Genomic DNA, 57,671 nt, shown 5'->3' with positions numbered 1-57,671 from the left:
CCGGGGCGGCGCCCCGGGACTGCGCCGCGTCCTCCATGCGGCGCAGCGCCGCGTCGCGCGTCGCGGGCAGGAGCTTCAGATAGCGGTCCCGCTGCAGGTTCGCCTTCGACGCGATCCGACGCGCCTCGATCGTGGCCCCGTCGTCGAACGCGCCGGCCTCAAGGTGCGCGAGCATCTTGATCACATTGACGTAGATGTCCTCGTACGGCTCGCCCGTGTACCGGCGCACCGTGTCGTTGATGAGCAGCGCGCCGAGCACATCCCCAAGCGACTCGCGCATCGAGCGGTCCATGATGTCCTCGGCCGCGTTGAGCGTCTCGATCGCCTTCGCGTGGTCCCCCATCGCCTGCGCGACCGTCCCCCGATCCAGAAGCCACAGCAGCCGGTTCCGCTGCCCGTACCGGTCGATGATGACGGGGTCGTCCATCGCGGCGGCGGCTATTTCCCACCGGCCCTGGGCCGCGGCTGATCGCAGGCCCGACCGGTGATCCTCGAACGCGCTCCGGCAGCCCGCCGGCGCGAGCAGCGAGCACGCCCCGAGAACGATCGTCGCGATGCGCGGTATTCGGACCATGGCCGGGACTCAGGGTATCCGCCCCCCGGGGCTGACCGACGCAGAGGTGTGCACGACGCGGGCCTCTGTGTCCGACGAAAGAGGGATGACGCGTCGCTCGACCAGCCTGTTCCTCGCGATCCTCCTCGCGGCGCCCGCGGGGGCGCTCGCCCAGAACGAGCGACCGGCCGAGAGCAGCGACCTCGCCCGCCCCGCCCCGCTCATCCGCGAGGGCGAGCAGCTCGTGAGCGCCGACGGCGTGCTCCGGGCCTTCGACGACGGGTGGGTCTTCGAGACCGTCCACAAGGGAAAGGTCCGCCATTTCACGCTCTCGCCCTCGCTGCGCCTCGGAGAGCTCGAGCAGGTCGTCGGCGCGCGCGGCGAGGGGCGATACCGGCTCTCCGGCCGGGTCTTCGTGCACCGGGAAAGGAACTACCTCCTCCTGAGCGCGTTCTCGGCCCCGGGCATCGACGACGCGTCGCCCTCGCCCGAGCAGTCACTCACCGGAGGGCCAACCGTCGCCGACCTCGTGCGCGATTTCGAACGCCAGCGGACCGATCGCGCGCGAGCGCCGGGCCGCGCCGGCGAGCCGCGCCGCGAGGCCACGCCCGTCCGGCGCGAGGGCACGAGGGTCACCCTTGTCCGAGGGCGGATCCTCCAGAACCCGGCCGGGTGGGCCTTCTTCGAGCAACTCACGCCCGAGGGCGCGCTCGAACGCGACCCTGCGACCACGATCCCGGTGATGATGCTCCCCTCGCTGATGCTCGAGGAGCTCGAGTCACTCGCGGCGTTTTCCCCGGAGCCGCCGGTGGTCTCGCTGTCGGGAGAGTTCTTCGCGCATCAGGGGCGAAACTACCTCCTGCCCACCATGTACCTCGTCGAGCGCGTCCCCTCGCGCGACGCCGACGCCGCCGCCCCCTCGATCGTGGGCGAGACGAACCGCTGACGCGTCTGCGCCGGTTGTGACGACTGGCGCGTCTGCGCCGGGTGTGACGCTCAGCGGAGCCCCGCCGCGCGCCGGGCGCCCTCGCCCCTCCCCGCCGCGGAAAGCGTGGCTCGGATGTCGTCGATGATGGACCCGGTGCGCCGCGGCCGCGGCGACTCGAGGGACACTCCGTGACGACCCAGAACGATCAATCTCCCGCCCGTCGTGCCGAACAGGTTCTTGGACGCCTGGGCGACCTTCCCGGCCCGCCGGACGCGTCGGCGCAACTCCTGGCCGCGAAAGAGGACTCCTTCGAGCCCCGCGAGGTGGTGTCGCTGATCGAAGCGGACGCGTCGCTGACGCCGCGCGCCCTCGCGATCGCGAAACTGCTGTGCGCCGCGTCGGGCAAGGCGAACTCCGGCAAGGACATCAACTCCATCGACGATGTCGCGCTGCTCGCCGGGCTCTCGACGCTGCGCGCCGCCGTCGTCGCGTGCCAGCTCTACGACGCCTACGCCGAGCGCCCGACCGTCTCGCTGGAGGGCGACGCCGGGGCCGACCCCAACGCGCCAACGATGGACCGCCGCGTGTTCTGGCTGTCGTCGATGGGCGTCGCGAGCGCCGCAGAATCCCTCGCCTCCGCCCGTTCGTCGGGGGGCGAGCCGGTCGATGTCGCCGACGCGTTCCTCGCCGGTTTCGCCCAGAGTCTGGGCGTGCTGGCGCTGGACTCGATCCTCCCCCGCTCGTTCGCGCGTGTCGCGGCCTTCGCCGAGCGTGAGGGCAAGGACCTCGCCGAGATCGAGCGCGCCATCATGGGCATCGACCACCACACCGTCGGTCGCAAGGTCGCCGAGCGCTGGCAGCTGCCCCAGTCGGTGCGCGACTCGATCTGGCTTGCCGGGGTCACGCCCGACCGCGTGCCGCAGACCCCTCACAAGCCGGTCATCACCACCGTCAACCTCGCGAGCGCGCTCACGCGTTTCTCGCAGCTCGCCTGGTTCGGCGACGCCCCCACGCGCGACGCGCTCGAGCGCGCCGGCGTGGTCTGCCAGGTCGACCCCCAGACGCTCGGAGCGATCGAACGCACGCTGATGGACGCCGTCTCCGCACGCGCGACGATCGTGGGGATGAAGGGCGCGTCGGTCGGCGAGCTCTTCGGCATCACGCTCAAGCGCACCCGGGGCGAGCTGGAGCGCCAGCGCGCCCGCGAGACGCCGCGCGAGAAGCTGGTCGAGCGCCAGAAGGCCGCCCTCGCCGCCGTCAGCGCGTTCCAGTCCAGGATCGCGCAAGGCGCCTCGCTCGAGGACGCGGCGGGCGCGATCCTCGAATCGGCGCGCGAGTCGCTCGGGGGCGCCACCGTGGCACTCTGCGTGCAGCCCGTGCCCGGGGGCGCGTGCCGCGTCTTCGCGATCAGCGACGCCGGCGTTCGTTCCGGCGCGATCAACCCGCCCCAGAACGACGCGGCGCTGCGCGACCACTTCAAGGGCGACAAGCCGGCGCAACCCCTCGCGCCGAAGGCCGCGTGGCTCGCCAACGACCCCTTCTTCGCGGGTCGTCTCGCGTCCGGGTTCGCCTGCGCGCTGCCCGCCGGCGCGCAGCTCGGCGCGGCGTTGCTCCTCGACAAAGACCCCGGCGCCGACTCGCCCGCCCTTCGCCCCCTGCTGGGCGCGTGGGGGTCGGCCCTCGCGGTCGTCGCCGCGTCCGACGCCGCACGCGACGCGACCTCCCGCCTGACGCAAGCGGACGCGAAGGCCGAACAGGCCCGCGTCGCGATGCTCGAAGCCGAAGGCCTCAAGAGCATCGCCTCGCTCGCCAGCGGCGCGACGGACAGTTTCATGGCGCAGGTCGAGATGATCCGCACCCGCTGCGAGATGCTCGCCCCCGGCCTCGACAAGCAGCGCGACCAGCGCTGGCTCGAGGGCATCGCCCTCGCGGGCGCCAACGTCGGCACGCTCGTGCAGACGCTCCGCCTCTTCAGCGAGACGCCCGAGATCAAGCGCGCCGCGGTCCCGCTCAACTGGGTCCTCGAGCGCGCCAGCCGCGAGGCCCGAGGGCGTTACAAGCACGACCCGCGCCGCTACCCCCAGCCCAGGCCGCGCGTGCTCGCAGAGCCCAACCTGCCCAACGTCCTCGTCGACCCCGAGCAGGTCATCGACGCCCTCGCCGAGGTTATCGTCAACGGGCTCGAGAGCGAGAAGAGCGAGATCGTCGAGATCCGGGGCCACGTCGACCACAACACGGGGCGCGCGCTGATCCTCGTGCGCGACGACGGCGAGGGCGTCCCGCCCGACGACCTGCCCAAGGTGTTCGACGCGTACTTCACGACCAAGAAGAAGCTCCGGCGCCTCGGGCTGGGGCTCACGCGCGCCAAGCGCCTCATCGAGCTCAGCGCGGGCGACATCTCCCTCCGCGCAGACCCGGGAGGCGGGCTGGCCGTCGCCCTCTTCGTCCCGCTCGCGCCGCCCGACATGGAGGCGCAGCCCGTCCCCGAGGAAGACTCCGTCGGGCTCGACGCAGAGACCACCGACGCCGAGGCCTGATCCGCCCAGCCAGACACGACGGGAACCGGCGCAGCGCAGGCCCTGGCCCGCGCGCCCCGGCGCGCTGACGCTCCGCTGCTGACACGACGCCGATGCGCACCCCGATCGGGCAGCCAAGCCCGTCGATCGAACAACGCCGATCGCTGTCCCACGAGTTGTTTCAGGCCCCCTGCCCGCCGCGCCGCATCCCTCAGGCGGCGGCTCTGGAGCCGTCGCCCTCGCGCAGCATCGCGAGCGCCCGGTCCGCGTGCAGCGGGCGAGCGAAGTAGTACCCCTGCGCGTACCCGCAGCCGATCGACTGGAGCTGCGTGACCTGCTCATGCGTCTCGACGCCCTCGGCCACGATGCTCAGGTCCAGATGGTGCGCGAGCATCACGATCGACTGCATGACGGCGGCGAACTGGCGCTGCGTCGTCAGATTCACGACGAATCCTCGGTCGATCTTCAGCGTCTCGATCGGGAACCGCTGCAGGCTGCTCAGCGAGGAATAGCCGGTGCCGAAATCGTCCATCGAGAGCCCCACGCCCAGCGCTCGGATCCGGCGCATCGTCTCGATGTGGTCGTGGCGCGGGTCCATGATCGTCGACTCGGTGATCTCGAGCTTGAGCGACGACGCCGGGACCCGGGTGTCGCGGAGCACCGCTTGGATCGTCTCGAGGAGGTCCGGCTGCGACAGTTGACGCTTGGACAGATTCACGCTGATCCACGGGCGACGCGCGCCGCCGAGCTCGTCGGTCCACGCTCGCAGGGTCTCGCACGCGCGGCGCAGCACCCACTCGCCCAGCCGCACGATGTCGCCTGTCTCCTCGGCGACCGGGATGAACTCGTCCGGAGCGATCTCGCCCAGCGGCGCCTTCGGCCAGCGCACCAGCGCCTCGAAGCCCACGACCTCGCCGCTCTCGAGCGAAACGACCGGCTGGTAGACCACGTCGAGCTCGTCGCCGGGCTCCATCGTGCGCAGGAGGGTCTCGACCTCGTGGCGGCGCATGAGGCGCTGCCGCATGGTCGCGTCGAAGGCCTGCACGCGGTTCTTGCCCAGCGCCTTGGCGATCTGCAGCGCCGCGTCGGCGTCGCGCAGCAGGTCTTCGGCGGCGGCGTACCCCCCGCCCCACGTGGCGATCCCGACGCTCGCCGTCGACACGACCTCGTGCCCGTCCAGGTCGTGAGCCGCGGCGAAGACACCGACGAGGCGCTCGGCGATCGCCAGCGCTTCTGCCTCGTCCGAGCCGTCCAGCATCACGACGAACTCGTCGCCGCCGAACCGGGCCGCGACATCGCACGACCGCAGCGACTCTCGGAAACGCTGCGCGATGGCGATCAACAGCTGGTCGCCCACGGCGTGCCCGAGCGCGTCGTTGATCATCTTGAAGCGGTCGAAGTCGAAGAACAGCACCGAGAAAGTCTTCGTGCCGTCCTGCCTGATCCTCGAGACCGCCTGGCGCAGACGCTCGGTCAGGAACACGCGGTTGGGCAGGCCCGTCAGGCGGTCGTGCAGCGTCAGCTGGCGCAGACGCTCCTGCGCCGTCTTCAGCTCGCTGATGTCGGTCAGCGCCCCGACGAGGCGCACTGCCTTGCCGGACTCGTCGCGCACCGCCCGCGCGCGGCAGAGCGTCCAGCGGCGCGACTCGCCGGCGCCGGTGAGACGCAGCTCCGTGTGCAGCGCCTCGGTTGCGCCCTCGATGTGCAGCGTCAGATCGGTCTCAAACTGCGCGCGCTGGCGCGGGTCGATGCGCGCCAGCCAGAGAGCGGGCTCCGCGAATTCGTCCACGTCGTCCAGCCCGAGATACCGGCGCATGCGCGGCGAGTAGTACACCGTGTCGGTCACGAGGTCCCAGTCCCAGATCGCGTCGTCGGTCCCGTCCAGCACCAGGGAATACCGCTCCTCGCTCTCGCGAAGGCGGATCTCGGCGTTCTTGCGATCCGTGATGTCGAAGAGCGCGCCCGACAGCCGCACGCACCTGCCTTGGATCATCACCGCCTCGCCGATGCTACGGACCCAGCGGTGGCGACCCTTGGCTGTGATCAGCTCGCACTCGAGGTCGAAACCCTCTCCGGTCTCTATGGAACGCTGGACAGCGGTCTGCACCCGTGCCCGCTCGTGGGGCGGATAGAACTCGAGCGACGACTCCAGAGAGGGCGTGTAGTCGGGCTCAACCTCGTAGATCTCTCGGACCATCGGCGACCAGCGGGATGTTGTCGTCGTCAGGTCCAACTCCCACGCGCCGACCTTCGCGACACGAGAGGCCTGCCGAAGGAAGTCCTCCTCGCGCTTCTTCTCGGTCAGGTCGGCCGAGAAGATCATGATGCCGCCGATCTGTCCCTTGCTGTCGCGCCACGGGGCGACCTCCCAGGAAGTCCACCGGAGCGTGCCATCCTGCCTCACGAAGCAATCCTCGCTGCATCGCTCGGTGGCGCCCGCGAGGCAGCGAGCATGAACCGCCTTCCACTCCTCCTTCAGATCCGGATAGACGTCGTAGTGATGACGCCCGATGATGTCGTCACAGTTCGCCTTGATCTCGTCGAGCCACCTCCGACTCGCCGCGAGGTGGCGCATCTCCCGATCGAGCATCAGCACCGCGGACGGCGACTGCTCGACAAAGACGCGGAAACGCTCCTCGCTGCGCCTGATCGCTTCCGTCGCGAGCTTGCGCTCGGTGATGTCGAAGTTCACGCCGACCACGCGCATCGGGCTGCCGTCCGCGGCGCGGATCACCTTGGCGTTGGCCTGGATGTGCCGAAGCTCGCCGCCTGATCGCAGTATCCTGAACTCGGCCTGAAAGTCTGCTCGCTGCTCGATCGCCGCATGCAGGTCCGCCATGACGCGCGCCGCGTCCTCCGGGACGACCACGCTCTCCCACGAGCGCAAGTCCCCCGTGAACTCATCGGGGCCAATCCCGTACAGCGAGTGCATCCGCTGGTCCCAGGTGAGCGATCCGGAGACGAGGTCGTAGTCCCAGATGCCGATCGATCCGGCGTCGGTCGCGATCTCGAGGCGCTCCTTGAACTCTCGCAGCGCGTTCTCGGTCTCCCGGCGCGCCGTGATGTCGCTCTCGATCGCCATGAACCCGGTCAGAGCGCCTGACGAGTCTCGCACCGGCTCGATCTCGATCCTGATCCAGTATGCCCTGCCGTCCTTCGTGTAGTTGATCAGTTCGACATCGATGGGCTTTGCCGCGTGGATCGCCTCCGACATCCGCCTGACCTCGGTCGGATCTGAATCCGGCCCCTGCAGGAAGTCTCCGGCCTTGCGCCCGCGCACCTCGCCCAGCGTGTAGCCCGTGATGCGCGTGAAGCCCTCGTTGATCCACTCGATGCGCCCCAGCGCGTCGGTCACGACGACCGCGTTCTGAGTCCTGCGGGCCACGTCGGCCAGCCGGCTCGCGTGGTGGCGCTCGTCTTCCAGCTCGGCGACAGCGCGCAGCTGCCGACGACGCAGCGCCGCGACACCATAGCCCGCCAGCAGCGAGAAGAAGAACGCCGGGAGCAGGCCCCACATCGCCGCCTGGCTGCGCACGGCGCGATCTCGCATGTAGTCGTCGGCCGCCATATCCACGCCGACGACGCCCACCTGCTCGCCGCTGGCGTCGTGGATGGGCGCGTAGCCGGTGATGAACGTGCCCCACGCGTCGGAATAGGGCCTCTGGCTCGCGACGCGACGACCGGCCGAGAACCCGTCGCCGAGCGCCTCGTAGATAATGGGCTCGGGGTCGACGTACTCCTCCCAGATCTGCGCCTGGTCCTCCCGGCCGTCGCCGTCGTGGTCGCCCGGCTCCGCGGCGTCGAGCACGAAGCGCACCTTGTCCCCGTCGCGCACGGCGGTGTAGATGTAGGTGACGTCGCTCGCCGCGAGCATCATGCGACGAAGCGGCTCGACGGCGCGCCTGTATTCCTCGGTGTTCTGCAGCGACGGGTCGCGCATGATCCGCTCGTGCAGCTCGACGTCGATCGCGGTCGCGGCGACCGCCGCGAGGCGCGAGAGATCGGCTTGCGTGTGGCTGAGCGCGCTGCGCTCGGCCGCCCGCCACAGACTCCAGTCGGCGCAGCACGCGATCGAGAAGATCACGATCGCGGCGATCAGCCCGTCGATGGCGGCGCGCGAACGCAACGCGCCCCAGTTCCTGGGCACGCCTCGGAAGTGATCGGACTCTGTGCGCGTCGTGGCGACCATGATGGAGCCACCGACCCGGACGGGAGAGGGTCGGCGTCAATAAAGTCATCGGCGACACGCGAGGTCGAGTTCATCGACCGCGCCAGGGAATTCCAGTGCGTCTGACTCTCACGCCCCCTGTTCCCGGCTCGCGTTCGGCCCGGGGGGCCGGGCCGCGAGCTCGGGGTTCAAAGCCACCTGCCGGACTTGAACCGGCGACCTGCGCTTTACGAAAGCGCCGCTCTACCGACTGAGCTAAGGTGGCAGTCGGGCGGAAGTATCGACCCCCTGCCCCGCCGCGTCCAGTTCCCGGGCCTCGCAAGGGCGAAAACCGGGTCCCGATCGGGTTATCCGACCGGGGCGGCGACCGTCAGACGCCCTGAACCGGCCCGGATCCGATCCAGCTCGTGCGCGCCGATGCGCACCCGGAGGGTCACCTCGCCGTCGCCGTAGGTCCGCTCCAGCACCTCGCCCTTGGTCTCGAGAAGGTGAACGGTCCTGCCCTCGCTGGTGGGGACTGTCACGAGCAGCTCGCGGGTCTGGCCCTGCATGATCGCGCGGACGCGCTCGCGCAGTCGCTCCAGGCCCGGATGCCCGGGGCTCGTCGCGACGATGGGGATCGCGCCGGGGTCCTTCGACGCCCACACCAACATCTCGGCGTTGTCCTTGAGCCGGTCGATCTTGTTCAGCAGCAGGATGCGCTCGGGCTCGCGCCAGCCCTGGAGTTCGCCCGCCGCCCCCCGGTCGTCCTCGCGCCGGGCGTGCTTCGCTTCCGTCTTGCGAACATCCGTGAACAAGTCGTCGAGGGTCTGGTGCACGACCGCGAGCTGGCGCTCCGCCGCCGGGTCGGACGCGTCGAGCACGATCAGCAGCACATCGGCGTGGGTCGCTTCCTCGAGCGTGGCCTTGAACGACGCGACGAGGTCGTGGGGCAGGTCGCGCACGAAGCCGACGGTGTCGGACAGCATCACGTTCACGCCGTCGCCGAGGTCCCACTCGCGCGTGCGCGTCATCAGCGTCGCGAAGAGCTTGTCGGCCGCGTAGGCCCCGCCCTCGGTGAGCGTGTTGAAAAGCGTGCTTTTCCCGGCGTTTGTGTAGCCCACGAGCCCGACCGTGAAGTGTTCCTGCCGGCGCTTCTGCACCTCGCGCCGCTTGCGCGCCTGGAGCTCTTCCAGCTCGCGGCGGAGCTGCGTCAGCCGGCTTCGCACCAGCCGGCGGTCGATCTCGAGCTGCTGCTCGCCCGGACCGCGCGTGCCGATGCCCGCGACGCCGCCCGCGCCGCCCACGATGCGCTCCAGGTGGTCCCACATCGCGCGCAGGCGCGGGTAGGTGTACTCAAGCTGCGCGAGCTCGACCTGCAGCTTCGCCTCGTGCGTGCTGGCGCGGCTGGCGAAGATGTCGAGGATCAGCTCCGACCGGTCGAGGATCTTCCGGCCCACCTCGTCCTGGATGTTCGTGATCTGCGCCGGCGAGAGCCCGTTATCGAAGATCACGACCGTCGCGTCGGTGGCGTCGCACAGGCGCTTGATCTCCTCGACCTTGCCGCTGCCGATGAAGGTGCCGGCCTCGGGTCGCTGCTTCTTCTGCAGGATCTCCCCCACCACGATCGCGCCGGCCGTCTCGGCGAGGGCGCGCAGCTCGCCCAGCGGGTCGGACTCGTCGATGTCCATCTCGGGGAGAATCAGGGCCGCCAGGATCGCCTTCTCAGAAGCGACGCTGATGTCGGTGCGTTCGTTGCCTTTGCCAAATGCCATGTGCCCGGATCATAGGTGCCGGCCCCGACCGGGTTTTTCGCGCCCGGTCCCGTCGCCTGCGGCCTGCGCGAGGGCTACTCCTCGTGCGCCCGGAGCTTCGTCAGGGCGGGAGCGCCCTGGGCCTTTTTCGCGCGCAGCCGCTCGATCACCAGCGGCGGGACCATCGGCGCCAGCACGCTCAGGTCCTGGCCCATCGCCGCGATCTGCTTGATCAGACTGCTGCTCGTGTACGCGAAACTCTGCCCGGCGACGATGAAGCACGACTCAAGCCCGGCGACCTCTCGGTTGGTCACCGCCTGCTGCACCTCGTACTGCAGGTCGGAGAGGTTCCGGATGCCGCGCAGGATCACCGTCGCCCCGGCCTCGCGCGCCGCGTCGACGGTCAGGCCCTGGAAACTCCGCACCTCGACCGGGGCGAAGTCCGGCTCGCGCTGCACGACGCCCGCCACGAGCTTGCGCGCCATCTCCACGCGCTCCTCGGGCTCGAAGAGGCTGTCCTTCCCGGGGTTCCTGCCAACGGCCACGATGACGCGGTCGAACAGCTTCCGCCCGCGCTCGATCACGTCGAGGTGCCCGTAGGTGATCGGGTCGAAGGAGCCGGGATAGATCGCGACATGCTCGCGCTGGGTGGTCATCGCGGGATGATACGGGGGCGTCGCCCGACCCGCGAACCACCCCAACGACGAGGCGCCCGGCTCACACCGAAGGCACGGCCGGGAAGTCGATCTCCGAGCGGTGCACGTTGTTGAAGGTGTTCGTCAGCGTCGCGAGGGTGTAGACGCCGATGACCTCGACCACCGCCTTGTCGTCGAAGCCGGCGCCCTTGAACCGCTTCAGGTCCTCGTCGCTGACCTGCCCGCGCGTCTCGGCGATGGCGCGCGTGAAACGGGCCAGCGCGTCCATCCGCGCGTCGCTCTCGACGCGCCCCCTGCGCGCACCCATGGCCTGCTCGTCGGTCATGCCGTGGCCCTTGCCGATCGCGGTGTGCGCCGCCTGGCAGTAGTTGCAACCCGCGACGTTGCTCGCCGCCAGCTGCACCGCTTCGACCTCGGCGGCGCTCAGCGAAACACCGTGGAGCGCCTGGTTGATCTTCAGGTACATGTCCAGGACCTGCGGCGAGTTCGCCATCCCCTTGAAGATGTTGAAGTGCTTGCCTTTCAGAGGCCCGTCGAAGATCTCCTTCGCCTTGCCGCTCGCGTTCGCCGGATCAACAACATTCAGTCGGGGCATCTCGGTCTCCTCGTGATTCGGTTCGGTCGGTCGTACAACTCATTCTCCGCCCCATCTGTTCCCCGGTCGCGTTCGACTCGCGCCAATCCCTCTCCCCCCCTTGCCCGCTCCCCACTCCCTCTTCACCGCTTCTCCACGGCAACTTCACAGGATCTTCGCCTCCGAAGACTCGATTCTGCCGAGGTTTCTGTGTCGAATACATCGCGCCCGCGAACGGACGCGCGGCACGCCCACGAAGCGCCCCCCGAGGGCCCGGACGGTCACCCGACCGCCCCGCCCCACGGCTCGGAGAGCCGCACCATGACGCACTTCGCACCACTCGACGCCAGCCGAACCCGCCACAACCCGTTGCGTGCCCCGACGCAGCCCGTCGAACTCTTCGCTGAAGGCGACGACGCCCTCACGCGCATGGACATGCACTGCCACTCCAGCGCGTCCGCTGGGCCGGTCATCCATGCCGCGTCGTGGGTCAGCGCGCCCGAGTGCTACTCCACGCCCGAAGAGGTCTACGCCCAGGCCATCACCCGCGGCATGGACCTGGTCACCCTCACCGACCACGACACCATCGCCGGCGCGCTCTCCCTCGTCGAGCGCGGCTTCCCCAACGTCCTCCTCGGGCAAGAGGTCACCGTCCGATTCCCGAAGGACCGCGTGAAACTGCATGTCCTCGTCTACAACCTCACGCCCGAACTCGACGAGGAAATCACCACGCTGGGCCTGCGCGAGAATGTCTACGCCTTCGCCGAGTGGCTCGCGGATCGAGACCTGCCCCACTCCCTCGCGCACCCGCTCCACGCCCAGTCGCGCGGGTACTCGATCGATCACCTCGAGCAGTGCATGCTGCTCTTCAAAAGCGTCGAACTCATCAACGGCGCCCACGGCGGCCCCCGCCGCGACGCGATGGAACGCTATCTCCGAACCCTCACGCCGAAGCGCATCGACGAACTCAGCGCCAAGCACGGCGTCCGCCCGATCTACCCGCGCGCGTGGATCAAGGGCGTCACCGCCGGCTCCGACGACCACGGCCTGCTCAATGTTGGCAAGGCCTGGGCCGGCGTGCGCTGCCCCTCGGGCCTCAAGATCCGCGATCCGCTCGACTTCGTCGAGCGCGCCATGCAGGGCGAGGCGAGCGTCGGGGGCGAACTTGGCGGCGCCGAGGTCCTCGCCCACCAGATCACCGCCGTCGGGCTGAACCACTACGGACGCACGATGCACTCCATGCTCTCGACGAAGGGCAAGTATGTCGCGTCGCGCTTCGTGCGCTTCGGCGGGGTTACCATCGACTCCCCCACGAAACTCCGCCTCGTCGCCCATGTCGCGAGGAAGAAGGTCGTCGGTCGGCTCACCGGGAAGAAGAAGGGCCCCGACCCGCTCTTCACGGCGCTGCGCACCACCATCGAGCCCCTGCTCGCCCGGCACCCCGACATCCGCGCCCGGCTCTCGCAGGTCGCCGACCTGCCCCGCGGCGCCCACGACGGCCCGCCCCTGGCTAACCACGACGCGATGGCCGACTTCGCCGCCGATCTCTCCAACGCCCTCGCCGACGCGATCATCTCGGGCGCGCTCTCGAGCGTCGCGAAGAAGGACGCCAGCGGGACGGTCAAGCACGTCGCCGCGTACATGATGACCCTCGCGGCCCAGGCGCCCTACCTCATCGCGATGTTCAGCGAGCACAAGGAACGCGACCTGCTCACGCGCGTCGAGCACGAAACCGCCCTCCGAGGACACGCCCAGCACCCCATGACCAAGCAACCACGCGTCGTGATGTTCACCGACACCTACGCCGATGTGAACGGCGTGTCGCGCTTCATCCAGAATGTCGCCGACCAGTCGCGCCTCCGGGGGCGCGACATGACCGTGCTGACCTCGACGCGCATGAAGTTCGACCCGCGACCCAATGTCGTGAACTTCGAGCCGGTGTTCTCGAGGCCCATGCCGCGCTACGAGAACCTCGACTTCGCGCTGCCCCCCCTGCTGCCCGTGCTTCGCTACCTGCAGCAGCACCAGCCCGATGTGATCAATGTCGCGACGCCCGGGCCCATCGGCACGCTTGGACTGCTCTGTGCCGCGATCTTCCGCTGCCCCGTGGTCGGCGTGTACCACACCGACTTCCCGGCGTACATCGAGCGCCTCTTCGAGGACGAGACCTACACCTGGGTCAGCGAGAAGTTCATGAAGGGGTTCTACTCGCCCTTCAAGACGATCCTCAGCCGCTCGCGCGATTACATGGCCTCGCTCGACAAACTCGGCTTCGACGCCGATCGCGTCAAGCCCCTCCTGCCCGGCATGGACACCGACGCGTTCCATGTGCGCTTCCGCGACACCTCCGTCTGGGAACCACTCGGCCTGCGGCGGGAGTCGCGCAAGGTCGTGTACTGCGGGCGCGTGAGCGTCGAGAAGAACCTTCCCATGCTCGAGCGCGTCTGGGCGAAGACGCGCCGCCTGCTCGCCGATCGCGCGATCGACGCGGAACTCGTCGTCATCGGCGACGGCCCCTACCGCAAGGGCATGCAGGAGCGCCTGTCGAACAGCCAGAAGAACGCGCCGGGCGCCGCCCACTTCCTGGGCTTCCGCCACGGCGAGGAACTCTCGCGCCTCTACGCGTCCTCCGACCTCTTCGTCTTCCCCAGCGTCACCGACACGCTGGGACAGGTCGTCATGGAAGCGCAGGCGTCGGGCCTCCCGGTGATCGTCACCGACAAGGGAGGCCCCAAGGAGATGGTCGACCACGCCCTCACCGGGATGGTCATCCCCGACGAGCAGGAAGACCGCTGGGCGGAGACCATCGCGTCCCTCCTCGCCGACGACGACCAGCGCGGACGCATGGGGCGCGCCGCCCACAACAGGATGCAGCGCTACAACATCGGCGCGTCCTTCGAGCACTTCTGGCAGGTCCATGTCGACGCCCACCACGCGAAACTCCGCGCCCTGGGCGTGACCACCCGCGACGACGACCGCGGCCCCACGCCCGCGCGTACCACGCGACGCCCCGACGCTCCCGCGATGGCGTGAGAGAAGAGATTCACCGCAGAGGCGCAGAGGGCCAGAAGGAGTTGGGGGTGGCGTGGTACGGCGCAGCCGTGCCACGGAGGGTCTCGATCACACGCTCGCGTTCTTCTTCGCCTTCCTCGCCTCGCGCCTCCCCCGGAAGAACATCGTCAGCAGTTCCCCCGCCTCTTCGGCGCAGACGCCCCCGATGGGCGTGATCCGGTGGTTCAGCCGGGGGTCCGAGCAGATCTCGTAGAGGGATTTCACGGCGCCCGCCTTGGGGTCGAGGGCGCCGTAGACCAGGCGCCCGACGCGCGCGTTGACGATCGCGCCGGCGCACATCGGGCAGGGCTCGAGCGTCACGACCAGCGTGCAGTCGTTGAGGCGCCAGTCGCCCCGCTTCATCGCGGCGTCGCGGATCGCTATCAGTTCAGCGTGGCCCGCCGGGTCGCCGGTCTTCTCTCGCAGGTTGTGCGCCTCGGCGAGGACCTTGCCGCTGACGGTTTCGTAGACGACTGCGCCGATGGGCGCCTCGCCCAGCGCCGCCGCGGTGCGCGCGAGTTCGAGGGCGCGGCGCATCACCGCGACATCCAGGTCGGTCTCGGGGCCCTTGGGGGGAGCCGGAGTGCGCAGCACCCCGATCCGGCGAAGTGCGCGCACGATCGGTCCCGGCGGTGTCACTCGTCGCCCTCGTTGGCGTCTGTCCACGCGCTCTTTGAGAACACGCCCTCCGACACACGGCGCGCCGGGACGAACCTCGCGAGGAACAGGCCGAACTCGAAGAGCCCGTAGAGTGGCACCATCATCAGCACCAGCGTCACGGGGTCGGCCGGCGTGATGACGGCGGAGATGATCACGCACGCCATGGCGATCTGGCGCCGGTATCGCGCCAGCGTGGCGACGCTGATGATGCCCGTCCAGCTCAGCAGCAGCACGACGATGGGCATCTGGAACGCGAACGCGAACGCCAGCCCCATGGTGAACACCATGTCGACGTACTCGCGCAGGCGGTACTGCTGCGCGATCAGGCCGGAGCTGACCAGGGGCGACATCAGCACGCCGCCCTCGTCGTCGACCCGGATGCGAAGCTGGCGCATGGGGCCGCTGACCCACATCCCGCCCACGGGCGCGTCGGACGGGTCGGCCTCCAGCACCGGGACAGCCGGCAGCACGATGCCCGGCGCGAGCGGGGCGACCGCCGGGTCGGACCGGGCGATGCTGCTCCCGAAGTTGATCAGGAAGAAGAGCATCGCCGGGAGCATGACGAAATAGAGGAACACCACCGACGCCCCGGTCAGCGCGACGCTGAGGGGGACGAGGAGCCGCGCGAAGCGGCGCTCGTGCTGGTAGAGCCCCGGGCGGACGAAGAGCCAAAGCTGGGTGACGATCCAGGGCACCCCGATCAGCACGGCGGCGACGAGCCCGACCTTGATGTACGACGCAAAGGTCTCGATGGGCGAGAGGGCCTGCAGCGTGGGCGACTGGCCCGTCCGGAGCAGGGCCTGCTCCACCGGGACGATCAGCAGCCGCAGGATCGTGGTGCCGAACGACAACCCCAGGACGAGGATGGGGACCAGCCCCAGCAGGGCGTAGATGACCCTGCGCCGGAGCTCCTCCAGGTGCTCGCCGAGGGACATCGAGGTGTGGGGGGCGTCGCTCATGGGGCCGGGGTCCGGGTGGCCCGAAGCATACGGCCACCTGCCTGCCCGGCCCGGGAGCTATCGGGGTGGGGTCGCGACATCGGGGCGGGCGAACCCCCAAAGAACCGGGACGCGAGAAACCCGTCTGACCCCCGACAGGGAGCCCTCCCCGGCGCGTCAGGGTGTGAGAGGGACACAGGAACGACGCGTGACCGACGGACACACCAACGCCGAGCGCGCCATCTCGGGAGACCCCCAGGCCCTGAGGGCGCTGTGGGAAGTGAACCGGCGCTGGATCGCCGCGATCATCCTTGCGCACAAACCGCGCTCCGCGGAGTTGGAAGACCTGCTCCAGGACGTCGCGGTGCGGGTCGTGAAACGCATCGGGGAGGTGCGCGACCCGTCGACGCTCAAGCCCTGGATGCGCGCCATCGCGATCAACACCGCGAGAACCGCCGGACGCAAGCACACGACGCGCACGCGCCTCGTGCGCCCCACCGGGGCCGACCCCGACGACGCCTGCTCCCCCATCGTCACGGGCGAGCCGGGCCTTTCGACCGAGGGGACGACGCACGCGGAGGAGTCCCGGCGCGCGATGGACGCGGTCAACCGCCTCCCCGACGAGTATCGCGAGCCCCTGCTGCTGCGCTGCGTGCGCGGCATGTCGTACAAACAGATCGCCGACCTGATGGGCGTCCCCGTCACGACGATCGAGACACGACTCGCGCGAGCCCGCCGGATGGTTCGCGAGGAGCTGGAACGCGCGCCCGGCGCCGGCGCGACGAGAGAGTGAGACGAATCATGCACGACCACGCCAACATCCCGAACCCCGACGCGGCGCGCGAAGAGATCCTGATCAACCGCGTCGTCGACGCCGAGGCCACCGCCGCCGACTGGGCCGAGCTCGACGCCTTCGCCCAGTCCGACGCCGGGGTGTGGGCCCGGCTGGCAGAAGCGCAGCGATCCCAGAACGCGCTGCAGCGCGCCGTCGACGACGCGCTCACCGTCGCCGAGCTCGTGGACCTGCCCGACCCGCGCGCCGAGTTCGAGCGCTCGTGGAGCGATCGTGTGCGCGTCTGGGGCGGGTGGCTGGCCGCGGCGGTGATCGTGCTCGCCTGGGCCGGCAACTTCGCGCAGGGCACGCGCCAGCAGGCGCCCGGCGCGTCGAACGCCGGGCTCGTCGCGGCCAACGCGCTCACGCCCGACCAGCTCCTGCAGATGTACCTCACGCAGGGGCGCGAAGGCGGGCGAGTCGTGGGTGAGATGCCCATGGTGATGCTCGAGACGATGCGGACCCAGGACGGGCGCTCCGAGATCACCTTCGTGCGCCCGCTCGTCGAGCGCATGATCGTCGACAACTTCTACGAACTCGGCCAGAACGACGCCGGGCAGGTCGTGCCGGTGCCCGTGAACTGGCGCGCCTCGTCTGCGGTCGAGGGCGAGCCGCTCTGAGCGTTTTGCCGAACCGCGACTGCTCCGAGGGCGTCGCGCGTCCTGTCTCCCGAAGAACACGCCCACCCACCACTGAAACACGCCGGCCCACGAAGGCCGAGCCCCGGAGTGACCAAGCATGAGATACACCATCCTCCTCGCCGCGATACTCGCCGCCGGAGCGCAGGCGACCGCCCAGCAGCGAGGCGCGTTTGTCTCCGAAGATCGAGTCGTCGTCGTGTCCCCCGTCGAGAAGAACCGCTCGAAGGTCGTGACCAAAGACGGCACGCGCACCTTCGAGATCACCCTCGAGAACAACGAGGTGCTCTCGATCAAGATCGATGGCAAGGACGCGCCGCGCCACACCGGGAAGATCGAGAAAGACCACATCCTGCTCTTCGCGCCGGGCGGGCGACAGGAAGCGTCCATCCCGTTCCGCTGGGAGGTCGCGACGCCGGCGCCCCCGCCCCCGCCGGGCAGCGCGTCCGGCGTCGAAGCGCGCCGTCCGGCGATCGCGAGGACAGGCGGCCGCGCGTCCGGCGCCGGGGGCGCGACCGGCTCGACCACCGCGCAGGGTTTCGCCACGCTCGAGCCCGGGCGACGCGTCATCGGCATCACCACCACCGACCTGCACGAGTCCCTCGCGGCGCAGTTCAACCTCAGCCCCGAGAATGTCATCGTGGTCAACACCGTGACCGAGGGCATGCCGGCGGCGAAGGCCGGCGTCCAGCGCTTCGACATCATCACGAAGATCGAAGGCCAGCCCCCGGCCAACACCATTCGCCTGCGCGAGGCCCTGCACGCCAAGGGCGAGGAGCCGGTCTCCATCACCGTCCTGCGCGGCGGGAAAGAGATGGTCCTCAGGGTTCAGAGCGTCCCGCAGACCGAGGCCGAGGTCACCTGGACCATGGGCGCCCCCGCCCAGACCTTCGGGCGCGTCGAAGGCCAGCCGGGCCAGTGGCGCGTCGAGACACAGCTGAGCGCCGAGCAGCGCCAGCGCCTCGAAGAGGCCCTGATGCGCGTCCGCGAGGTCGGCGCACAGAATCAGCAGCGCCTCGCAGAGATGCAGGAGACGATGACCAAGCGCATGGCCGAGGTGCGCCAGAACCTTGAACAGAAGTTCTCGCAGGACGGCTCGCTCGACGAGGCGCGCAAGGCGTACGAGGCCGTCGTGCGCGAGCTGCAGAGCATGAACATCAACGAGCAGATCGAGCGCGCCATGAGCGATCTCCAGCGAGCGCTCGGCGAGGTCGACATCCAGCGCGAGCTGCGCGCCCTGCCAGAGATCCGCTTCATGGGTCGCGACGACTCACGCGATGTCGTGATCGTTCCTTCCACCCCGGCATTCCCTGCGCCCCCGGCGCCCCCGGCGCCCGCCGCCGGCCCGGCGCAGCCCGCACGACCCGCCCCGGCGGTCGCCCCCCCTGCCGCCCCCGAAGACGCCCGGCTGCGCGCCCTCGAGCAGCGGATGGAGCGCATCGAGCGCCTCCTCGAGCGGATCGCCGAGAACCGGGGGAACTGAAACCCGGGCGGGAACCCGTCCCCGGGCCCGTGCGTCAGATCCCGTGCTTCCTGACCGAAGCTTCTCCTCTGACCCACGAACGCAGCAGCCCGGAAAACGCCCGTTCTTCTGCACACAGGCCGCGTCGGACCCCGTCCGACGCGGCCATGTTGTTTTTCCATCACGCGAACGGGGGAGTTACCGGACCACCCCGGTCTGCACCCCGGCGATGAAGCCGCGGTACATTCGCGATCATGCAACGACCCAGAACCTCTCGCCTCCCCTCGCGCACCGCCGCGATCCTTCTTGCGTCGGGCGCCGCGACTCACGCGCTCGCGCAGCCAGCGCCCACCAACGGGCCCCTCGCCCTCGACGCCGGGTGGCACGCCCTCACCGGCGCCACGCTCGTCCCCGAGCCGGGCCGCACCATCGAGAACGCCACGATCGTCATCCGTGACGGAGTGATCGTCTCGGTGCGCGCCGGCGGCGCCGTCCCCGACGGCGCACGCGAGTGGAAGTGCGACGGGCTCACCATCTACCCCGGGCTCGTCGAGGCGCACCTGCCTGTCGACGCGCCGGCGCCCGACAGGAACGCGCCGGGTCGTCACTGGAACGACAAGGTCCTCCCGCAACGCTCGGCGCTGCAAGGCGTCGGCGTCGACGCGCGCACGCGCGAGGCGCTGCGCCGTCTGGGCTTCACCACAGCCGCGATCGTCCCCAAGGGCGGCGTGTTCCGGGGGACCGGCGCCGTCGTCTCCCTCTCAGACGATCCGGCGATGGGCGAGTCCTCCCGCCAGGCGCTCGTCGATCACGCCTTCGACACCGTCGCGCTCGAATCCTCGGGCTGGGGCGCGCGCACCTACCCCGGGTCGCAGATGGGCGCGATCGCCCTTATCCGCCAGACACTGCTCGACGCGCAGTGGCGCGACGCCGACCTCACGCACTTCTCCAAAGACACCGGCTCTCGCACGCGCCCCGCCCCGGCCGACGCGCTCGACGCGCTGGTCCGCGGCATGAAAGAAAGCCGGCCCCTCTTCTTCCCTGTCAACAACGAGCTCGAAGCGCTCCGCGCCCACAAGATCGCGCGAGAGTTCGATCGCAGGGCGATCATCGCCGGCGCCGGCGGCGAGTTCCGCAGACTCGACGCGATCGCCGCCCTCAACACGCCGCTGATCGTCCCCATCAACTTCCCCGACGCGCCGAAGATCTCGTCCCACGCCGATCAGGAAGCGACGGACCTCAACACGCTCCTGTACTGGGATCAGGCGCCGACCAACCCGCGCCGGCTCCTCGACGCCGGGGTGACCTTCGCGCTCACCACCGACCGCCTGCGCAACCGCAACGACTTCCGCAAGAATCTGGCAAGCGCCGTCGAGCGCGGGCTGAGCAAGGACGCCGCCCTCGCGGCGCTCACCGTCACGCCGGCCGAGATCCTGGGAGTCGCCGGCAAGGTCGGACGCATCGCGCCGGGCTACCACGCCAACCTCGTCGTCGTCGACGGCGACCTGTTCGACACGAAGTCGACCCTCCGCGATGTCTGGGTCGACGGGCGTCGCCACGAGATCAACGCCGCCAAGGCCGAGAGCATCGACGCCGAGTGGGTGATGTCCCGCGCCGGCGAGGCCGTCATCTCCCTGACGCTCTCCGACGACGCGAAGAAGGGCAAGTTCACGGCGAAAGCGCCCATCCCGGGCATGAAGCCCGTCGACGGCACGGCGCGCAACATCACGCGGCGCGAGAACCGCGTCAGCTTCCTCCTCGACCTCGACATGCGCGAGGAGAAACTCTCGAAGACCGACCCCGACGTCCGCACCGTGGTCGTCGACGGCGTCGTCGAGGGCGACACCATGCACCTGCGCATGGACTCGATGCCCCTCCCGATGACGCTCACGCGCGTCCCGGGCGAGGCCAAGGACCCCGCGGCGAAAAAGAACGCCGAGCCCAAGAAGGGCGTCGCCGACGACATGCCCTCCTTCGGATACCCCTTCGGCGCCTACGCCATGCCCGAGGTCCCGGCGCAGCGCGATGTGCTGCTCACGGGCGCGACGATCTGGACCTCCGGGCCCGCGGGCGTCATCGAGAACGGTTCGCTGCTCGTGCGCAACGGCAAGATCGTCGGCGTCGGACGCGGCGACGATCGCGCGTTCCGCAACATCCCCTCCGGCGTCGAACGCATCGAGGTCAAGGGCAAGCACATCACGCCCGGGCTCATCGACGCGCACTCCCACACCGGCATCAGCGGCGGGGTGAACGAGGGCACGCACTCCGCGACCTCCGAGGTGCGCATCGCCGATGTCATCGACCCCGACGCGATCAACTTTTACCGCCAGATGGCCGGCGGCCTGACCGCCGCCAACCAGCTCCACGGCTCGGCAAACACCATCGGGGGGCAGAACTCCATCGTGAAGCTGCGCTGGGGCGCCAGACACCCCGACGACATGCTGATCCAGGGCGCCAAGCCCGGAATCAAGTTCGCGCTGGGCGAGAACGTGAAGCAGTCGAACTGGGAGAGCGACCGCACCCGCTACCCCCAGACGCGCATGGGCGTCGAGACCTACCTGCGCGATAAGTTCCACGCGGCCCGCGACTACGCCGCGCGGCGCAGCGCGAACACGGGCCTCCCCGTCCGGCGCGACCTCCAGCTCGACGCGCTCGTCGAGATCCTCGAGGGCGACCGGCTCGTGCACTGCCACTCCTACCGGCAGGACGAGATCTTCATGCTGGCGAAGGTCGCGAAGGACTTCGGCTTCAGGATCGGCACCTTCCAGCATGTGCTCGAGGGCTACAAGGTCGCCGAGGCGATCAAGGAATCCGCGATCGGCGCGTCGGCGTTCAGCGACTGGTGGGCCTTCAAGATGGAGGTCATCGACGCGATCCCCGAGAACGGCGCGATCATGCACGAGGTCGGCGTGAACGTGTCCTTCAACTCCGACAACGACGAGCTGGCGCGCCGCATGAACATCGAGGCCGCCAAGGCCGTGAAGTACGGCGGCGTCGCCCCGGCCGAGGCCCTGAAGTTCGTCACCATCAACCCGGCGATCCAGCTCGGCATCGACAAGATCACCGGCTCGCTCGAAGCCGGCAAGGACGCCGATTTCGTCGTCTGGTCGGGCGACCCGCTCTCGACCTTCTCGCGATGCGAAGCGACCTGGATCGACGGGCGCGAGTACTTCTCGCTCGCGAAGGACCGCGAGACCCGCCAGCGCGACGCGCAGCTCCGCGACCGGCTGCTCCAGCGCATCCTCGCCGAGAACGCGAAGAAGCCCGCCGCCGAGAAGAAGGACGACGACGCGCCCGAGAAACAGGACGAGCCCGCTCTCGACCTGGTCTACGACCAGCGCACGCTCGACCTGCTGCGCGAGACCTACCTCTCCATCATCCGCTCCGGCGGCGACCCCACCGCCCATCGCTGCGGCGAGTGCGGCGTGCTCGACCTCCACGCCGGCCACAATCACTGATCCGCCCCGCCACCACGCGAGAGAACCCATGAACACCACTGCACTCCTCAAGACCACGGCGGCGGCGCTCCTCGGCGCGGGCCTCGCGCTCGCCTCCGTCGCTTCGGCGCAGGACCTCACCTTCAAGGCCCCGCCTCAGGCGACGACCGTCGTCCTCACCAACGCGACCCTCCACACCGTCTCGGGCCCCGTGATCGAGAACGGTTTCGTCCTGATCAAACAGGGAATCATCGACGACTTCGGCACGATGCGCGAGCTCAACGCGCGACCGCGCACGCGTGAGGCGTGGACCGTGCACGACATGAAGGGGCTGCATGTCTACCCGGGAATGGTCGCCGCGAACACCACGATGGGGCTGACCGAGGTCAGCTCGGTCCGCGCGACCGTCGATACCAACGAGACCGGGGGCGTCACGCCCGAGGTCCGCGCCGCCGTCGCCGTCAACCCCGACACCTGGCACCTGCCCGTCGCACGCTCCAACGGCGTGCTGACCTTCGGCGTGCTGCCCCAGGGCGGGCCCGTGCCGGGACGGATGAGCGTCATCCGCGCCGACGGCTGGACATGGCAGGACCTGAGCATCGAGACCGACGCCGGGCTGGTCATCAACTGGCCCAACGTGCGCCCGACCACCGCGTGGTGGATGAACCGCAGCGAGGAAGACCAGCTCAAGGAGTCCCGCGAGGCGGTCCGGCGCATCGACGAGCTCTTCAACCAGGCCGACGCCTATTTCGCCGCGCGCAAGGCCGACGCGACGACGCCCTTCTCGCTCCGCTTCGAGTCGCTCGCGGGGGTGCTGAACGGGGAACGCACCGTCTACATCAGCGCGCAGGAACTCGACCAGATCCGGTCCGCGATCGCGTGGGGCTCCGGGCGCAACCTGAAGATGGTCATCCTCGGCGGGCGCGACGCGCACCTCTGCACGGACCTGCTGAAACGCCACGATGTCGGCGTGATCATCACCGGCACGCACCGCATGCCACGCCGGAGCGACGCCGCCTTCGACGAGGCGTTCACGCTCCCCGGCGCCCTCGAGGAAGCCGGCGTGCGCTGGTGCCTCGCGACGACCGGGGGCAGCAGCAACGAGCGCAACCTGCCCTACCACGCCGCCAGCGCCGTCGCCTACGGCCTCTCGCCCGATGTCGCGCTGCGCAGCATCACGCTCTCCGCCGCCGAACTGCTGGGCGTTGGCGACCGCGTCGGCTCGATCGACAAGGGCAAGGCCGCGACGCTCATCGTCACCGACGGCAACCCGATGGAGATGTCGACGCAGGTCCGGCGCGCGTTCGTCGACGGGCGCGAGATCGACCTCTCAAACAAGCAGACCGTGCTCGCCGAGAAGTACCGCGAGAAATACCGCCAGCTCGGGCTCACGCCGCGGAAAGACTGAGAACGAGAACGCCCCACGAACCCCCAGCGCGGGCGGTCATCGGCCGCCCGCGCTGTCGTTGTGCTCGGTGCGGGCTGCCTCGCGCACGAACCAGCGCATCGCCCAGCGGTAGAGCCCGGCGCTGCACTCCACCACCAGAGCGCCAAGCAGACCCGCCGCCAGGAACGAACCGGGCATCGGCCCCCCGGCGTCGAAGAGCAGCAGCAACGCGATCTGCGGCACGCCCACGCCCGCCGTCACGATCGCCGTCGTTCGGACGATCGAACGCGAGCCGAGCAACGCGCCGAACCAGCGCCCGTCGGAGCTCGCGAGCGCCGCCACCACGAGCGCGATCCAGAACACGGGGCTCTCGACCACGCCCAGCCAGTCGACGCGCGACGACGCGAGGGCCGCCAACGCCGGGACAACCGCGCCCAGCGCGATCGCGCGGCCGAGTCGACGCGCCCTCCGGCGCCTCGCCAGCGCCCCGCCCGACGCGACGACGAGACTCATCGCCAGCACGCCCACGACCAGCGCGCCCGAGCGCCGGTCGGGCAGCAGCCACACGCACGCGACCAGCGCCGGCAGGAGCCCCGCCGCCCCGGCGAGCAACGCGCTCGATCGCTCCCGGCGCGGCGCGACCCGCGCGCGCTCGGGCAGCGGCGCGAGCCAACCGACACCCGCGGCGCACGCGAGGGCCGCACGCGCGCCGAACTCGGCGCTCGTGAGCACCGTCAGACAGACATACGCGAACACCGACGCGAGCAGGAACGAACCGATGCCCCCCGCGATCCATTCGCGAGAATTCGCCGCCCTTTCACGAGCGCGGGCGCGACTTTGCCACCCAGCCAGCGGCGAGATCGCGAGCGCGCCCGCCGCGAAGATCGCGAGCAGCGCGTTGATCCAGCCGGCCCGCTCGGCCCGTGCGATGACCAGCGCGTCGCGCAGGGGGTCGACCTGCGCCATGACCTCTCGCGCGTATTCGTCGATCGCGACCCCGGTGACGCCGGTCGCGCGAAGCACCGCCACCTCTCGCTCGGCGCTGATCGCGCGCTCCTCGAACGCGAGCCGCTCGGCGCGCCCGCCCGTCCAGAGCGATTCCGCGAGATCCGGCGCGACGCGCGCCAGCACCGTGTCTCCCAGCAGGGCGCCGGCGAGCAACCCGCCCAGGATCGCCGCCCCGATCGCGCCGCCCGGCGCCCTTGCGCCCCGGAATAGGGCCGCGAATGCCCCCCCTCCGGCGAGCGCGAGCGCCACCACGACCATCAACGCGATCGCGTGCGATTCGGAGAGCGCCTCGAGCATGGCGCACTTTAGGGCAATGGGCAATGGGCAATGGGCAATGGGCAATGGGCAATGGGCAATGGGCAATGGGCAATGGGCAATGGGCAATGGGCAATGGGATTTGATCTTCCCCCCCTCCCGCTCGCGGGAGGGGGCAGGGGGAGGGAGCGCTGACAGGTGCGCCTGCACGCACCCTGACTCTCGCTCGTGGCACGGCTGCGCCGCACCACGCCGCCCGATTCCCGCTTTCTGCGGTATCCTCCCCCCGTGCTCACTCTCGCCGACGCGTGGCTCCACGATCTCGACCCCGTGCTTTTCCAGATCGCCGGGACTCTGGCCGTGCGCTGGTACGGGCTCGCGTACATCGCGGGGTTCATCCTCGGGTGGCTTCTGCTGCGAGTGCTCTCTCGCCGCGCCGTGATCGCGCTCTCGCCCACGCAGGTCACCGACCTCATGCTCGCGATGATCCTGGGCGTGCTCGTCGGGGGGCGACTCGGGTACGTCGCGTTCTACGACCCGTCGCTGCTCGTGCGCTTCTCGTCCTCGCCTCCGTGGTGGGGCCTGCTCGCGATCAATCAGGGCGGCATGGCCAGTCACGGGGGCATCGCGGGCGTCATCGTCGCGACGCTGCTCTTTTCCCGCCGCGCCAAGCTGCCCTGGCTCCACACGCTCGACGCCGTCGCTTTCGTCGCGCCCATCGGGCTCTTCCTCGGGCGCGTCGCGAACTTCGTCAACGGCGAGCTGCTCGGGCGCATCGTCGCCGGCCCGGGCGAGCCTGGGCCCCGATGGAGCGTGCGCTACCCCCAAGAACTCTTCACGCGCCACGCGCCCGTCCTCACCGACGAGCAGGAGAACACGCTGCTCGATCTCGCCGAGCCGTTCCGTATGGCGGGCGAGACTTCCTACAACGCCGCCTTCGAGCGCATGATTCACGCCCTCCAGCGCGGCGGTACGCACGCGCAGAACCTCGCGAAAGAGCTCCCGGGCGTCCTCAGCGCCCGACACCCCTCGCAGCTCTACCAGGCGCTCGCCGAGGGCGTCATCCTCTTCGCGGCGCTCGCGATCGTCTGGGCGCGCCCTCGCAAGCCGGGCGTGGTTGGGTGCTGGTTCCTGATCGTCTACGGCGTCGGTCGCATCGTCACCGAGTTCTGGCGACTCCCCGACGACCAGTTCGCCGTGCAGCGCTTCGCCGGGCTCTCGCGCGGGCAGTGGCTCAGCGTCGCGATGGTCGTGGCCGGGGCGGCGGCGCTTCCCTTTGTCTCACGGCGCGCCGTCGCGCTCGCCGGCGGGTGGCGCAGGCCTTCCGCGAAAAGAACAACCGCGACGGGGTGACCGTCGCGGTGGGGATTCGAATGAGTTGTCACCCGGCCGCGATCCGGGTCAGGTCAGGGGCTTCAGGAGACGGCGCTGTCGAGCGCTGCCTTGAAGTCCTCTTTGCGGGTCAGGCCGACGAACTTCTTCTGGACCTCGCCGTTCTTGAACAGGATGATGGTGGGGATCGCGGAGATCCCGAACTTCACGCTGACATCGCGGTTCGAGTCGGTGTCGACCTTCCCGACCTTGACCTTGCCGGAGTATTCCTCGGCAAGCTCGTGGATCGTGGGAGCGAGCATACGACATGGCATGCACCACTCGGCCCAGAAATCGACGAGCACGGGCTGGTCGGACTGGAGGACTTCGTTCTCGAAGTTGGAGTCGGTGAACTCGCGGACATTCTCGCCGGCCATGGTGGTGTCTCCTCTGGGCTCGTCCGGACCCCGGACGGGGCGACGGGCGCCCCTCAGCGGTCTGAGCGGTGCATGATAGAGCGTGTCGCACGACCTGACGAGCCGTCCCCACCAGGCCCGGGAGCCCGCGATCACGCCCCCGGATTCGCCCCCGGACTCGCCGGGCCTGCCCGTTGACCCGGCGCGTTGCCGGGGCGGAGCAGGCCCGGGAGCAGGCGCTCCGCGATCTGGATCGCGTTGAGCGCCGCGCCCTTGCGGATCTGATCGCCGCAGAGCCACAACGTGAACTCCGTGGAGGTCCCGTCGTCCGCGCTCCCGCGCCCCGGCCTGGCCCGACGGACCCGCCCCACCAGCACCTCGTCCCGGCCAGTCGCCTCCAGCGGCGTCGGGAACGCGCCGACGCTCGGGTCGTCCACGAGGCGCACGCCCTCCCCGGCGCGCAGCGCCGCGCGCAGATCCTCCACGCGCGCGGGTCTGCCGAGCCGCAGCGTCACCGACTCGCTGTGCGCGCGCAGCACCGGCACGCGGACGCAGGTGGGCGTGATCGGCGCCGCGTGCGACAGACCCCACACCTTCCCCGTCTCCTCGATCATCTTCCGCTCTTCGGCGTTCATCCCCGTGTCCGGCTCGATCTCCGACTCGTGGATGAAGCAGTTGAACAGCGTCTGCTCCGGGAAGACGCTTCGCACCAGCGGGCTTTCTCGTGCGAACGCGCGCGCCTGCTCCTCCAGTTCGAGCAGCCCGGGCAGCCCGGCGCCCGAGACCGCCTGATAGGTCGACACCACGAGATCCTCGATCCCGAACTCGCGCCGGATCGGTTCGATCCCCACGAGCAGCAGGATCGTCGAGCAGTTCGGGTTCGCGACGAGGCGATGACCACGTCCGTCCAGAACGCTCCCGTTGACCTCGGGGATCACCAGCGGGATGTCGGGGGCCATTCGGAACGCCGACGAGTTATCGACGCACACGACGCCGGCCCGCGCCGCGGGTGGCGCGAACTCGCGCGAAACCGCCGACGACGCAGCGAAGATCGCCGCGTCGGCCCGCGCGATCGCGTCGTGCGAGAGCGCGGAGACGCGCAGCGCGCCGTCGGCGTACGCCACTTCGGAACCCGCGGAGCGATCCGAGGCGAGCGCGACGACTCGTTCCGCCGGGTGACCCCGCTCAGCGAGGATCGACAGCGCCTCTCGGCCCACGGCGCCCGTCGCGCCGACGACCGCGATGATCGGTGCGTTGTGCTCGCTCATACAACACCCCCCGCCCCGGCTGCAACCTCTTCCGGCGCGCCTGCGCGAACGAGCTCCAGCACATCCGCGACGACCGACTCCGCCGTCGGCCAGCGACCAGCCCCGCGACCGGCGACGGTGGTGACGGCGCCAGATTCCCACCCGACGACCGCCGCGTTGCGCTCGAGGCGGACCGCGTGCAAGGGATCGTCAGGACCAACCTCGCGCAGCGTCACCCAGGCGCGTGCGCGACCGCCCGAAAGATCCAGCTCTGCGACCTGCCGGAGCACCCTCCCCTCGCGTGCCGCGTTCGTCGCCAACGCCGCCGACTCGCTGGTCAAGGCCTCCACACGGACATCGCCCAGCGCCAGGTCGTCGCGCCCGAGACTGTGTGCGAGGACGACGAGCTTGTCCGCCGCGTCCAGCCCCGCCAGGTCGCGGCCGGGGTCGGCCTCCGCGAAGCCCAGTCGCTGCGCCTCGCGCACCGCGTCGTCGAACGGAGCGCCGGCGGCCACTCGCTCCAGAATAAAGTTACATGTCCCGTTCAGAACACCACGCACGCGGCGCGGCGCATCGCCGGGGCGACTTCGCAGGTGCTCGAGCAGCGGCATGCTCCCCCCGACGGACGCCGAGAACTTCAGCCCGGCGCCGCTGGCGCTCGCGAGCGCTCCGAGTTCCTCGCCGTGGCTCGCGATGAGCGCCTTGTTGGCCGTCACCACGCTCGCGCCTGTCGTGAGCGCCGCGCGGACCGCGTCCAGCGCGGCGCCCGTCCCGCCGATCAGCTCGACCACGATGTCGGCGCCGCACCGCGCCGCGTCGACCGGATCGGTCGTGAACAGATCGTCGGGAATCCCAGCGCACGCGTGCTTGCCGGGGTCACGCACCGCGACACGCACGATCTCGACCTCCGGCAGGCGTCGCAGCGACTCGAAGACCCCGGCGCCGACGACGCCAAGCCCCAGCAACGCAAGACGGACTTGCCGCGTGCGTTCCGGCGCGCTCTCGAGCAGCCCGAGGTCACCGACGCGCGTCGGTCGCGAGCCATTGAGTTTGCCGAGCTCGAACGCAAGGCGCCTGGACTTCGCGAACTCGATCGCCTTGTGCTGGATGATCGAGCCGTCGCGCGCCAGCGCGTCGTCCCACGACGCCGCGTCGTAGCGCGCCGGCGCCGGGCCCGGCGCGTTGGGGTCGGTGTCGTAGAGCCCGTCGACATCCTTGACGAGCCGGCAGCGCTCGGCGTCCAGCGCGTCGGCGAGCACGAGCGCCGTGAGGTCCGACCCGCCGCGCCCCAGCAGCATCCACCTGCCCTCTTCGTCGGTCGCGACATACCCAGGGCACACCACCACGCGCCCGGCGTCGAGCAGTCGCCGGATCGGCGCCGTGTCGAGGCCTATCGGGGTCGCGTCGAGCGCCGCGCCGTGTGCGCGAAGCCCGATCGCCCCGGGGTTCACCACCGCGCCGTCGATGCCGGCGCGCTCGAGGAAAAGCCCGAACTGGGCCGCAGAATGCAGCTCTCCCCCGGCGACGGCGGCGGCGATAGCGTGGTCGCACGCTCCATCGCCCCGGCGCAGCGCGGCGCGCAGGCGCGCATCGGTCTCGCCATCGATCGCGGACACCACCGCGACCACCGACCAGCCCTCGCGCTTCCAGCGATACACCTCGTGCGCCGCCCTCGCAAGCGACGCCTCATCGGGAAGCACCGATCCGCCGAACTTGAGCACGATCAGGCGACGCTGACGCATGACGCCCCCCTTTCGCCGCTGACCACGACCCTTTCACGCGCCGACGCACGCAGCGCCGACAGCAGATCGCTCTGGATCGACGCGAGGCCCTCCAGACCGACCGAGATCCGCAGCAGACCGTCGGTCAAACCCGCGGCGATCCGCTGCTCGCGCGGCACATCCGCGTGCGTCATCGTGCCGGGGTGCGTTACGAGCGTCTCGACCGAACCGACATGCTCCACAACGCTGCACAGGCGCAGCGAACGCAGGAACCCCGCGACATCCACGCGTTCGGTGTCCAGCTCGAGCGAAACCACGCCCCCGTGCAGCCCGCCCGTGTGCTGGGAGGAAGCGATGCGCGCCGCGTCGCCGCCCGAGAGCGACGGGTGGTACACGCGAACAACGCCCTCGACGCCGGTCAGCCACGACGCGAGCTCGACCGCTGTGCGGCACTGGCGTTCCAGACGCAGGGGCAAGGTCTTGAGCCCCTGCAGCGTGAGCCACGCGTTCTGGGGCGACTGGATGCCCCCCGTGCACTTGCGGATGAAGCGGATGCGCTCCAGCAACGATTCGTCCCTCGCGACGAGCGCGCCACCCAGCGCCGCGGAGTGCCCGTCGATGAACTTGGTCGTCGAGTACACGGAGACATCAGCGCCGAGATCGAGCGGGCGCTGGATCACGCCGGTCAGGAAGGTGTTGTCGACCGCGAGCAGTACGCCGTGCTCCTTCGCGATGCTCGCGACGGCTCGGATGTCGGTCAGCTCGAGCGTCGGGTTCGCGGGTGTCTCGACGAAGATCAGCCGGGTCTGGGGCGTGATCGCGGCTCGAACCCGCTCGGGGTCGGTCGCGTCGACGAAGGTGGTTCGCACGCCCAGATCGGCGAGGGTCTGGCGCAGCAGGCGCGTGGTGCCCCCGTAGACCTTGTCGCCGCAGACGCAGTGATCGCCCGCCCTGAGGACGCTGAGAAACAGCGCGAACTCGGCGCCGAGGCCCGTGCCGAAGCACGCGCCGGGCGGGGCGTCCTCGATCGCCCCCAGCGCCGCCTCGAGCGCCGAGACGGTGGGATTGGACACGCGTGAATAGGCGTGCCCGGGCCCGCCCCCGAGCCCGGCCTGCCGGTAGGTCGTGCTCTGGACGATGGGGGTGAGGAGCGGATCGCCCGCGCCTGGTGCGGCGGCGCCGTGCGCGCACAGGGCGAAGACATCGTGAGGTACGGAACGCGCGTGAACAGCCATGCCAAGAATCCTCTTCTTGACATCAAGAACGCGCAGGTGTGGCGTGGGATGGCAGCGACAACACTGCCCGCATTTTTGACGAATCCCGCTGGGCGGTTTCGTCCGCATCGCTCCCCACGTCAGGGCTGGCCCGGCACCGCGGCAGACTGTGCTGCTCGGTTGCCGCCCCGGGCCGAAGGCACTCCGGGGACTCTTGATGCTGCGAGGACAATACCGCCCGATCCGTCGTCGTCAAGCGGGGCCGGTCACGGGACGCGCGCCAGCGAGGAGCGCGTCGGCGAGACGCAGCGCACGACGGTGCGCCGCGACCTCGTGCACGCGAAAGAGCGTTGCGCCCGACAGGCGCATCGCCACGGCGAGCGCGACCGAGCCGTCGTCGCGCTTCACGGGGTCGTTCTCGACGAGGAGCTTCCCGATGAAACTCTTGCGGCTCACGGCGCACACCACCGGCGGTCCGATCGACGCCAGCTCCCCGGTCGCGCGCACCAGCGCGAGACACTGCTCGACGGTCTTGCCGAAACCGATCCCGGGATCGATCGCGACGCGTTCAGGGGCGATGCCCGCGGATATCGCCGCGTGAAGTCGCTCGCGCAGGAAGTCGGAGACCGCGCCGGCGACGCCCCCGGCATGGTCCTCGTAGCGAGGCGCGCCCGGCTGGCCCGATTCGCCGTAGCGATGCGAGTACGCGTCTTCGTCCATCCGGCGCAGGCGGTGCATGAGCACGATCCCGGCGGCGCGCGCCGCCGCGAGCGGGAGCATCTCGGGATCGTCCCGCCCGGCGGACTGGTCGTTGATCGCGTCGGCCCCCTCGTCGAGCGCGGCGCGCGCGACCTGCGCGCTCGTCGTGTCCACGCTGATGGGCGCCTCGATCCCCGCGGCGCGTGCCGCGCGGATCACGGGGATCACGCGCCGGGCCTGCTCGTTGGCGGGCACCGGCGTCGCGCCGGGACGGGTGGACTCGCCCCCGATGTCGAGCATGTCGGCGCCCTGCGCGAGCATGCGCAGCGCTTCGTCGGCGGCGTGGGACGCGTCGCGGTAGCGCCCGCCGTCGGAGAAGGAATCGGGCGTCGCGTTGATGATCGCCATGATCCGCGAACGCTCGAGCGGGAGCGTCCGGCCGTTCGCGAGCGTCCACGCGCGCGTGGCTTCAGTCACCTTCAGCGCCCCCGGCGCCCCCGGAGCCCCCGGAGCCCCCGGCCTCCCGCTCAGCGAGGAGCTCGTCGAGGCGCAGTCGCGCGTCGCGGATATGGGGGATCGTGATCGTCCCCCCCACCACCAGCGCGACATTCAGCGCGTCGATGATCTCGTCTTCCTTCCAGCCGAGCTTCAGACTGGTCTCGAGGTGGTAGGTGACGCACGCGTCGCAGCGGAGGACCGCCGACGCGACCAGGCCGAGAAGCTCCTTGGTCTTCGCGTCGAGGGCGCCGTCGCGATACGCGGCCGAGTCGAGCGCCAGGTAGCGCTTGATCCCGAGGTGGTCGGTGTCGAGGAGCCGCTCCATGCCCTTCGTGCGATGGGCGCGGAATTCGGCGAGGGGTTCGCGTGATGCCATGCGATCAGCGTAGGCGAGTGCGACGGGGCGGCGCACGCCTCCCCCCGCTCACACGCCGGTGGGCGCTGGCTTGGGGGCGTCCTTGACGGGTGTCTGTGGCGGGGGCGCGGCGTGGCGGACCGGAGGCGCCCCGGCACGCGCCGCCTGGAGCAGCGCGGCCTCCTGCTCGATGCGCTGGCGGTGCGCGATCTTGATCGCGGTGACAATGATGAAAGACGCGAAGACCAGCGCGATGACATAGACATCGCGACCGCGGCCCATGCTGATCGCCACGCCGAGGAGCGCGAAGGCCGACCCGATCGCGTACAGGATCAGCACCGCGCCCTTGACACCCATCGCCCGCTTCAGCTGGTGGTGCAGGTGCTGGTCGTCGGCGGCGGACAGCGGCTTTCCAGCCATCTTTCGACGGATGATCGCCAGCGTGGTGTCGATGATCGGAACCGCGTAGATGATCAGCCCGGCGACCACCAGCGGCGTTCGGCCTGTGTCGCCGAGCGTCAGGATGACCACGATGGTGATGAAGCCAAGCAGCATCGACCCGCAGTCCCCGAGGAATATCACCGCCGGGTTGAAGTTGTGGGGCAGGAAGCCCAGGCACGCGCCGAGGGTGGCCATGATGATGACCAGCCGGGCGGCGTCGAGGGGGCCATCGCGACTCTCTGCCAGTGCGAGGGCGATGAACAGCAGGCCGGTCATCGCGATCGCCGTCACCCCGGTCAGCAGGCCGTCGAGCCCGTCGAGCAGGTTGCTCGCGTTGCAGGCGCCCAGGACGAACAGGGCGATGATCGCGGTGCCCGCCCAGTAGACGAGGTCGATCTGCTGGTGCTGTTCGACGAGGGGGAGCCAGTCGGGGATCGTGAAATCCCACGTCAGGGTGCGGTTGCCGAGCATCGCCCCGATGGGCGCCAGCACGCCGCGGGCCACCTTCACGCCGACATCGTCCATCGCCAGCATCGCGGCCGCCAGAAGCTGCCCGCCGATCTTGAGTCGTGGGTCGATCGCGGCGACGTCGTCGATGAGCCCGATGATCGCGATGATCGTGAGCCCGGCGAGGATCGAGAGCGGGACGGGGTTGGCCCCCGAAACGTGAAACTCGAGCCACGGCCCGGGGAAGGTGCTCGCGACATAGCTGAAGGCGATCGCGGAAAGGATGCCGAGATAGACGGCCACGCCGCCCATGTAGGCAACGGGGGCCTTGTGGATCTTGCGAGGGTCGGAGGGCCTGTCGATCACCCCGTTGGCGACGGCGATGCGGCGCATGATGGGGGTCACGAGGACCGCTACGAGAAAGGCGATGACGAAGACCGGGACATAGTTGTGGAAGATGTCGAGCTTGGTGAACGGCTCGAGCGTGCTGGCCTGTTCGGCCAGACCAATATCGCCCTCGCGCAGGAGCGCGTCTGCCGAGGCGCCTGGCCTCGCGAGCAACTGGTCTGACCACGGCTCGGACACTTGGACCTCCGCGCACGACGCGCGCCCGGGCTCGGGCGGGGCGTGCGAATCAGGATCACGCCTTGGTAGAGGCGGTCTCGCTGTACTGGTGAGCGATGCGGAAATTGCGACGGTAGTAGCCGCCGGCCGACGCGCGCACGCCGTTGACGACGACGCCGAGGTGCTTGGCGGAAGCGTCCTGGAGCTGGGACGAAACGCGCGCGATAAGTCCGCGCGACTCCTGATACGTGCGCACGATGAGCGCCGAGCAGTCGGCCTTGCCCGCGAGGATCACGGCGTCGCCCGCGACGACCATGGGGGCCGAGTCGAGGATGATGACGTCGTACTTGGATCGCGCCTCGGCGAGGAGCGTGGACATGCGATCCGAGTTGAGGCGCTCGAAGACCCGGGCCGCGCGCGTGCCGGCGGCGAGGAAATCCAGCGCGGAATCCCCGGTCGTGCGCTGCAGGGCCGCGTCGAGCGTCTTCTCGCCCGACAGCACGTCGCTGAGCCCGGGCGCGTCGGCGAGACCGAGGAACTGGTGGAGGCGGGGCTTGCGCAGGTTCGCGTCGATGACGAGGGTGCGCTCGCCCATCGCCGCGTAGCTGTGCGCCAGGGCGGCGCCGACGCTCGACGCGCCGGAGCCGGGCATCGCGCCCACGACGAGCATCGCGAAACCGCCCTGCTGCTGGGGCCTCGCCTTCGCGATGGACGCCCTGAGCTGGCGGACCTGCTCCGCGATGACGCCCTCGGGCCTGTCGCGCACCGCGGTGTCGACCGAGGTCGGGCGCGAGGGGTCCTCGCCCACGTCGGCGATGACGCCCAGGAGGCGGGCGCGCGGGATCATCTGCACGTCGGCCGGCATGCGCACGCGCTGCTCGAGCAGCTCGCGCAGGACGATGAGGCCGGAGACCAGGCCGACGACGAGGAAGGTGACGAGCGGGACGATGATGATGATTCTGGGGAACGACGGCTTGTCAGGCGCGGTGGCGCGCTGCACGAGCTGGATGCGAGACGCAACCGACTGACGCTGCATCAGCGCCTGGACGTTGTCGAGCTGGGCGCTGAGGTCGACCTCCTGACCGGCCAGACGCTCGGCGTCGGCTTTCAGCGTCTCGAACTCGGCCTGAGTCCGGGTGACTTCCTGCATACGCAGCAGCGCGGTGGCGCGGTTGGCGTCCGCCTCGCGGAGCGTCGCGTCGATCGACGCGATGGTCATCCGGGAGCTCTCGATCGCGTTGTTGAAGAGCTCGGCGAGGAGTCGCTGCTCCTCGGCGTCTCGCTCGATCTCGGTCCCGCGGATCGCGTTCTCGATCTGGCGGATCTGGTAGTGGTTCGGGCCGAAGCGCTCACGCATGGTCCGCAGGGTGGCGCGCATGCCGGCGAGCTGCTGGTTGTACGCGGCGATGTGGGGGTGCATCTGCACCTGAGAGCGGATCTCGTCGGGGTACACGATGCCCTCGGGCGACGATCGCATGTCTTCGTAGTTCTTCAGGCGGTCGCCGAACATCTCGCGGCTGTTGCGCAGCTCGGCGATCTGAATCGAGAGCGACTGCACGGTGGTCGCGGCGTCGGTAAGACGCATGTCGAGCGACTCCATCCGGTTATCGCCCAGGAGCCGCTGCATCTGCTGCTCCTTGTTGCGCCGTTCGATCTGCACGCTGCGCCGGCGAGCGGTGATCGACTGGAGTGTGTCCTCCACGCGCTCGTTGCTGCGCGTGATCACGCGGTTCTGGAAGATATCGGCCGCTGTGTTGACGATCGTGGCCGCGTCGGTGCGGTTCCCCGCCGTGAAGCTCATCTGGATGTACGCGGTCTCGGGGATGACTCGCGCACGCAGCCGGCTCTTGATCGTGTCGGTGGCCTCGACGAGGTCGAAGCTCCCGCCCCGCTCGAAGGACTTCGCGAACTCGGTCTGGTTGCGAAGCGTGGGGTGGACCGCGAGCTGGGCGCGCAGCGCGTCGCCGAGCATGTCGGCGACCAGCGTCTGCATGAACAGGTTCAGCTCCTGCACGCCGGCTGTTCCGCCGGCGCCGGCGGAGCTGACGCCCGTCTGCGCGGCGTCCTCGATCGGGGGCTTGGCCTCGAAGATGGTGTGCGCGGTAAACCGCGGGAAAAACATCGCGAGGGGGAAGTAGGCGATCACGCCCAGGATCACGCCGGCCATCATCGACGCCGCCAGGTGGAGCTTGTAGCGCTTCAGCAGGCGGATCGGGTCGATCGTCGCGCCGAACGCGGCGGACGACGGCGGGGGTGACGTCGGCCCCTGCTGGGGACGCGCTGGCGTCATCGGCGGTGCTTGCGTGGCGCTGGTGGACATCTCGGTGAACTCCTCAGGAACCTGTCATCGCCCGGTCGGGCTGGCGGCGGATGTAGCCCCTCGAAGGCGTCGGGACTTTGACGGTGGTGCGGCTCGCGCCGGGGCGAGCGAACTTGGGGACTGGGGTTTCGGGTCGTGGGTCGGGGGTCTCGGGTCGGGTAGTGCTCACTGGCCTCCCGAGACGATGCGCCGTGCGTCGGCGATCTCTTCTCGGTAGAGCTGGCTGGCGCCGGGGGTCGATTCGCCCAGCTGCACGGCGAGGCGCGCGTTGCGCGACGCCGCGGCGGTGTCGCCCAGACGCTGCTTGACCATCGCGATGTGCGCGTGGATCGGGACACGCTCCAGATCCGTCGTCGCCGCGTCGAGCGCACGCGCGAAGGTCGCGTCGGCCTGCGCGTTGCGCCCGAGCTGCATGTAGATCAGGCCCAGCGTGTCGAGCACGTTCGCGTTGAACGGGGCCAGCTCCGACGCCTTCGTCGCGTAGGGCAGCGCGCCCTGGGGCTGGTTCAGGTGCTTCGCGATCGTGTACGCCAGGTTGTTGTTCAGCTCGATGTCGTCGGGAACGAAACGCAGGCCGGAGCGGTACGCCTCGGCGGCGGCCGGGTAGTCCCCCGAGACGTAGTAGATCTGCCCCCGGATGCGCGCGAGTTCGATCAGCGTCGACGGATCGTCGGTCCGGCTATCGAGCCCGGCGAGCGACTCCAGAGCCGAGGTCGCCTGCGAAGGGTCGTCGGCGCGCAGCATCGCGATCTGGACGATCGCAGCCGGCGTGTTGCCCTGCGCCGTCTGGGGGGGAAGCTGGTCGATGAACGCGAGCATGTCGCGCGTGTTCTCTCCGAACGCGCGCCGTGCCTGCTCGAACCACAGACGGGTCATCCCGGAAGACTCGCCCGTCTGCTGCCACGCCTGCGCGAAGTACTGCAGCGCGGGGCGCTGGTTGCCCGCTGTCGCCTCGATGCGCCCTCGCAGCAGCATCGCGAAGACCTGCTCCTGCGGGTTGGACGGGGAGAACCCGGTCACCGCCTGCGCCGCCTGCTGCACGCGAGGCGGGCGCGACGCGAGGTTCGCGTCGACCAGGCGCGCGAGCGTGGAGGGGTTGGGCGAGATCGCGTGGGCGCGCTCGAAGAGCTGGATCGCCCGGGCGCTGTCGCCCGACGAGAGCATCGCGTCGCCCGCCATGGTGAACCACTGGGGGGCCTGGTCGCCGCGCTCGGTGACCGCCTGCTGGATCGCCCCGAGCATCTGGTCCGGGCGCCCGTGCTCGCCCAGGATGCGGATGTACTCGTAGCGGATCATGTCGTTGTCCGGGCGCGTGCGCACGGCCTGGGCGAGCTCGTCGATCGCCTCGTTGACGCGCCCGCGGCGCAGGAAGAGCTGCGAGAGCATGCGCCGCACGGTCAGGTTGTCGGGCTGGAGCTGGGACGCCTGCCGGAGGTCGCGCAGGACGGCGGCGAACTGGCTGTCGTCCGCGAAGCCGAGTTGCGCACGCTTGATGAAAGCGAGCGCGCTGCGCGGGTCGGTCTCGATCGCCCGGTCGAGCAGGCGGCGCGCCTCGAGGGGCTGCTGCTTATCGAGCGCGATCTGGGCGCGCAGGAGCATGGTCTGCACATCGGGGGTCGACGACGCGGACTCGATCTGCGTGAGCAGGCGCTCCGCGTCGTCCAGCTTGCCGGTGCGCATGTGCGCCTCGACGAGACGCTTCGCGACGACTGCGTCGCGATCTGCGCCGGAGTCGATGACCCGGCGGTAGGACTCGACGGCTCGGTCGAAGTCGCCGACGCTGAAGAAGTAATCGCCCAGACGCCGGTCGACGGGCATGAGCTCGCCCTGCGTGGGCCTGGCGCGCTCGAGCGCCGCGATGGCCTCGGTGGGGAGCTGACGCTCGAAGAGGAAGTCGGAGAGCGCCACGAAGCCGGCGCCGCGCTGCGTCTCGGGCAGGCGCTGGATCTCGCGCTCGATCAGCTCGGCGGCGTCTCGGACGCTGCCGGTGGCGGCGACGAGGCGGGCCTCGACGAGGGCGAGGGGGAGGTCGGGGGTGTTCCCGGCGCCGCGCATCTCGCGGAGGATCTGCCCGGCCTGATCGCGCATGCCCTCGCGGATGAAGAGCCGCGCGAGGGCGAGGTTGTTGGCGCGATCGCCGGGATCGCCGGCGCGTCGGCGCAGGCGCTGATCGACCGCGAAGCGCGCGTCGCCGATCTGCTCCTCGAGTTCGAGCCGCGCGGTGTTCACGCCGCCGTCGGCGTTGCGCAGCAGCGAGGCGCGCCGGGCGAGGGTGAGGGCCTCTCCGTCGCGCTTGAGCGAGCGGAGCGCGTTGATGTAGGCGTTGATCGTCGGCATGTCGTCGGGCTTGATCGACAGGGCGCGATCGAACGAACGCATCGACTCATCGATGCGCCCCGACTCGAGCTGGGCCTGCGCCAGCAGGCGCCAGGCGGGGATATTGAACTCCGACTCACGGGTGATGCGGTCGAGCGTCGCGGCGGCCTGCTCGGACTTGCCCTGAGCGAGCTCGAGGCGGGCCTGGTAGAGCTGGCCGCGCACGCCGTCGGCGTCGGTGGTCGCGGCGCGCTGCGTGAGCTGCTGCGCGGTCGCGAAGTCGCGCTTCGTCAAGGACCTGACGAACATCATCTCGAGAAGCATCGGGTTCTCGGGGTCGATGGCGCGGGCGGCGGCGAGCTCCTGCTCGAGCTCGGCCTCGCGGTTGAGCCCCATGAACACGCCGGCGCGTGCGAGCGCGCGGTCGATCGGGGGCAGCTCGAGCGACTCGACCATCTGCAGGCGCGCCTGCACCGGGTCGTCGAACATCAGGAGCGCCTCGACCTGGCGGAACTGCCCGCCCTCGGGGAATCGCTTGAGTGCCTCGCGCGCCATGGCCAGCGCGTTGTCCTTGCGACCGGCCTGCGTCTCGATCGTGATCTGCTCGAGGTACAGGCGCGGGTCGTTGGGGAACTGCGCGATGCCGGCCTGGATGTATTCGGCGGCCTTGTCCAGATCGGCGTTCGCGCCGGTGCGCATGCGCAGCGACGCGTTCAGGACGTTCATGACCGGGTCGTCGGTCGCCAGCCCGGCGCCCTCGAGCACGCTGATCATCTGCTTGGCGCGATCGATGACCTCGTTGCCCGGGACGAGCTTCTCGGCCGCGAGGATCAGCTCCTGGGCCTCCGCCTTGTTGCCGGCGCGCAGCTCGAGGTTGAGCAGCTTGAACAGCGCCTGCACGTTGGTCGGCTCCATCTCGTAGAGGCGCCGGTACTGCTGGGCGGCGGCGCCGATCTTGTCCTGCGCCTCGAGGGCGCGACCGAGCATGTTCAGGATCTCCGGGTCGGAGCCGCCCGTCAGGCGACGGAGCTGGCTGAGCGCGTCGACCGCGTCGTCGAGCCGGCGCTCGGCGAAGGCGATCTGCGCGTTGACGCGGAGCATCGCGGCGCTATCGGCAGCGACGCGCGACGCGAGCTGATCGCGGAAGCGCTTGACGCGCTCCATCGCGGGCTCCTTGTCGGCGCCGGACGCCTGCGCCCACAGCGACAGCGCGCTCTCGGCCTGCGAGCGGATGGCGCCCAGGCGCAGCTCGCGCAGGATCAGCCCCTCGATGCTGATGGGCATGTTGGGCGTCTCGACGACCTGCCCGAAGACGCCGATGGCCTCTTCGTGGCGACCCATCGAGGCGAGCGTGCGCCCCTTCTCCATCAGCAGCGGCGCGATGAACCCGCCCTCGCTGAGCAGCCGGTCGACCAGGTCCAGCCAGCGCTGATAGGCCTCGCGCGTGCCCAGGATCGTCGTCGCGCGGCTGAACTGCGCGAGGAACGTGTCGTCCATCGCGCCGGAGGGGTTGGCGGTCGCGATCGCCGCGGTCGACGCGAGCGAGGCCTCGAGGTTCTGAATCAGCTCGCGCTGCGCGCTGGCGTCGACGCCGCGCTGCGCGCCAAGCTCGGCGAGCATGATCGCCTCGCGCAGCACCGGCTGGGGCGAATTGGGGAAACGGCGCTTGACGTCGGCGATGGCTTCCATCGCTTCGCGCCAGCGCACCGCGCCCTCCTGGGGACGCCCGGAGCGGGTCAGCAGCATCGCGTCGCCCGAGATCAGCTCGACCCGCCCCAGCGCGGTTTCGAGGTCGGTGGGGTCCGCGCGGAACGCGCGATCGAGGTCCTCGCGGGCGCGGGTGCGCTCGCGCTGGTCGACCGCGTCGAGCGTCCGGAAGCGGTACATGCTCGCCAGGCCTCGGTAGCGGAGCAGGCTCTGCGCCTCGGGCAGGGTCATGTCGAGCTGCTCGTAGCGCGGGGAGAGATTCTCGATGAACGTGCCCCAGCCCTCGGCGCCGGCGCCGGCGAGTCTCATCTGCCGGTAGTAGATGTCCACGAAATCGCGCTGCGCCTGGGGATCGGTGTCGAGCACCGTCGCGATCTGGCGCAGGCCGCCGAGGTAGTCGCGCTGGTACATCGTGCGGTAGTCGGTGTCCGACTCGGGCGTCGACTTCGCGACCGCCTCGACCCACTTGCGCAGGTACGCGACGTTGAAGGGCTCTTTGTTGACCGCCTTCGCGTAGCTCTTCGCGGCCTCGGTGTAGTTGCCCTCGGCGCTCCAGCGATCGCCTCGCTTCAGGTGGTCGTCCGCGGACTTGAAGACCACCAGCGCGCCGAGCACGCCCACGCCCACAGCGAGCACGAGCAGCACGGCGGAGAGGATCACGATGAACTTGGTGTTGACCTTCGATGCCATCGAGCGGTGTCCCGAAGAGTGTGCCAAAGCGTGAGTGCGAGAGAGCGGAGCGTCGCCGGCGCGACCGACAGGCCGGGGTCGGCCCGCGGCGAGGGGTCAGGAGGCCGGGGGTCTCCGGGGATTATCGGGGGGATAGCGGCCTTCCATCACTTCGATCCAGTCGGGCATACGGCGCATGAGCTCGGGGAGCAGCTCATCGAGCATGGCGCCGGCGGCGCGACCCAGATCTTCGTGAGAGTCCATATCCCAGCTGGTGAACTGAACCTTGGCGTAGTACGCGTAATCATTGCGCAGGTCGAACGCCATCGAGCGGACGTCGTTGGCGGAGACCGCCCACCCGCCGTTCGCCAGGAAGAAGTACCCTGCGTGGACCTTCCGGCCCGAGCGGACATCCTGGAAAGGGGTGACGCGCAATTTCAGCGACTCGATCTTGCGAGGCATCCTCACGGACTGGAAGTCCTGCCCGACCGAGGTGTAGATCAGCCCGTCACGCTCGGGATCGGCGAACGGGTCGCGGCTGAGCCGGTCGAGGTCCAGCGGGACAGACACGATGCGGGTCTGGCCCGCCTGCACCATGCCGCCGCCCACGAAGCAGCGCTCGGGGACGTGAGGGACCGTGTCGATCATGCCGGTGTAGTACGCCGTGTGGAGCTCGATGTAGACCGGCTTGCCGTCGAGCTCGCCCAGGTAGATGCGCGAGAGATAGTTCTCGGTCCCGAGCTCTTCGAGCACTTCCTTCGAAAGGACGGTGTCCTGCCCGACACGCTCCCAGCCGGGGACGCTGGCGGGCAATGTCCGGAGCGGGAGGTTGTCCTTGGGGTAAATCGGGAGCTTGCGCAGCACCACCTGGCTTCGCGCGATGGCGACCTGGAGGCCCACGGCGCCAACGAGGAGCAGGGCGAACGCCGCGATGAACGCGGGAGATCGGAGGAGCTTTCTCTTCACGCCGGGACCCCCTTGACGGTGGTGGTGCGCCGGCTGTCGCGCACCAGATTGCGCAGCACCCAGACGACGCCCATGAAGAGCGCGAACGCCGGGATCAGCCACAGCGTGCCGATGAGCGTGTGCGCGTCGCCGGCGGAGAGTTCGGGATTGACGAGCGTCGCGACGCCCAGGAAGGCGACCCGCAGGATGTTCGTGAACACCGCCACCGGGCCGGCCAGCAGCATGAGCGCGATCCGCTGCCACCACTTCGGGCAGGCAACCAGCGCCACCGCCGCCGCCAGCGCCAGGAACGCGATCAGCATGCGCATGCCCGAGCACGCCTCGGCGACATTCAGCGGGATCTCGGCCCCGGCATTGGTGTAGATCGTGAGCGTGTTGCCCGCGATGTCGGTCTGCACGCCCACGATGTTGAGCATGATGAACGAGCCCACCGCCGCCCAGTTCTGGAGGCGCCAGGTGATCGCGTTCATCACTGCTTCGGAGACCGTGATGGCGAAGAGCAGGTACATGACGGGCAGGAACACGCCCTGAAGCATGCGAGGCCCGAGCACGAGCAACACGCCGCCGATGATCGTGATCACGATCGCGAGGCCCTGCGCCATGTGCACGCCGGGCGCGCGCGTCAGCGTGAAGAAGGCGAAAAGCAGGATGCCCGTGAGCATCGCGAGCAGCCCGGGCCAGAACGGCGCAACCGGGACCTCGGAGAGCTCCTTGCGCCGTTTGTAGATGAGGTACCCGCTGATCAGGGGCACGAGGTAGGCGTGCGACCAGTCCGCCGGGCGGTGCATGCTGAATGCGTGCTGGCGCAGGAACCAGAAATGGAACATCGCCACCAGGCCCGCCAGAAAGAGCACCCCGGCGAGGATGGTCGTCGGATCGGCCCAGAACGACCTCTCGGCCGCGACACGCGGCTTGGACACACCCGATTGACCTGACGACGCGGCGACACTCACCGGCGCATCACTCCCGATCGACACCTGCCGCTCACACGCGCGAGGGTCGCGCTCCCACCATGGTCCCTCGGGGCGTGCGGCTCGCCCCGCCGGGAGACCGGGTACTACGACCCCGAGGCGGCCGGGTTCGCCCCCGCTCGCGCGAGTCGCCCGACCGGGCGGCCCGCGACTCCGGGGGCAGCCGAACTCGACGCCCGCTCGGGGCGATCGGTCAGAAGCCCTGACGGTTGGTCGGCGGCGCGCCGAACACGTCGTTGCCGAAGTTGCGGTCCAGAAGGAACCCGAAGCCGTAGCTCACGCGGAATCCGTTCCGGATAACCGCGATCGGGGTGGCCCACCAGTTGGTCCCGATCACGACGTGGTCCTCGGGCTTGAGGAAAAGATCGGGCTGCGTGCCCTCGAAGATCGCGCGAAGGTTCAGACGCACCGTGCCCTCTCGATCGCGCCCGATGCGGCGGATCAGGTCCACACGCTCGGGGATCGCGATGGGGCCGAGACCACCCGACGACGCGATGGCCTGCTTGAGCGTCATGCGCCCAACGCTGGGGAGCACGAACGACCCGCCTCGGAGCGAGCCAGGACCGCTGATATAGAAGAAGCCCTGATCCGGCGCAGGGACGCTGATCACGTCGCCCGGTCGGATCACGATGTTGTACTCAGCCACTCCCTGAAGCAGGGGGCGAGTCGGGATCTCGATGATGCGCTGCGTCACGAGCGGCCCGGACGGCTGATCGGCGCCGCCGGCATCGGCCGGAATCGGGGGAGCGCCCGGCGCAGAACGCTGGACCTTGACCCAGCGGCCGTCCAGGAACATCCAGTTTGAGTCGCCCAGATCATCGGCAGGACGCCCCTGCTGAGGGACGGTCGTGTCCGGGAGGTCGATCGGAGGCGGGGCGACCCGCGCCGGCTGGTTCGTCGCGTCCTGGGCCAACGACATCGCCGCCGGGCTGGGCGAGCCCCCCTGGGGACGGGTCAACTCGTCGATGAGATCGCGCAGGTCCGTCCCATCCGGCTCCGGAGCGCCGGGACGGGTCCCGCCCGGGGCCTGCATGCCCGGGCCGCGCGCGCCGGGGATGCCCTGACGGATCTGATCGTCGAGGGGGACCTGCCGGATGATGCGCACATACTGGATGCTCGGCGGGATGCCGCCGGCTTCGGTGATGGCTTCCAGGAGTCGGTAGTTCGGCTCGGGGATCCGATAGCGTCCGACGCCGCCAACGGCGCCGAAGATGCCGAACGTGGGCTCGCGCTGCGTCAGCGGCGTGACCGCGATCAGGGGCGCCTCGTTGGCGATCTGACGATCGACAATCTCCTGGCCGATGCGCTCGGCGAGTTGCTCGATCGTCAGGCCCTGCACGACGATGCGCCCGAGCTGGGGGATGTCGATCGTGCCGGCGGCGTCGATCTGACGCTGGAACACATAGGGCGTGCCCGAGACGATGAAGTCGAAAATCTCGATCTGCACCGCGTCGCCCGAACGGACCTGGAAGTCCTCGATCACCGGGACAAGGTCGTCGGGCGTGATCTGCGAGACCTCGATGAACGAGCCCTCGTCGCGCTCGATCACCTCGATGCGATCGAGGATCGGCACGATCGTCGGCGTGTTCTCCCAGCGACCGACGACGCTGGGGTCCATGAACGCGTCCGCTTCACAGCCCAGCATGCCGGACAGTGAAGCCGCTCCCACGACACCAGCCGCCGCCGCGAGCGCAACACGCTGAGCGCGCCCAAAACGCGATGGGCCACGAACCGGGGAAGACTTGGTTGATTCAGTGCTGCTCACGCGACCCGCTCCAGATCTGCTGTCATCCATACTCAGGAACGCCTCAAAGCATCGGCTCGCCGACCCGTGGGCGTTCAGGAACACCCGACAGGACGGGCACTTCTCACGACGCCGAGACGGGGAAAGTTCGTTGGTCGACGCGCTTCCTGCGCTTCCTGTGCTTCGATCCCGGGAGGGACAGCCCGGACCCACGCCCGAAGACCACCCTCCCCACAAGAGGCCAAACCTCTCCATTTCGACCCGACAACCTAGCACCCCGGAACCCCCTGTCAATCCTGACCCGGCGACCGACCCAGCCGATATCGGCCCCACTGCCCCCGGAAACGATCGCGCCTCATCGGGTTGGATGATGAAGACCCCCTCCGGCCGTCCGGACAACTCCACCCGGGATTTTCTTGGGGTTCTCGACATTCCTCGTTTCGGGCTTGGTGATCAACCCCGATTCTGGTACCTTCGCCGCCTGCAAGGGCCGCGGCCCCTCCCGGGCGCGTCCGAGCGAAGCGACGCCGCCTCGCCCGACGCCGGGAATGTGCCCGCGCCGCGTTGCGCAGTATGCGCCAGCGCATGAGCTGCATCGCGTCGCAGCCATGCCACTGCCGCTTGTGGAGGAAGCCGGAATGAGAACCTGGATCAAACTGCTCGCGCTCATCGTCTGCGCGACCGGAGCAAACACCCACGCCCAGCCCGAGCGCTACCTCGACTCGCTCACCGGGTGGGGGTACCTCTACGGCGCCACCACAACGCAGGTGAACGCGCAGAACGGCGCGGGCTCGCGCGTCATCAACCTCGAACGCGTCGGGACGACCAACACCTACGACATGGTCGTCGTCGACAACACGTCCGGCCCCTTCGCCGCCACCGGCACCGTCGTCGTCTACAACCAGACGCTCACCCAGCTCAGCAACTACCTCACCAACAACAACCGGCGCATCCTCGATGTCGAGGTCGACGAGAACGCCGGCGCCGAACGCTTCACCGCCGTCACCGTGCCCAACTCCGGCGCCACCGCCGCGCCCGGCTGGGGCTGGCTCATCCGAGTCAACGCGCAGCAGATCGCCGACTGGCTGGCACAGAACCCCAACCTGCGCCTGATCGACATCGAGCGCTACACGCTCGGAGGCACGCCCTTCTACACCGTCGTCGCGATCCCCAACACGGGCGCCAACTTCCGCCCGTGGAACTACGCGCTCAACCGCACCGCGAGCGAGATCACGGCGCTCCTCTCGGCAGGCAGCGGCTCGTGCATCATCGACATCGAACTCGAATCGCCCGGCACGGTCCTCACCTCGCCCCGCTTCAACGTCATCTATGTGAACTCGCCCCCGGGCGCCGCCCTGTGGTGGTACCCCTCGCTCACCTCCGACCAGGTGAACGACCTCGTCGCGCAGAACGGCGCACGACTCGTCACCTTCCACCGCTGGACGACCTGGACCGGCGCGACGCGCTGGGCGGTCTCCATGATGGACAACTCCAACGCAGAATCCCGGCGCCTGCGCGGTATCCTCGCCAACCGCAACAGCGGCGGCGTGTACGGCTTCAAACTCAAGCGCGTCGGGGGCAATGTCCTCGCCGTCCTCAACGAGGACTACGTCTTCGAGCCCGCCAGCACCCTCAAGATCGCCCACGCCGCCGCGCTCGTGCGCCGCGCGTCCCTCGGCCTCGAGGACTACGAAGAGGTGCAGAACTACAGCAACCCCTGCGATTCCGACGCCTGCCCCACGCAGCACTTCTGCACGACCGGACCGCAGCGCACGCTCGGCTACATCCTCGAGAGAATGTTGCGCGTCTCCGACAACACCGCGACCCGCTACATCCGAGTCCTGCTCGACGGCGGGGGAAGCGCCTTCAGCGGCGTCAACTCGTTCATCGCCTCCCAGGGGCTCTCGTCCAACACCGTCGTCAACCACGATATCGGCTGCTTCGCGCCCACCAACGGCGTGCCCTTCAACGGCCTGACGGCGCGCGACGCGGTTCTCCTCTACGAACGCATCGCCAACGGCTCCATCTTCAACGCCGACTGGCGCGACGACCTCTTCGACCAGCGCATGAACAACTGGCCCCGCGATCGAAACAGCAGCCTCTCGACCTACCAGCAACTCCGCCAGATCCTCGACGAGGAGATGAACGCCACCAACCTCCAGCCCAACGAACGCGAAGACTTCCTCGACGCCTTCCGCGTCGCGTTCAAACGCGGCGGGTACGGGTGGGGCACCAAGACCTTCCCCGACGCCTTCTGGCGCTCAACCGCCGGCTGGGCCCAGTTCCCCCACATCACCGTCATCAACAATCTCCGCGTGACCTCGCAGCGCCAGTACGCCTATGTGATGTATCAGGACTGGGCCAGCAACGACGACGGCGCCATCCTCGTCTACCGCGATGTCATGGAGCTCCTGCGCACGCCCATCCGCGACGCGCTCCAGTCGTGGGACGACGCCTGCACCAGCCCAACCGCCGCCGCTGTCCAGACAACGGTCTCCGTCCCCCAGGGCCAGCAGACCACGCTCTCGGTGCTCGCCGGGGGCGCCGCCCACCAGCGCGCGTTCCAGTGGTTCCGGTTCAACACCACCCTGGCCACCTGGCTTCCGGTCACGGATTTCCCGGGCTCCTACTCCGGCGCCCAGACCGCCACGCTCACGGTCTTCAACGCCACTCCGCAGAACGCCGGGCTTTTCCGCTGCCGCGTGACCAACTACTGCGGCACAACAAACAGCAACAGCATCACTCTCGTCGTGACCGCCTCCTGCCCCGGCGACACCAACGGCGACGGAGTGATCAACTTCACCGACCTCAACGCCGTCCTTACCCAGTTCGGCCAGTCCGTCGCCCCCGGCTCGGGAGGCGATGTCACCGGCGACGGCGTCGTCAACTTCTCTGACCTCAACGAGGTCCTCAGCAACTTCGGGAACGCCTGCGACTGATGTGACCACCAACATTCTGAGCGGATGACGAACGTTCGTATTCCTGTGCTCGCACTGGCTCTATATAGGCGGTTTTCTCGAAGAAATCAGTTCTGCAGACGGTAGCTGCACATGCGTTGTGGGCCGCTTCACCAGCCCACGGAGATGGAGTTGTGCGAGAACCCCTGCACCTTTCTGCGAGATTAGGAAAGTTGAAGCCAGCAGCCATGCGTACAGCCGCTGCTTTGCTGCTCTGGATCCTGCCAACTTCTATGGCAGCGCCTGATCGTCAGGCCTTTATGGCAATTGATGCGGGTGCGAGCGCAGCTGACGGGAAGCTGAGACACGAGTTCCAGGCGGTCGCCGACGCGACAAACAAGGGCGCACGGTGTACTGCGCAGTGGTTTGCGGTGCCAGGAGGTCCCACCGGCGGCAACACCACCGTGCGCGCACTCGCTTCTTTCGATGACGGATCGGGCCTGGCCCTCTACGCTGGGGGCTCCTTCGGCATCAACACGGGGCTCGGGGAAGCGCTCCGGGTAGCCAAATGGAACGGCCATGTCTGGAACCCACTCGGAAGCGGTGTCGACTCCAATGTCGATACGCTCGCTGTCTTTGACGACGGCACGGGCCCCGCGCTCTATGCCGGTGGACAGTTCAGAAATGCGGGGAGCGTTCCGGTCGATCGCATCGCCAAGTGGGACGGATCGTCGTGGTCGCCGCTGGGCAGCGGCCTCAACGGCAGAGTCTTGTCACTCGCGGTCTTCGACGACGGATCGGGACCAGCGCTTTACGCTTGCGGCGAGTTCTTTCTCGCCGGGGGCACACAGGCGAATCGAATCGCGAAATGGGATGGCGCTACCTGGTCGCCGCTCGGCAGCGGTCTGAGCGGATCGCCGAATTCGCTCGTAGTGTTCGACGACGGCACAGGGCCAGCGCTCTACGCGGCTGGCGAGTTCTTTACCGCCGGGGGCCTGTCCGTGAATCGCATAGCGAAATGGGACGGCGTCTCCTGGTCGAGTCTTGGCGAAGGGCTGACCGGGAGCACTGTCAGAGACCTGGAAGTTTTCGATGACGGGAACGGACCCGCCCTCTATGCCGGTGGTGCCTTCGTCACCGCGGGCGGGCAGCCCGCGAACCGCGTCGCGAAATGGGATGGCGTGTCATGGTCGCCACTCGGGGCAGGGCTGGCTGGCGGAACCGGTCCTGGCGCGGAAGCATTGAAGGTCTTCGACGACGGATCGGGACTAGCTCTGTATGTCGCTGGACAATTCACCAGCGCAGGTGGGGTCGCCGCGAGCCGGATCGCTCGGTGGGACGGATCGGCATGGTCGGCGCTCGACAGCGGCCTGAGCGCTCGTGCGCTTGAACTCGCAACCTTCGATGACGGAAGCGGTCCAGCACTCTTCGTCGGTGGCCAATTCACTTCGGCCGGTGGCATCCCTTCCAATCGCATTGCCAAATGGCAGGGCTGCCCCGCCACCTCCACCCCCTGCCCCGGCGACACCAACGGCGACGGCGTGATCAACTTCACCGACCTCAACGCCGTCCTCACCCAGTTCGGCCAGTCCGTCGCACCCGGCTCCGGAGGCGACGTCACCGGCGACGGCGTCGTCAACTTCTCCGACCTCAACGAGGTCCTCAGCAACTTCGGGAACGCCTGCAACTGAGGCCGCGCCGCCGTCTCCCCACACGACCCACGCGGGCCGGAACCTTGGCGTTCCGGCCCGCTTCGCGTTCACGACCAACCCGGCCTCCCCCCCTACCATCCCCCGATGTCGACCCTCCCGGCCAAGCCAACCTCCCCCGGAGCCCCCGCCTCCCCCGCCTCCCCCGCGGCCCTCGAGCGAACCCTCGCGCGTCACCCGCGCCCGCTCGGCGGAGACCCGGTCAAGCGGCTCGAGAAGCCCACGCTGTCGCTCTCGGGGCTCGTCCTCAACAACAAGGGCGAGGGCGGCGCCGAGGCCATCCAGCACGCCGCCCCCAAGCGCAAGCCCAAGTGGATCCGCGCCAAGATGCCCGGGGGCGACAAGTACCACCAGCTCCGCGACCTCCTCTCCGAGCACAAACTCCACACCGTCTGCGAAGAGGCCAACTGCCCCAACATGGGCGAGTGCTGGGCCCGCGGCGTCGCCACCATCATGATTCTGGGCGACACCTGCACCCGCTCCTGCGGCTTCTGCAACATCAAGACCGGGCGCCCCGGCACGCTCGACCTCGACGAGCCCCGGCGCGTCGCTGAATCCGTGAAGATCATGGTCGAGGGCGCGGGGCTCCGCCACATCGTCATCACCAGCGTCAACCGCGACGAACTCAAGGACGGCGGCGCCGGGATCTGGGCCGAGACCATCCTCCAGACGCGGGCCGCCACCACCGGGCTCTCCATCGAGGTCCTCATCCCGGACTTCATGGGCGACTGGGACGCGTTGCAGAAGGTGATCGACGCCCGACCCGAGATTTTGAACCACAACCTCGAGAGCGTCCCTCGCATGTACCCGGCGGTGCGCCCCCAGGCCAAGTTCGACCGATCCGTCGAGTTGCTGAAGCGCTGTAAAGAAGCGGGCCTCGTCACGAAGACCGGCATCATGGTCGGCATCGGCGAGCGCGACGACGAGGTGCTCGAACTCATGGATGTGCTCCAGGAGCGCGCCCAGACCGACATCCTCACGATCGGCCAGTACCTGCAACCCACGCGCAACCACCTCCCCATCGCGCGATGGGTCACCCCCGAGCAGTTCGATCGCTACCGCGACATCGGCCTCGCCAAGGGCTTCAAAGTCGTCGAGAGCGGCGCCATGGTGCGCTCCTCCTACCACGCCGACATGCAGGTCGACCAACTCGTCGGGCGCGACCGCGAAAGTTTCGAGCGTGTGCAGTCGCTGATCGAAGCAGCGAAGCCGGCAAAGGGCTGATTCTCGACGTCCCGTATTCCGGCTACCCTTGTGTCGCCGATGGCGCAGGGCTCCCCGTCCATCACGAAGGCCGCCCCACCGTCCTCGCGGACCAGCGCGATGCTCTACGCGGGCGTCTTCTTCACCTTCGCGCCGGTGGGCATCCTTATCGCGATGTGCCAGCCATCCCCGTGGGGGTGGGGCGCGGGCCTCGTGTCGGCCGCGTTCTCGGGGGTGATCGCGCTGGGGTGGGTCTACGCGATCAGCATGCGCCGGTGGTGGCTCCTCGTGCCCCTGCTCGTGCTGCCCCCGTTCGCCGCGGACCTGGTCTATCGCCCCGCCCAGTGGCTTGGCGTCTTCGCGCTCGGCGACGACCTGAGCACCACGGCGCGCATGATCATCCACGCCGTGCTCGCCACCGCGATGGTCTCCATCGGCTTCACGCTGACCATCCGCTTCGTGCAGCGCCAGGAGGCCAGCCAGTCTCGCCTGCGCACCGAGATCGACCTCGCCCAGCGCATCCACGACAACCTCATCCCCGCCCTGCGCATCGTCGACCACGGCTTCGAGGCCGCCGGGCGCTGCGAGGCGTCGGCCGAGATGGGGGGCGACCTGCTCGACGCCGTGCGGCGCGACGGGCGCACCGACCTGTTCGTCGCCGATGTCTCGGGCCACGGCGTGGGCGCCGCCGTCGTCATGGCCATGGTCAAGAGCGCGCTGCGCATGCGCCTCAGCGGCGAGGACGACCTGCCCCTCACCGAAGTCCTGACCGACCTCTCGCGCGTCGTCGCAGAGGTCTGCACCGAGGGCATGTTCGTCACCCTCGCCTGCGTGCGGCTCGTGCGCGACTCGCGCGAGGTCGAGGTCGCCCTCGCCGGGCACCCCCCCGTCTTCATCCGGCGCGCGAGCGGCGCGATGGAGCGCATCGACAACGACGCGCTTCCCTTGGGCATACGCGCCGAAGAAACCTTCGGCTCGGTGCGTGTCGCGCTCGACCCGGGCGATTCCCTCGTCCTCTACACCGACGGCCTCTTCGAAGTCTTCAATGACGCCAACGCGCAACTCGGGATCGACGGCCTCGAAGCGATCGTGCGCGACGCCTGCGCGCACGCGCCGGTGGATGCGCTCGACGAGATGCTCACGCGCGTCCGCGCGTTCGGGCCCAAGCGCGACGATCAGACCGCGCTCGTCCTGCGCCTGCCGCGCGAAGGCGGACGCGCCCCGTGAACGAGCGCCCGCCCATCCCGGCCGACCCCGGCCCCGACGGCTCGCTCACGCCCGAGGTCGTCGCGGCCCTCGTGAAAGCGATCGAACTCAAGGACGGCGCCACCGCCTCGCACACCTGGCGCGTGGTGCTCTACACCCGCGCTCTTGCAGAAGCGGCGGGGCTCGACCACGACACGATCGGGCGCCTCACCGTCGCCGCCGCCCTGCACGACCTGGGAAAGGTGGACATCCCGGACGAGATCCTGCTCAAGCCCGGCAAACTCACCGAGCAGGAGTTCGCGGTCATCAAGACGCACCCCTCCATCGGGCACGAACGCCTCATCCGCATGGGCGTGCGCGACGCGATCATCCTCAACCTCGTGCGCCACCACCACGAGCGCGTCGACGGCGAGGGCTACCCCGACCGCCTTCGCGGCGACGACATCCCCCTCGGCGCGCGCTTCTTCGCCGTCGTCGACACCTTCGACGCGCTCACGAGCGTGCGCCCGTACCGCAGAGAGATCGGCGACGACGCCGCCAAACGCGCGATCCACATCATCACGAAGGATGTCGACTCCCATTACTCGATCGAAGCGGTGGACCTCTTCGTGCGCCAGTTCGACCGCGGCGCCCTCGACTGGATCCTCCACTACTTCAACGACGAGAACCCCGCCCCGGACTTCGCCGGCGGCGCCAACGCGCTGGCCGACGCGGTAAAAAGACTGCGCGGCGAAGAGCCGACGACGGGCGGCGCGACGGGGGCCTGATCACGGCAAACCCATATCTTTCATGCGCTTGCGCGCAGTGCAGATTTTTTGCGATAGCGGCCCAGATGGGGTTGCCCCCCCCGGTCTGGTACATTGTGCTCCGAGCGGGGATAAGCCCGCTTCCGGAGACCGGGAATGACCCTCAGTACAGCGACCATCCAGCCAAGATCGAACCCCAGATTCTGTCGCGGCTTCACGCTGATCGAAGTGTTGGTTTCCATTGCGGTGGTCGCGATTCTCACCGCGATTCTTATCGTTGGTCTCCGCGCGGCGTTCAACAAGGCCAAGGGGACCGAGGCCGAAGCGCACGGCCGTTCGTATCACCAATTGCACGCGAGTTGGTGGGCCGACCACAGCGATTCGTTCGTCAATGTTGGGCAGTACGACGAGGGCTTTCGTACACGCCGCGAACTCTCGAACCCGAGTTTGGTGGTCTATCTCGAGACCTTTGACGGCCGACTGATGCATATCCCCTATGCGCTGCAGGCCTCGTATCCCGCTTGGAAAGCCGTCGTGGAGCGACACGCCGGCGAACGCGTGGGCATCGACACGCCGTTCGGCTATGGGTACGCGTTCTTCACCGATCCTGAACTGTGGCGAGCCGGGCAGGAACCCTGGCGCCAATGGCCCGCGACGCATCTGTACCGATTCGTCCGATCGTCGGAGGCGCAGTTTGCGAGTTCCAAGGGTTTGCTCGCGAAGAGGGCCCAGACTGATCGCGCCACGGGTCAGGCGGAATCAATCACGGTCGTATTCGTGGACGGATCGACCGGCGTCTTCCCGCGGGAGTCTTTCCTGGCCCAAGCGTCGGGCTTTCTCGGGGGCACGCCGCTCGACGACCCGGACCCAGTGCTCCACACGATCGACGGCGTTCGGGGGCGCGATGTCGCGCGATAACCCGGTCTCGAAGCGACGGGCCGCCTTGCTCGGCGCGGTCGCGCTGGCGGCGATGCTGATATCGCTGGCGTGGTTTGTTGTGCCGCTCGCCTCGGCTCCGGCGGAGGTCAGCGTGCCCGAGAGCGCCGGCGTCGCGTCGGTGAGCGAACGCCGCGCCATGCCGCACGCGAGCGCGATCGCCTCGTCGGTGACGGGAACACTCGCGTCGTCGCGAACGCTGCCGGCGCCGGATCAGCTCGGTGAAGTCGCCTCCGAGACGATCATCGCGCTCGCCAGCGGGTCGTGGGACGCGCTGGAGACTGTCTTCGTCGCGCAGGGGTGCAAAGCCGACGCGCAGGTGGCTTCGATGATGCGCGCGAGTCTCGCCGCACGCCCCGCGCGGTTTCGCCCCGCGGATCTGGACACGCTGAGCGACGCGGAACTCGTCGCGCTGCGCTCGAAGGACGACGCCCAGCCGCTCGCGTCCGTCCGACCGAGGACCGTGGCGATGGTCGCGATCGCGCCGCGTGCACCCGGTGACCGCGCCGTCGTCACCGAACGGCTCGGGGACGTAGCGCGACTCGAGAGCATCCTCCAGCACGGCGGGTCGGGCGGCGTGATCAAGGGCGATTTCCCCTTCTCTTCGGCATCGATCTCCGCCGCCGAGGCGTCGGACGCCGCGCCGGGAGCGGCGATCCTCCTCGAAGGGCGCTCACCGACCGGGACGACGGTGCTCCTCGTCGTCGAGTTCCTGCACCCGGGCGCCGGCTGGGTCCCGCGCCGGGTGACTTCGGTGACGCCCGATGGCAACGGGGCCATGTTCATGCCCCGGATGTAGTACTGCATCTGACCTTCCCGGCCTTTCCTCCTACACTCGGCGCATGACTCCCCCATCCGCCGCCCCCGTGTCGTCCGTCGCCGCTCCCACCCCGATGCGTCCGCTCGATGAGCGGATCACGCCGCTGCTGGGGCGTCTGGGGCTGACCGGGTCCGATCCGCTCGCGAAGCGGTTCCTGGCGCCGCTCGACGCGTCGTCGGACATCGCGGCGCGCCGGGTCGTCGTGAGCGAGAACCCGGCCAACGGGCGCCCCCTCGGGGCGGTGCGTCTGATGACCCGCGCCGAGTACGACGAGGCGACGGCCAGGGCGCACGCCGCGTTCCTGCAGTGGCGACTGGTCCCTGCGCCCGTCCGCGGCGAGATCGTCCGCCGCATGGGCAACGCCTTCCGCGAGCACAAGGACGACCTGGGCGCGATCGTCACCCTCGAGATGGGCAAGATCCTGCCCGAGGGCAAGGGCGAGGTGCAGGAGTGCATCGACATCGCCGACTTCGCGGTCGGCCTGTCGCGCCAGGTCTACGGGCTCACCATCGCCAGCGAGCGACCCAGCCATCGCATGTTCGAGCAGTGGCACCCGCTGGGCGTCGTGGGCGTCATCACGGCGTTCAACTTCCCCGTCGCTGTCTGGGCGTGGAACGCGATGCTCGCGGCGGTCTGCGGCGACGCGGTGCTCTGGAAGCCCTCGCTGCTCACGCCCCTCTGCGCCGTCGCGATGACCAAGATCGCCCACGATGTCATGCGCGAGCAGGACCTGTGGAAGCCCACGGGCGGAGTCGACCCGGTCGACCTCTTCCCGCTCGTCTTCGGCACCGACGACGAGGTGGGCGAGGCGATGACGGCGGACAAGCGCCTGCCCCTGATCAGCGCGACCGGGTCGTGCCGCATGGGCAGGCATGTCGCGCAGCGCGTCGCGGCACGGCTCGGGCGCACGCTGCTCGAACTGGGCGGCAACAACGCGATCATCCTGATGCCCGACGCGGATATGGAACTCGCGAAGCGCGCCGTGGTGTTCGGCGCCGTCGGCACGGCGGGCCAGCGCTGCACGACGACTCGCCGGCTCATCTGCGTGGGCGGGAGCGAGAAGAAGATCCTCGACGCGCTGGTCAAGGGGTACACGCAGGTCCCCGTCGGCGACCCGATGGAGAAGACGACGCTGGTCGGCCCGCTGATCACCTCGGGCTCGGTCGAGCAGATGAAGAAGGCCGTGAAGGCCGCGGTTGAGCAGGGCTGCGAGGTGCTGGTGGGCGGCGTCGACGCGATCAGCAAGTTCGACTCGGACGCCGGCAACTATGTCGCACCGACGATCGTGCGCGTGCCGAAGGGCAAGGTCCCCGAGATCACGAAGGAAGAGACCTTCGCGCCGATCCTGTATGTGTTCACGGTTGACACGCTCGACGAGGCGATCGACCTGCAGAACGGCGTCGAACAGGGGCTCAGCAGCGCGATCTTCAGCGACTCGCTGCGCAGCGTCGAGAAGTTCTTGTCGCCAGAGGGCAGCGACTGCGGCATCGCGAACGCCAACATCGGCACCAGCGGCGCCGAGATCGGCGGCGCGTTCGGCGGCGAGAAGGACACCGGCGGCGGACGCGAGAGCGGGTCCGACTCGTGGAAGGTCTATATGCGCCGACAGACCTGCACGGTGAACTACGGGAAGGACCTGCCCCTCGCGCAGGGCATCCAGTTCGGATAAGAGAAGAGGTTCACCGCGGAGGACGCGGAGAGCGCGGAGGGGGGAGGTATGTGTGGCACTGGCGAGCGAAGCTCGCCAATGTTCCGTGCAGATAGTCGGAAGGGAGCAGGGTCCTCATGCGCCGACTCATCCTGTGGAATCTGATCACCCTCGACGGTTTCTTTGACAGCGAGAAGCCGTGGGATCTGGACTGGCACCTGCTCGCGTGGTGCGAGGAGCTTGAGCAGCGTTCGATCGAGCACTGCAAGGGCGCCGGCGCGGTGCTCTTCGGTCGCGCGACCTACGAGGGCATGGCGGCGTACTGGCCCGGCGCCACCGGGGAGATCGCCGACCTCATGAACTCGCTGCCCAAGATCGTCTTCTCGCGCACGCTCGGGCGCGCCGACTGGGCGAACACCACGCTCGTTCGCGAGCACGCCGCCGAGCATGTCGCACGCCTGAAGCGAGAACGCGGCGACGACCTGTATGTGTTCGGCAGCGCAAACCTTTCCGAGTCGCTCTTTCGCGCCGGGCTGTTCGACGAGATCCGCCTGGCGGTCGCGCCGGTGGTCCTGGGCGCCGGGCGCCCGCTGTTCGGGCGCGGCTTGCCGCGTCGCGCGATGCGCCTTCTCGAAGCGAGCCCGGCGTCGAGCGGGTGCGTCGTGCTGCGTTACGCCCCGGCCTGACCCCGCCCCCACCCCCCCACCCCCACACCCCCTGCCGCACCAACGCCGACTTTCCGCGGGCTTTCCGCGGGCTTGACATATTCCTATTTTGGAATATGATGATCCGGGTGTCGCCCCAAGGAGACCGCAGCGATGAGCATCACTGAAACCGCAACCGCCCCCCGGATCGTGTCCCGCGACGAATGGCTCGCGGAGCGCCGAGCGCTGCTCGCCAAGGAGAAGGCCATGACGCGTCAGCGTGATGCGCTGGCGAAGGAGCGGCGTGCGCTGCCCTGGGTGCTCGTCGAGAAGGACTATCGCTTTGAGACGCCGCAGGGGGAACGCTCGCTCTCCGATCTGTTCGAAGGGCGGAGCCAGCTCATCGTGAAGCACTTCATGTTCGGGCCCGGGTGGAAGGAAGGGTGCGTGGGCTGCTCGTTCGAGTGCGACCACATCGATGGGGCCCTGCTGCACATCCTGCACCACGATGTCTCGTTCGTCGCGGTGTCGCGTGCGCCGCTCCAGGAGTTCCTGCCCTTCCAGCGGCGCATGGAGTGGAAGTTCCCCTGGGTCTCATCGGCGCACAGTGACTTCAATTTCGACTACGGAGTGTCGTTCCCGCCCGAGCGTGTGCGCGACGGCAAGGTCGAGCACAACTACGAAACACAGGACTTCGTGTGCGAAGAACTCTCGGGATTCAGCGTGTTCGCGAAGGGAGACGACGGGCGGGTGTATCATACCTACTCGGTGTTCGGTCGCGGAGCGGAGGAAATTCTGGGCGCGTACATGTTCCTCGACCTGACGCCCAAGGGGCGCAACGAGCGCGGGCCGCGCTTCAACCTGACCGACTGGGTGCGCCACCACGACCGTTACGGCGCCGGGGGCAGCGTGGCGTCCACTGGGCGGTATGTCGCCGACGACATGAAGGGCGCGTGCTGCGAGGGTCGGCGGTGACCCGCGCGTGCTGCGCACGGCGCAGCCTGGTTCGTCGATCGGGGCGCGCGATGGGCTGGCTCTCCCCGATCGCGCCCGCGGCGGTGATGATCGCGATGCCCAAGTGCCCTGCGTGCGTGGCCGCGTGGATCGCGTTGGTCACGGGCGTGGGCGTCTCGACCGGCGCGGCGACGGCGGTCCGATACGGCGTCTTCGTGGCCCTCGGGGCGAGCGTGCTCGCGGTTGGGGCGATGCTGGCGCTGAAGCTGCGGCGGTGATGCTTTCTGTCACCAGCCGCGCGACGGGGCGAGAAGCGACTCACCGCAGAGGTCGCAGAGAACGCAGAGGGCGGCACAGGCACTCGAGGCTTGCCTTTGCGCCGAGTGAACCTTCCTCAAAGGGTGGCATGGTTCAACCGAATCTTGGCCGTGCGGGATGCTCACCCATTCCCTGAGAGATTAGCGAGAGAAGCAAAGCCAGAGGTTGGGAAGGGAAGCCCGGAGTTT

40 protein-coding genes and 1 tRNA gene (1 of these 41 running past the window's edge) are annotated in these 57,671 nt (G+C 69.2%); 20 read left to right on the top strand and 21 right to left on the bottom strand.

Annotated elements, in window-relative coordinates:
• Positions 1 to 574, bottom strand: partial view of a hypothetical protein gene (locus tag KF684_06930; GenBank protein ID MBX3352651.1) — the 5' end (the start) only. 842 nt of this gene lie to the left of the window's left edge; only the first 574 of its 1,416 coding nucleotides appear in the window; the start codon lies at positions 572 to 574; its stop codon lies beyond the left edge, outside the window.
• 85 nt (positions 575 to 659) lie between these two features.
• On the opposite strand from KF684_06930, the gene KF684_06925 reads away from it, so the two are divergent.
• Both KF684_06925 and KF684_06920 read left to right on the top strand, forming a co-directional pair.
• Positions 660 to 1,499: a hypothetical protein gene (locus tag KF684_06925; protein MBX3352650.1), complete on the top strand. Its 840-nt coding sequence runs from the start codon at positions 660 to 662 to the stop codon at positions 1,497 to 1,499.
• 170 nt (positions 1,500 to 1,669) lie between these two features.
• The gene (locus KF684_06920) at positions 1,670 to 4,018 is read left to right on the top strand and encodes an HDOD domain-containing protein (GenBank protein MBX3352649.1); all 2,349 of its coding nucleotides are present in this window, start codon (positions 1,670 to 1,672) and stop codon (positions 4,016 to 4,018) included.
• Between the two features lie 190 nt (positions 4,019 to 4,208).
• Here KF684_06920 and KF684_06915 read toward each other — a convergent pair whose 3' ends face one another.
• The 5 genes from KF684_06915 to KF684_06895 all read right to left on the bottom strand — a co-directional run bounded on the left by KF684_06915 (position 4,209) and on the right by KF684_06895 (position 11,149).
• Positions 4,209 to 8,186: an EAL domain-containing protein gene (locus KF684_06915; GenBank protein MBX3352648.1), complete on the bottom strand. Its 3,978-nt coding sequence runs from the start codon at positions 8,184 to 8,186 to the stop codon at positions 4,209 to 4,211.
• Between the two features lie 171 nt (positions 8,187 to 8,357).
• Positions 8,358 to 8,430: transfer RNA gene (locus tag KF684_06910), tRNA-Thr, on the bottom strand.
• An 82-nt stretch (positions 8,431 to 8,512) separates the two neighbouring features.
• Entirely contained in the window at positions 8,513 to 9,919 is a 1,407-nt protein-coding gene (gene hflX / locus KF684_06905; GenBank protein ID MBX3352647.1) for a GTPase HflX, read from the bottom strand.
• Positions 9,920 to 9,993: 74 nt separating this feature from the next.
• Positions 9,994 to 10,554 (bottom strand): pantetheine-phosphate adenylyltransferase, encoded by a 561-nt coding sequence (gene coaD, locus KF684_06900; protein MBX3352646.1) that lies wholly within the window; start codon positions 10,552 to 10,554, stop codon positions 9,994 to 9,996.
• Positions 10,555 to 10,615: 61 nt separating this feature from the next.
• Positions 10,616 to 11,149 carry a carboxymuconolactone decarboxylase family protein gene (locus KF684_06895; GenBank protein ID MBX3352645.1) on the bottom strand — a complete coding sequence of 178 codons (534 nt, stop codon included), beginning with the start codon at positions 11,147 to 11,149 and terminating at the stop codon, positions 10,616 to 10,618.
• 300 nt (positions 11,150 to 11,449) lie between these two features.
• Here KF684_06895 and KF684_06890 point away from each other — a divergent pair, with 300 nt between their 5' ends.
• Positions 11,450 to 14,161: a glycosyltransferase gene (locus tag KF684_06890; protein ID MBX3352644.1), complete on the top strand. Its 2,712-nt coding sequence runs from the start codon at positions 11,450 to 11,452 to the stop codon at positions 14,159 to 14,161.
• 87 nt (positions 14,162 to 14,248) lie between these two features.
• On the opposite strand, the gene tadA is transcribed toward KF684_06890, so the two are convergent.
• Together tadA and KF684_06880 are read right to left on the bottom strand one after the other, a co-directional pair.
• Positions 14,249 to 14,797: a tRNA adenosine(34) deaminase TadA gene (gene tadA / locus KF684_06885; protein MBX3352643.1), complete on the bottom strand. Its 549-nt coding sequence runs from the start codon at positions 14,795 to 14,797 to the stop codon at positions 14,249 to 14,251.
• Positions 14,798 to 14,814: 17 nt separating this feature from the next.
• Positions 14,815 to 15,798 (bottom strand): preprotein translocase subunit TatC, encoded by a 984-nt coding sequence (locus KF684_06880; protein MBX3352642.1) that lies wholly within the window; start codon positions 15,796 to 15,798, stop codon positions 14,815 to 14,817.
• A gap of 187 nt (positions 15,799 to 15,985) precedes the next feature.
• Between KF684_06880 and KF684_06875 the strand changes: the two genes are divergently transcribed.
• From KF684_06875 to KF684_06855, 5 genes are all read left to right on the top strand, one after another.
• Positions 15,986 to 16,570 (top strand): sigma-70 family RNA polymerase sigma factor, encoded by a 585-nt coding sequence (locus tag KF684_06875; protein ID MBX3352641.1) that lies wholly within the window; start codon positions 15,986 to 15,988, stop codon positions 16,568 to 16,570.
• An 8-nt stretch (positions 16,571 to 16,578) separates the two neighbouring features.
• Complete coding sequence (locus KF684_06870) at positions 16,579 to 17,229, top strand: hypothetical protein (GenBank protein ID MBX3352640.1); 651 nt, start codon at positions 16,579 to 16,581, stop codon at positions 17,227 to 17,229.
• A gap of 118 nt (positions 17,230 to 17,347) precedes the next feature.
• Positions 17,348 to 18,730 (top strand): PDZ domain-containing protein, encoded by a 1,383-nt coding sequence (locus KF684_06865; GenBank protein MBX3352639.1) that lies wholly within the window; start codon positions 17,348 to 17,350, stop codon positions 18,728 to 18,730.
• Between the two features lie 233 nt (positions 18,731 to 18,963).
• Positions 18,964 to 22,167, top strand: coding sequence for an amidohydrolase family protein (locus KF684_06860; protein MBX3352638.1), 3,204 nt, complete (start codon positions 18,964 to 18,966; stop codon positions 22,165 to 22,167).
• A gap of 28 nt (positions 22,168 to 22,195) precedes the next feature.
• Positions 22,196 to 23,554, top strand: a complete 1,359-nt coding sequence (locus KF684_06855) for an amidohydrolase family protein (GenBank protein ID MBX3352637.1) — start codon at positions 22,196 to 22,198, stop codon at positions 23,552 to 23,554.
• A 36-nt stretch (positions 23,555 to 23,590) separates the two neighbouring features.
• On the opposite strand, the gene KF684_06850 is transcribed toward KF684_06855, so the two are convergent.
• Positions 23,591 to 24,838, bottom strand: coding sequence for a hypothetical protein (locus tag KF684_06850; protein ID MBX3352636.1), 1,248 nt, complete (start codon positions 24,836 to 24,838; stop codon positions 23,591 to 23,593).
• 246 nt (positions 24,839 to 25,084) lie between these two features.
• On the opposite strand from KF684_06850, the gene lgt reads away from it, so the two are divergent.
• The gene (lgt, locus tag KF684_06845) at positions 25,085 to 26,149 is read left to right on the top strand and encodes a prolipoprotein diacylglyceryl transferase (GenBank protein MBX3352635.1); all 1,065 of its coding nucleotides are present in this window, start codon (positions 25,085 to 25,087) and stop codon (positions 26,147 to 26,149) included.
• 62 nt (positions 26,150 to 26,211) lie between these two features.
• Here the strand turns inward: lgt and trxA are convergent, their stop codons facing one another.
• The 12 genes from trxA to KF684_06785 form a co-directional block, all read right to left on the bottom strand.
• A complete protein-coding gene (trxA, locus tag KF684_06840; GenBank protein MBX3352634.1) occupies positions 26,212 to 26,544 on the bottom strand; it encodes a thioredoxin in 333 nt (110 codons plus the stop codon).
• A gap of 131 nt (positions 26,545 to 26,675) precedes the next feature.
• Positions 26,676 to 27,791 (bottom strand): aspartate-semialdehyde dehydrogenase, encoded by a 1,116-nt coding sequence (locus KF684_06835; protein ID MBX3352633.1) that lies wholly within the window; start codon positions 27,789 to 27,791, stop codon positions 26,676 to 26,678.
• On the bottom strand, positions 27,788 to 29,512 hold the full coding sequence (locus tag KF684_06830; GenBank protein MBX3352632.1) for a homoserine dehydrogenase: 1,725 nt from the start codon (positions 29,510 to 29,512) through the stop codon (positions 27,788 to 27,790). The genes KF684_06835 and KF684_06830 overlap by 4 nt, the downstream gene beginning before the upstream one ends.
• Positions 29,494 to 30,726, bottom strand: a complete 1,233-nt coding sequence (locus KF684_06825; GenBank protein MBX3352631.1) for an aminotransferase class I/II-fold pyridoxal phosphate-dependent enzyme — start codon at positions 30,724 to 30,726, stop codon at positions 29,494 to 29,496. The genes KF684_06830 and KF684_06825 overlap by 19 nt, the downstream gene beginning before the upstream one ends.
• 231 nt (positions 30,727 to 30,957) lie before the next feature.
• On the bottom strand, positions 30,958 to 31,812 hold the full coding sequence (folP, locus tag KF684_06820; protein ID MBX3352630.1) for a dihydropteroate synthase: 855 nt from the start codon (positions 31,810 to 31,812) through the stop codon (positions 30,958 to 30,960).
• Positions 31,813 to 31,873: 61 nt separating this feature from the next.
• Entirely contained in the window at positions 31,874 to 32,278 is a 405-nt protein-coding gene (locus tag KF684_06815) for a carboxymuconolactone decarboxylase family protein (GenBank protein MBX3352629.1), read from the bottom strand.
• A 48-nt stretch (positions 32,279 to 32,326) separates the two neighbouring features.
• Positions 32,327 to 33,730: an undecaprenyl/decaprenyl-phosphate alpha-N-acetylglucosaminyl 1-phosphate transferase gene (locus KF684_06810; protein ID MBX3352628.1), complete on the bottom strand. Its 1,404-nt coding sequence runs from the start codon at positions 33,728 to 33,730 to the stop codon at positions 32,327 to 32,329.
• Positions 33,731 to 33,785: 55 nt separating this feature from the next.
• Positions 33,786 to 36,029: a polysaccharide biosynthesis tyrosine autokinase gene (locus KF684_06805; protein ID MBX3352627.1), complete on the bottom strand. Its 2,244-nt coding sequence runs from the start codon at positions 36,027 to 36,029 to the stop codon at positions 33,786 to 33,788.
• Positions 36,030 to 36,194: 165 nt separating this feature from the next.
• Positions 36,195 to 40,742 carry a tetratricopeptide repeat protein gene (locus KF684_06800; protein MBX3352626.1) on the bottom strand — a complete coding sequence of 1,516 codons (4,548 nt, stop codon included), beginning with the start codon at positions 40,740 to 40,742 and terminating at the stop codon, positions 36,195 to 36,197.
• A 96-nt stretch (positions 40,743 to 40,838) separates the two neighbouring features.
• Positions 40,839 to 41,687: an exosortase-associated EpsI family protein gene (locus tag KF684_06795; protein MBX3352625.1), complete on the bottom strand. Its 849-nt coding sequence runs from the start codon at positions 41,685 to 41,687 to the stop codon at positions 40,839 to 40,841.
• Entirely contained in the window at positions 41,684 to 42,607 is a 924-nt protein-coding gene (gene xrt / locus KF684_06790) for an exosortase (GenBank protein ID MBX3352624.1), read from the bottom strand. The genes KF684_06795 and xrt overlap by 4 nt, the downstream gene beginning before the upstream one ends.
• Before the next feature lie 244 nt (positions 42,608 to 42,851).
• Entirely contained in the window at positions 42,852 to 44,303 is a 1,452-nt protein-coding gene (locus KF684_06785) for a polysaccharide biosynthesis/export family protein (GenBank protein ID MBX3352623.1), read from the bottom strand.
• A gap of 737 nt (positions 44,304 to 45,040) precedes the next feature.
• On the opposite strand from KF684_06785, the gene KF684_06780 reads away from it, so the two are divergent.
• The 11 genes from KF684_06780 (at position 45,041) to KF684_06730 (ending at position 57,443) form a co-directional block, all read left to right on the top strand.
• The gene (locus tag KF684_06780; protein ID MBX3352622.1) at positions 45,041 to 47,341 is read left to right on the top strand and encodes a serine hydrolase; all 2,301 of its coding nucleotides are present in this window, start codon (positions 45,041 to 45,043) and stop codon (positions 47,339 to 47,341) included.
• 191 nt (positions 47,342 to 47,532) lie between these two features.
• A complete protein-coding gene (locus KF684_06775; protein ID MBX3352621.1) occupies positions 47,533 to 48,990 on the top strand; it encodes a hypothetical protein in 1,458 nt (485 codons plus the stop codon).
• Between the two features lie 105 nt (positions 48,991 to 49,095).
• Positions 49,096 to 50,232 (top strand): lipoyl synthase, encoded by a 1,137-nt coding sequence (lipA, locus tag KF684_06770; protein ID MBX3352620.1) that lies wholly within the window; start codon positions 49,096 to 49,098, stop codon positions 50,230 to 50,232.
• Positions 50,233 to 50,271: 39 nt separating this feature from the next.
• Positions 50,272 to 51,438 (top strand): serine/threonine-protein phosphatase, encoded by a 1,167-nt coding sequence (locus tag KF684_06765; protein ID MBX3352619.1) that lies wholly within the window; start codon positions 50,272 to 50,274, stop codon positions 51,436 to 51,438.
• Positions 51,435 to 52,184, top strand: a complete 750-nt coding sequence (locus tag KF684_06760; protein MBX3352618.1) for an HD-GYP domain-containing protein — start codon at positions 51,435 to 51,437, stop codon at positions 52,182 to 52,184. The genes KF684_06765 and KF684_06760 overlap by 4 nt, the downstream gene beginning before the upstream one ends.
• A 135-nt stretch (positions 52,185 to 52,319) precedes the next feature.
• Positions 52,320 to 53,081: a type II secretion system protein gene (locus KF684_06755; protein MBX3352617.1), complete on the top strand. Its 762-nt coding sequence runs from the start codon at positions 52,320 to 52,322 to the stop codon at positions 53,079 to 53,081.
• Entirely contained in the window at positions 53,068 to 53,898 is an 831-nt protein-coding gene (locus tag KF684_06750) for a hypothetical protein (protein ID MBX3352616.1), read from the top strand. The genes KF684_06755 and KF684_06750 overlap by 14 nt, the downstream gene beginning before the upstream one ends.
• A gap of 94 nt (positions 53,899 to 53,992) precedes the next feature.
• A complete protein-coding gene (locus tag KF684_06745) occupies positions 53,993 to 55,588 on the top strand; it encodes an aldehyde dehydrogenase family protein (GenBank protein MBX3352615.1) in 1,596 nt (531 codons plus the stop codon).
• Between the two features lie 116 nt (positions 55,589 to 55,704).
• On the top strand, positions 55,705 to 56,253 hold the full coding sequence (locus KF684_06740; GenBank protein ID MBX3352614.1) for a dihydrofolate reductase: 549 nt from the start codon (positions 55,705 to 55,707) through the stop codon (positions 56,251 to 56,253).
• 132 nt (positions 56,254 to 56,385) lie between these two features.
• The gene (locus tag KF684_06735; protein MBX3352613.1) at positions 56,386 to 57,186 is read left to right on the top strand and encodes a thioredoxin family protein; all 801 of its coding nucleotides are present in this window, start codon (positions 56,386 to 56,388) and stop codon (positions 57,184 to 57,186) included.
• A 50-nt stretch (positions 57,187 to 57,236) separates the two neighbouring features.
• Complete coding sequence (locus KF684_06730; protein ID MBX3352612.1) at positions 57,237 to 57,443, top strand: hypothetical protein; 207 nt, start codon at positions 57,237 to 57,239, stop codon at positions 57,441 to 57,443.
• Positions 57,444 to 57,671 lie beyond the last annotated feature (228 nt).

The organism is Phycisphaeraceae bacterium, from assembly GCA_019636675.1.
In the GTDB taxonomy this organism is placed as follows: Bacteria; Planctomycetota; Phycisphaerae; order Phycisphaerales; family UBA1924; genus JAHBXC01.
This window is presented reverse-complemented; position numbering and strand designations above follow the sequence as displayed.

Excerpts from the sequence above, each read along its gene's own strand:
- KF684_06925 (MBX3352650.1), top strand. The coding sequence starts at position 660 with ATGACGCGTCGCTCGACCAGCCTGTTCCTCGCGATCCTCCTCGCGGCG.
- KF684_06915 (MBX3352648.1), bottom strand. The coding sequence starts at position 8,186 with ATGGTCGCCACGACGCGCACAGAGTCCGATCACTTCCGAGGCGTGCCC.
- hflX (MBX3352647.1), bottom strand. The coding sequence starts at position 9,919 with ATGGCATTTGGCAAAGGCAACGAACGCACCGACATCAGCGTCGCTTCT.
- coaD (MBX3352646.1), bottom strand. The coding sequence starts at position 10,554 with ATGACCACCCAGCGCGAGCATGTCGCGATCTATCCCGGCTCCTTCGAC.
- KF684_06895 (MBX3352645.1), bottom strand. The coding sequence starts at position 11,149 with ATGCCCCGACTGAATGTTGTTGATCCGGCGAACGCGAGCGGCAAGGCG.
- KF684_06890 (MBX3352644.1), top strand. The coding sequence starts at position 11,450 with ATGACGCACTTCGCACCACTCGACGCCAGCCGAACCCGCCACAACCCG.
- KF684_06880 (MBX3352642.1), bottom strand. The coding sequence starts at position 15,798 with ATGAGCGACGCCCCCCACACCTCGATGTCCCTCGGCGAGCACCTGGAG.
- KF684_06870 (MBX3352640.1), top strand. The coding sequence starts at position 16,579 with ATGCACGACCACGCCAACATCCCGAACCCCGACGCGGCGCGCGAAGAG.
- KF684_06865 (MBX3352639.1), top strand. The coding sequence starts at position 17,348 with ATGAGATACACCATCCTCCTCGCCGCGATACTCGCCGCCGGAGCGCAG.
- KF684_06860 (MBX3352638.1), top strand. The coding sequence starts at position 18,964 with ATGCAACGACCCAGAACCTCTCGCCTCCCCTCGCGCACCGCCGCGATC.
- KF684_06855 (MBX3352637.1), top strand. The coding sequence starts at position 22,196 with ATGAACACCACTGCACTCCTCAAGACCACGGCGGCGGCGCTCCTCGGC.
- KF684_06850 (MBX3352636.1), bottom strand. The coding sequence starts at position 24,838 with ATGCTCGAGGCGCTCTCCGAATCGCACGCGATCGCGTTGATGGTCGTG.
- trxA (MBX3352634.1), bottom strand. The coding sequence starts at position 26,544 with ATGGCCGGCGAGAATGTCCGCGAGTTCACCGACTCCAACTTCGAGAAC.
- KF684_06835 (MBX3352633.1), bottom strand. The coding sequence starts at position 27,791 with ATGAGCGAGCACAACGCACCGATCATCGCGGTCGTCGGCGCGACGGGC.
- KF684_06830 (MBX3352632.1), bottom strand. The coding sequence starts at position 29,512 with ATGCGTCAGCGTCGCCTGATCGTGCTCAAGTTCGGCGGATCGGTGCTT.
- KF684_06825 (MBX3352631.1), bottom strand. The coding sequence starts at position 30,726 with ATGGCTGTTCACGCGCGTTCCGTACCTCACGATGTCTTCGCCCTGTGC.
- folP (MBX3352630.1), bottom strand. The coding sequence starts at position 31,812 with ATGGCGATCATCAACGCGACGCCCGATTCCTTCTCCGACGGCGGGCGC.
- KF684_06815 (MBX3352629.1), bottom strand. The coding sequence starts at position 32,278 with ATGGCATCACGCGAACCCCTCGCCGAATTCCGCGCCCATCGCACGAAG.
- KF684_06805 (MBX3352627.1), bottom strand. The coding sequence starts at position 36,029 with ATGTCCACCAGCGCCACGCAAGCACCGCCGATGACGCCAGCGCGTCCC.
- KF684_06800 (MBX3352626.1), bottom strand. The coding sequence starts at position 40,742 with ATGGCATCGAAGGTCAACACCAAGTTCATCGTGATCCTCTCCGCCGTG.
- KF684_06785 (MBX3352623.1), bottom strand. The coding sequence starts at position 44,303 with ATGCTGGGCTGTGAAGCGGACGCGTTCATGGACCCCAGCGTCGTCGGT.
- KF684_06780 (MBX3352622.1), top strand. The coding sequence starts at position 45,041 with ATGAGAACCTGGATCAAACTGCTCGCGCTCATCGTCTGCGCGACCGGA.
- lipA (MBX3352620.1), top strand. The coding sequence starts at position 49,096 with ATGTCGACCCTCCCGGCCAAGCCAACCTCCCCCGGAGCCCCCGCCTCC.
- KF684_06765 (MBX3352619.1), top strand. The coding sequence starts at position 50,272 with ATGGCGCAGGGCTCCCCGTCCATCACGAAGGCCGCCCCACCGTCCTCG.
- KF684_06755 (MBX3352617.1), top strand. The coding sequence starts at position 52,320 with ATGACCCTCAGTACAGCGACCATCCAGCCAAGATCGAACCCCAGATTC.
- KF684_06750 (MBX3352616.1), top strand. The coding sequence starts at position 53,068 with ATGTCGCGCGATAACCCGGTCTCGAAGCGACGGGCCGCCTTGCTCGGC.
- KF684_06745 (MBX3352615.1), top strand. The coding sequence starts at position 53,993 with ATGCGTCCGCTCGATGAGCGGATCACGCCGCTGCTGGGGCGTCTGGGG.
- KF684_06740 (MBX3352614.1), top strand. The coding sequence starts at position 55,705 with ATGCGCCGACTCATCCTGTGGAATCTGATCACCCTCGACGGTTTCTTT.
- KF684_06735 (MBX3352613.1), top strand. The coding sequence starts at position 56,386 with ATGAGCATCACTGAAACCGCAACCGCCCCCCGGATCGTGTCCCGCGAC.
- KF684_06730 (MBX3352612.1), top strand. The coding sequence starts at position 57,237 with ATGGGCTGGCTCTCCCCGATCGCGCCCGCGGCGGTGATGATCGCGATG.